The organism is Cellulosimicrobium arenosum (assembly GCF_014837295.1).
Lineage (GTDB): Bacteria > Actinomycetota > Actinomycetes > Actinomycetales > Cellulomonadaceae > Cellulosimicrobium > Cellulosimicrobium arenosum.
Window position 1 is genome coordinate 115,343 of sequence record NZ_JACYHB010000007.1, and the last position, 57,671, is coordinate 173,013.

At 71.7% G+C, this 57,671-nt stretch carries 42 protein-coding genes (2 of these 42 running past the window's edge); 29 read left to right on the plus strand and 13 right to left on the minus strand.

Annotation, left to right across the window (positions count from 1 at the left end; translation table 11 throughout):
• The 3 genes from glpK to IF651_RS10315 all read right to left on the minus strand — a co-directional run.
• Nucleotides 1–1,012, minus strand: partial view of a glycerol kinase GlpK gene (gene glpK, locus IF651_RS10305; RefSeq protein WP_191829027.1) — the 5' portion only. It extends 506 nt beyond the left edge of the window; the window shows 1,012 of its 1,518 coding nt (coding positions 1–1,012); the start codon lies at nucleotides 1,010–1,012; its stop codon lies off the left edge, out of view.
• A 55-nt stretch (nucleotides 1,013–1,067) separates the two neighbouring features.
• On the minus strand, nucleotides 1,068–1,802 hold the full coding sequence (locus tag IF651_RS10310; RefSeq protein WP_191829028.1) for an MIP/aquaporin family protein: 735 nt from the start codon (nucleotides 1,800–1,802) through the stop codon (nucleotides 1,068–1,070).
• Nucleotides 1,803–1,909: 107 nt separating this feature from the next.
• Nucleotides 1,910–3,658, minus strand: a complete 1,749-nt coding sequence (locus IF651_RS10315; protein ID WP_191829029.1) for a glycerol-3-phosphate dehydrogenase/oxidase — start codon at nucleotides 3,656–3,658, stop codon at nucleotides 1,910–1,912.
• 210 nt (nucleotides 3,659–3,868) lie between these two features.
• Between IF651_RS10315 and IF651_RS10320 the strand changes: the two genes are divergently transcribed.
• Nucleotides 3,869–4,825, plus strand: a complete 957-nt coding sequence (locus IF651_RS10320) for a sugar-binding transcriptional regulator (protein ID WP_191829030.1) — start codon at nucleotides 3,869–3,871, stop codon at nucleotides 4,823–4,825.
• Nucleotides 4,826–4,891: 66 nt separating this feature from the next.
• Entirely contained in the window at nucleotides 4,892–5,422 is a 531-nt protein-coding gene (locus tag IF651_RS10325; protein ID WP_422110476.1) for an amino-acid N-acetyltransferase, read from the plus strand.
• Between the two features lie 37 nt (nucleotides 5,423–5,459).
• On the opposite strand, the gene IF651_RS10330 is transcribed toward IF651_RS10325, so the two are convergent.
• The gene (locus tag IF651_RS10330; RefSeq protein ID WP_191829031.1) at nucleotides 5,460–6,443 is read right to left on the minus strand and encodes an A/G-specific adenine glycosylase; all 984 of its coding nucleotides are present in this window, start codon (nucleotides 6,441–6,443) and stop codon (nucleotides 5,460–5,462) included.
• 223 nt (nucleotides 6,444–6,666) lie between these two features.
• Here IF651_RS10330 and IF651_RS10335 point away from each other — a divergent pair, with 223 nt between their 5' ends.
• The gene (locus IF651_RS10335; RefSeq protein ID WP_191829032.1) at nucleotides 6,667–7,503 is read left to right on the plus strand and encodes a hypothetical protein; all 837 of its coding nucleotides are present in this window, start codon (nucleotides 6,667–6,669) and stop codon (nucleotides 7,501–7,503) included.
• Nucleotides 7,504–7,518: 15 nt separating this feature from the next.
• On the opposite strand, the gene disA is transcribed toward IF651_RS10335, so the two are convergent.
• Both disA and radA read right to left on the minus strand, forming a co-directional pair.
• A complete protein-coding gene (gene disA / locus IF651_RS10340; RefSeq protein ID WP_191829033.1) occupies nucleotides 7,519–8,604 on the minus strand; it encodes a DNA integrity scanning diadenylate cyclase DisA in 1,086 nt (361 codons plus the stop codon).
• 98 nt (nucleotides 8,605–8,702) lie between these two features.
• A complete protein-coding gene (gene radA / locus IF651_RS10345; protein ID WP_191829034.1) occupies nucleotides 8,703–10,136 on the minus strand; it encodes a DNA repair protein RadA in 1,434 nt (477 codons plus the stop codon).
• A 149-nt stretch (nucleotides 10,137–10,285) separates the two neighbouring features.
• Between radA and IF651_RS10350 the strand changes: the two genes are divergently transcribed.
• The 6 genes from IF651_RS10350 (at nucleotide 10,286) to araA (ending at nucleotide 17,180) form a co-directional block, all read left to right on the plus strand.
• The gene (locus IF651_RS10350; protein ID WP_191829035.1) at nucleotides 10,286–10,987 is read left to right on the plus strand and encodes a hypothetical protein; all 702 of its coding nucleotides are present in this window, start codon (nucleotides 10,286–10,288) and stop codon (nucleotides 10,985–10,987) included.
• A gap of 74 nt (nucleotides 10,988–11,061) precedes the next feature.
• On the plus strand, nucleotides 11,062–11,952 hold the full coding sequence (gene proC, locus IF651_RS10355) for a pyrroline-5-carboxylate reductase (protein ID WP_191829036.1): 891 nt from the start codon (nucleotides 11,062–11,064) through the stop codon (nucleotides 11,950–11,952).
• A 44-nt stretch (nucleotides 11,953–11,996) separates the two neighbouring features.
• The gene (locus IF651_RS10360) at nucleotides 11,997–13,028 is read left to right on the plus strand and encodes a LacI family DNA-binding transcriptional regulator (RefSeq protein ID WP_191829106.1); all 1,032 of its coding nucleotides are present in this window, start codon (nucleotides 11,997–11,999) and stop codon (nucleotides 13,026–13,028) included.
• A 116-nt stretch (nucleotides 13,029–13,144) separates the two neighbouring features.
• The gene (locus IF651_RS10365) at nucleotides 13,145–14,755 is read left to right on the plus strand and encodes a xylulokinase (RefSeq protein ID WP_191829037.1); all 1,611 of its coding nucleotides are present in this window, start codon (nucleotides 13,145–13,147) and stop codon (nucleotides 14,753–14,755) included.
• A gap of 48 nt (nucleotides 14,756–14,803) precedes the next feature.
• Nucleotides 14,804–15,577, plus strand: coding sequence for an L-ribulose-5-phosphate 4-epimerase (locus tag IF651_RS10370; RefSeq protein WP_191829038.1), 774 nt, complete (start codon nucleotides 14,804–14,806; stop codon nucleotides 15,575–15,577).
• A gap of 94 nt (nucleotides 15,578–15,671) precedes the next feature.
• The gene (araA, locus tag IF651_RS10375) at nucleotides 15,672–17,180 is read left to right on the plus strand and encodes an L-arabinose isomerase (protein ID WP_191829039.1); all 1,509 of its coding nucleotides are present in this window, start codon (nucleotides 15,672–15,674) and stop codon (nucleotides 17,178–17,180) included.
• 75 nt (nucleotides 17,181–17,255) lie between these two features.
• Here the strand turns inward: araA and arfA are convergent, their stop codons facing one another.
• The gene (gene arfA, locus IF651_RS10380) at nucleotides 17,256–18,881 is read right to left on the minus strand and encodes an arabinosylfuranosidase ArfA (RefSeq protein WP_191829040.1); all 1,626 of its coding nucleotides are present in this window, start codon (nucleotides 18,879–18,881) and stop codon (nucleotides 17,256–17,258) included.
• A gap of 514 nt (nucleotides 18,882–19,395) precedes the next feature.
• Between arfA and IF651_RS10385 the strand changes: the two genes are divergently transcribed.
• From IF651_RS10385 to IF651_RS10405, 5 genes are all read left to right on the plus strand, one after another.
• Nucleotides 19,396–20,409, plus strand: a complete 1,014-nt coding sequence (locus tag IF651_RS10385; protein ID WP_191829041.1) for an ABC transporter substrate-binding protein — start codon at nucleotides 19,396–19,398, stop codon at nucleotides 20,407–20,409.
• A 185-nt stretch (nucleotides 20,410–20,594) separates the two neighbouring features.
• Nucleotides 20,595–22,136: a sugar ABC transporter ATP-binding protein gene (locus IF651_RS10390; protein WP_191829042.1), complete on the plus strand. Its 1,542-nt coding sequence runs from the start codon at nucleotides 20,595–20,597 to the stop codon at nucleotides 22,134–22,136.
• Nucleotides 22,133–23,197: an ABC transporter permease gene (locus IF651_RS10395; RefSeq protein ID WP_191829043.1), complete on the plus strand. Its 1,065-nt coding sequence runs from the start codon at nucleotides 22,133–22,135 to the stop codon at nucleotides 23,195–23,197. The genes IF651_RS10390 and IF651_RS10395 overlap by 4 nt, the downstream gene beginning before the upstream one ends.
• A gap of 71 nt (nucleotides 23,198–23,268) precedes the next feature.
• The gene (gene yjfF / locus IF651_RS10400; protein WP_191829107.1) at nucleotides 23,269–24,258 is read left to right on the plus strand and encodes a galactofuranose ABC transporter, permease protein YjfF; all 990 of its coding nucleotides are present in this window, start codon (nucleotides 23,269–23,271) and stop codon (nucleotides 24,256–24,258) included.
• A 211-nt stretch (nucleotides 24,259–24,469) separates the two neighbouring features.
• Nucleotides 24,470–28,360 carry an alpha-L-arabinofuranosidase C-terminal domain-containing protein gene (locus IF651_RS10405; RefSeq protein WP_191829044.1) on the plus strand — a complete coding sequence of 1,297 codons (3,891 nt, stop codon included), beginning with the start codon at nucleotides 24,470–24,472 and terminating at the stop codon, nucleotides 28,358–28,360.
• 79 nt (nucleotides 28,361–28,439) lie between these two features.
• Here IF651_RS10405 and IF651_RS10410 read toward each other — a convergent pair whose 3' ends face one another.
• Nucleotides 28,440–28,604 carry a hypothetical protein gene (locus IF651_RS10410; RefSeq protein ID WP_191829045.1) on the minus strand — a complete coding sequence of 55 codons (165 nt, stop codon included), beginning with the start codon at nucleotides 28,602–28,604 and terminating at the stop codon, nucleotides 28,440–28,442.
• Between the two features lie 16 nt (nucleotides 28,605–28,620).
• Between IF651_RS10410 and IF651_RS10415 the strand changes: the two genes are divergently transcribed.
• From IF651_RS10415 to IF651_RS10440, 6 genes are all read left to right on the plus strand, one after another.
• The gene (locus tag IF651_RS10415; RefSeq protein ID WP_191829046.1) at nucleotides 28,621–32,817 is read left to right on the plus strand and encodes a beta-L-arabinofuranosidase domain-containing protein; all 4,197 of its coding nucleotides are present in this window, start codon (nucleotides 28,621–28,623) and stop codon (nucleotides 32,815–32,817) included.
• 101 nt (nucleotides 32,818–32,918) lie between these two features.
• The gene (locus tag IF651_RS10420; protein WP_191829047.1) at nucleotides 32,919–35,813 is read left to right on the plus strand and encodes a beta-xylosidase family glycoside hydrolase; all 2,895 of its coding nucleotides are present in this window, start codon (nucleotides 32,919–32,921) and stop codon (nucleotides 35,811–35,813) included.
• Nucleotides 35,814–35,968: 155 nt separating this feature from the next.
• Entirely contained in the window at nucleotides 35,969–38,377 is a 2,409-nt protein-coding gene (locus IF651_RS10425; RefSeq protein WP_191829048.1) for a family 43 glycosylhydrolase, read from the plus strand.
• A 259-nt stretch (nucleotides 38,378–38,636) separates the two neighbouring features.
• A complete protein-coding gene (locus IF651_RS10430; protein ID WP_191829049.1) occupies nucleotides 38,637–43,565 on the plus strand; it encodes a family 43 glycosylhydrolase in 4,929 nt (1,642 codons plus the stop codon).
• A gap of 236 nt (nucleotides 43,566–43,801) precedes the next feature.
• The gene (locus tag IF651_RS10435; RefSeq protein WP_191829050.1) at nucleotides 43,802–46,408 is read left to right on the plus strand and encodes an immunoglobulin-like domain-containing protein; all 2,607 of its coding nucleotides are present in this window, start codon (nucleotides 43,802–43,804) and stop codon (nucleotides 46,406–46,408) included.
• A gap of 201 nt (nucleotides 46,409–46,609) precedes the next feature.
• A complete protein-coding gene (locus IF651_RS10440) occupies nucleotides 46,610–47,278 on the plus strand; it encodes a hypothetical protein (protein ID WP_191829051.1) in 669 nt (222 codons plus the stop codon).
• On the opposite strand, the gene IF651_RS10445 is transcribed toward IF651_RS10440, so the two are convergent.
• Complete coding sequence (locus tag IF651_RS10445) at nucleotides 47,239–47,937, minus strand: NAD-binding protein (RefSeq protein ID WP_191829108.1); 699 nt, start codon at nucleotides 47,935–47,937, stop codon at nucleotides 47,239–47,241. The two genes, IF651_RS10440 and IF651_RS10445, sit on opposite strands and share 40 nt — an antisense overlap.
• Before the next feature lie 97 nt (nucleotides 47,938–48,034).
• The gene (locus tag IF651_RS10450; RefSeq protein ID WP_191829052.1) at nucleotides 48,035–49,411 is read right to left on the minus strand and encodes a TrkH family potassium uptake protein; all 1,377 of its coding nucleotides are present in this window, start codon (nucleotides 49,409–49,411) and stop codon (nucleotides 48,035–48,037) included.
• A gap of 177 nt (nucleotides 49,412–49,588) precedes the next feature.
• Between IF651_RS10450 and IF651_RS10455 the strand changes: the two genes are divergently transcribed.
• Entirely contained in the window at nucleotides 49,589–50,764 is a 1,176-nt protein-coding gene (locus IF651_RS10455) for an acetoin utilization protein AcuC (protein ID WP_191829053.1), read from the plus strand.
• 155 nt (nucleotides 50,765–50,919) lie between these two features.
• Entirely contained in the window at nucleotides 50,920–51,018 is a 99-nt protein-coding gene (locus IF651_RS10460) for a 30S ribosomal protein bS22 (RefSeq protein WP_003792170.1), read from the plus strand.
• Between the two features lie 75 nt (nucleotides 51,019–51,093).
• Here the strand turns inward: IF651_RS10460 and IF651_RS10465 are convergent, their stop codons facing one another.
• Both IF651_RS10465 and IF651_RS10470 read right to left on the minus strand, forming a co-directional pair.
• Nucleotides 51,094–51,624 carry a GNAT family N-acetyltransferase gene (locus IF651_RS10465; RefSeq protein WP_191829054.1) on the minus strand — a complete coding sequence of 177 codons (531 nt, stop codon included), beginning with the start codon at nucleotides 51,622–51,624 and terminating at the stop codon, nucleotides 51,094–51,096.
• Nucleotides 51,625–51,635: 11 nt separating this feature from the next.
• The gene (locus IF651_RS10470) at nucleotides 51,636–52,454 is read right to left on the minus strand and encodes an HAD family hydrolase (RefSeq protein ID WP_191829055.1); all 819 of its coding nucleotides are present in this window, start codon (nucleotides 52,452–52,454) and stop codon (nucleotides 51,636–51,638) included.
• A 35-nt stretch (nucleotides 52,455–52,489) separates the two neighbouring features.
• Between IF651_RS10470 and IF651_RS10475 the strand changes: the two genes are divergently transcribed.
• The gene (locus tag IF651_RS10475) at nucleotides 52,490–52,798 is read left to right on the plus strand and encodes a glutaredoxin family protein (protein ID WP_191829056.1); all 309 of its coding nucleotides are present in this window, start codon (nucleotides 52,490–52,492) and stop codon (nucleotides 52,796–52,798) included.
• Between the two features lie 57 nt (nucleotides 52,799–52,855).
• Nucleotides 52,856–53,533 (plus strand): redox-sensing transcriptional repressor Rex, encoded by a 678-nt coding sequence (locus tag IF651_RS10480; protein ID WP_338403898.1) that lies wholly within the window; start codon nucleotides 52,856–52,858, stop codon nucleotides 53,531–53,533.
• A 79-nt stretch (nucleotides 53,534–53,612) separates the two neighbouring features.
• On the opposite strand, the gene IF651_RS10485 is transcribed toward IF651_RS10480, so the two are convergent.
• A complete protein-coding gene (locus tag IF651_RS10485; RefSeq protein WP_191829057.1) occupies nucleotides 53,613–54,164 on the minus strand; it encodes a YceI family protein in 552 nt (183 codons plus the stop codon).
• 101 nt (nucleotides 54,165–54,265) lie between these two features.
• Between IF651_RS10485 and IF651_RS10490 the strand changes: the two genes are divergently transcribed.
• The 5 genes in view from IF651_RS10490 to resB are tightly spaced (at most 60 nt apart) and all read left to right on the plus strand, a layout consistent with a single transcriptional unit that may run on beyond the window.
• A complete protein-coding gene (locus IF651_RS10490) occupies nucleotides 54,266–54,778 on the plus strand; it encodes a MarR family winged helix-turn-helix transcriptional regulator (protein ID WP_191829058.1) in 513 nt (170 codons plus the stop codon).
• 60 nt (nucleotides 54,779–54,838) lie between these two features.
• Nucleotides 54,839–55,510, plus strand: a complete 672-nt coding sequence (locus tag IF651_RS10495; RefSeq protein ID WP_191829059.1) for a histidine phosphatase family protein — start codon at nucleotides 54,839–54,841, stop codon at nucleotides 55,508–55,510.
• Nucleotides 55,511–55,518: 8 nt separating this feature from the next.
• Nucleotides 55,519–56,313, plus strand: a complete 795-nt coding sequence (locus IF651_RS10500; protein ID WP_191829110.1) for a redoxin domain-containing protein — start codon at nucleotides 55,519–55,521, stop codon at nucleotides 56,311–56,313.
• A gap of 5 nt (nucleotides 56,314–56,318) precedes the next feature.
• The gene (locus tag IF651_RS10505; RefSeq protein ID WP_191829111.1) at nucleotides 56,319–57,188 is read left to right on the plus strand and encodes a cytochrome c biogenesis CcdA family protein; all 870 of its coding nucleotides are present in this window, start codon (nucleotides 56,319–56,321) and stop codon (nucleotides 57,186–57,188) included.
• Nucleotides 57,188–57,671 carry the 5' portion of a cytochrome c biogenesis protein ResB gene (gene resB / locus IF651_RS10510; RefSeq protein ID WP_191829060.1) on the plus strand. The gene runs 1,400 nt beyond the window's last position, so only the first 484 of its 1,884 coding nucleotides appear in the window; it begins with the start codon at nucleotides 57,188–57,190; the stop codon falls past the right edge of the window. Before IF651_RS10505 ends, resB begins: the two co-directional genes overlap by 1 nt.

Consider the following 57,671-nt stretch of genomic DNA (forward strand, 5'->3'; position numbering starts at 1 on the left):
CCTTCCCGGCGAGCCACTCGACGTCGGGCGCGTCCTCGAACAGGCCGAGGTTGTCCCGCAGCCACTGGATGAGCGACCCGGTGACCGCGATCGACCCCTCCAGCGCGTACACCGGGGCCTGGTCGCCGATCTTGTAGCAGAGCGTGGTGAGGAGCCCGTTCTCGCTCATCACCTTCTCCGTGCCGGTGTTGATGAGCATGAAGTTGCCGGTGCCGTAGGTGTTCTTGGCCTGACCCACCTCGAAGCACGCCTGGCCGAACGTCGCCGCCTGCTGGTCGCCGAGGATCCCGGCGATGGGGACTCCGGGGACCATGCCGCGCTGGCGACCCTCGCCGTACACCTCGGAGGACGACCGGATCTCGGGGAGCATGGACAGCGGGATGCCCATGTCGGCGGCGATGTCCTCGCGCCACGACAGCGTGTCGAGGTCCATGAGCATGGTGCGCGACGCGTTGGTCACGTCGGTGACGTGCACGCCGCCGTCGGTCCCGCCGGTCATGTTCCACAGCACCCACGTGTCGGTGTTGCCGAACAGCAGGTCGCCCTTGTCGGCCTTCTCTCGTGCGCCCTCGACGTTGTCGAGGATCCACTTGACCTTGGGTCCGGAGAAGTAGGTCGCGAGCGGCAGCCCGACGATCGACTTGTACTTCTCCGCGCCCTCGTCGCCGCCGAGCTCGTCCGCGATCTTCTGCGTGCGCGTGTCCTGCCACACGATCGCGTTGTAGACGGGCTTGCCGGTGGTCTTGTCCCAGACCACCGCGGTCTCGCGCTGGTTGGTGATCCCGACGGCGGCGATGTCCTCGTGCGTGAGGTTCCCCCGTGTGAGGGCGAGCCCCACGACCTCCCGCACGTTGTTCCAGATCTGCTCGGGGTTGTGCTCGACCCAGCCCGCCTTCGGGAAGATCTGGTCGTGCTCGAGCTGACCGGTGGAGACGATCTCCCCGGAGTGGTTGAAGACGATGGCACGCGAGCTGGTGGTGCCCTGGTCGATGGCGAGGACGTAGTCGGCCATGATGAGTTTCAGTCCTTCACGTCGGTGTGGTGGGTGGGGGAGGGTGCTGGTCAGGTCAGCCGAAGGCGACCAGGGGAGCGAGCAGGCCGGCGATGACGCCGCCGACGATCGGTCCGAGGACCGGGACCCAGGCGTAGGACCAGTCGCTCGAGCCCTTGCCCCTGATCGGCAGCAGGGCGTGCGCGATGCGCGGGCCGAGGTCACGGGCAGGGTTGATGGCGTACCCGGTCGGGCCACCGAGGCTCGCGCCGATGCCGACCACGAGGAGCGCGACGGCCAGGGGGCCCATGTCGCCGGGCCAGTTGCCGAACGACAGGACGACGAAGACCAGCACGAAGGTCGCGATGACCTCGGTGACGAAGTTCCAGCCGTACGAGCGCAGCTCGGGGCCGGTGGAGAAGACACCGAGCTTGGTGGCGGCGGGCGCCTCCTCGTCGAAGTGCTTCTTGTACGCGAGGAACACCAGCAGCGCACCGATCGCGGCTCCCGCCATCTGCGCCGTGACGTAGATGAAGCCGTTCGCGGCGGTGACCGGGATGCCCGGCGCGAACTCCTCCGCGCCGCTCGCCCAGATGCCGAACGTCACGGCCGGGTTGATGTGCGCACCCGTCTTGAACGCGACGAACACACCGGCGAACACCGCGAGGCCCCAGCCGAAGTTGATCATCAGCCAGCCGCCGTCGAACCCCTTGTTCCTCGGCAGGATCGCGTTCGCGACCACGCCGCCACCGAGCAGGAGCAGCATCATGGTGCCCAGGAACTCGGTGACGAAGATCTCCCACGTTGACATCGTCGTTCTCTCCTTGTCGTCGGACCTCGTTGTCTGATCTACGCGGCGCAGCGGGTGCGTCGTGGTCGTTCAGCTCGGTGCAGCCGTCGCCTCCTGCGCGCGAGCGGTCAGACGGGCCGCAGGGGTTGCATCGGCGCCACGTCGTCCGCCGCGAGGCGGGTGGTCTCGGCGCTCGCGTCGTCCGGCTCGTGCTCGGCCGCGTCCTCCGCCTCCGCGCGCTGGGTGTAGCTGCGGACCTCGGCCTCGCGGGTCGCGTCGTCCCAGCCGAGGATCTCGCCGGCGATCCCGGCGATCTCGGGGAGCGCGGCGAGACCGCGGTCGACGATCTCGTAGTTGAGCCGGGTGCGGTGCACCAGCAGGTCCTCGAGATGCAGAGCGCCCTCGTGCGAGACGCCGTAGGCGATCTCGGCGCGGAGGTACGCCGGTGCGTGCTCGAGCGGCTTCGCGAGATCGGGCTGCGACTCGCACAGCTCGACGATCTCGCGCAGGTTCGACCCGTAGCGGTGCAGCAGGTGGTCGACCATCTTGGGGGTCCAGCCGTAGCGCGACGCCCAGGGGCGTGCCTGGCGGCGGACGGCGTCGAGCCCGACCGCGCCCAGCAGCGGGATCTTGTGCGTGATCGACCCCAGTGCGCTCGCGCGCTGCCCGATGGCGAAGTCGACGGCGTCCTTGGCCATCACGCGGTAGGTCGTGAGCTTGCCGCCCGCGATCACGGTGAGGCCGGGCGTCGGGGACGCGACGGTGTGCTCGCGGGAGACCTTGGACGAGCTCGTCCCCTCCTTGGTGCCGGGTTGCAGCAGGGGTCGCAGGCCCGCCCAGGTGCCGATGATGTCGTCGCGCGTCAGCGGGTGGGCGAGCACGGCGTTGGCGTGCTCGAGCACGTAGTCGATGTCCGCAGCCGTGGCGACGGGGTGCTGCAGGTCCTGCTCCCAGGGCGTGTCGGTCGTGCCGATGACCCAGTACCGCGACCACGGGATGACGAAGAGGACGGACTTCTCGGTCTGGAGGATCAGCCCGACGGTGCCCTTGATCCGCTCTCGCGGCACGACGATGTGGACGCCCTTGGAGGCCAGGACGTTCAACCCGCCCTCGCTGCCGGCGAGCCCCTCGGTGTCCTCGGTCCACACGCCCGTCGCGTTGATGACGGAGCGGGCACGGGCGGTGATCTCCCGGCCGGTCTCGAGGTCGGCGAGGACGGCGCCGTTGACCGCGCCGGTCGGCCCCTTGGTCAGGGACACCACCTGGGTGCGCGACGCCGCGTGCGCGCCGTAGGAGGTGGCCGTGCGGACCAGCGTGGACACGAGGCGGGCGTCGTCGACGGACGCGTCCCAGTACTGCACGGCGCCGACGGCCGCGTCGTGCGCCAGGTCGGGGAACTTGTTGGCCATCTGCTTGCGGGTCAGGTGGCGGTGCAGAGGGAGCGGTCGCTGCCCGGGCGACACGCTCGCGAGCGTGTCGTAGAGCGCGATCCCCGCGCCGACGTAGGCCCGCTCCCAGACGCGGTGCTCGAGCGGGTAGAGGAAGGGGACGGGGCGCACGAGGTGGGGCGCGATCTCCTTGAGGAGGAGGTCGCGCTCGGTCAGCGCCTCGTGCACGAGGTGGAAGTCGAGCATCTGCAGGTAGCGCAGCCCGCCGTGCACGAGCTTGCTCGAACGGCTCGACGTGCCCGACGCCCAGTCCTGCGCCTCGACGATCGCGGTCGAGAGCCCCCGGGTGACGGCGTCGAGCGCGATCCCTGCGCCGGTCACACCGCCGCCGATGACGAGCACGTCCAGCTCGGCGTCGGCGGTCGTGCTCGCCTCGAGCGCTCCGAGGGCCTGCTGCCGGGACTCGGCCGTGAGTCGCGTCGATGCCATGCGTTCCTCCTCGTGCCCGCTCGGGAGGCGGATACGCGATCCGAGCGCTCAGTGTGACGGTCCCACGCCGCTGCGGAGTGCGCGAACGGAGCGGTCGTGCCCTCGTCCGGCCGGTCCGACCGGGCGATGGATCTACGTCACCACGTGGCGAACGGACGCGCAACCGGGTTGCACAAACGTGCAGAATGGGTGCTGACGAGAGGGGAACGCATGAGCGCTCGGGAGCAGGACGTCCTGCGGGCAGCATCGATGTACTACCTGCAGGACATGACCATGGAGGCCATCGCCAAGCACCTGCACACGTCCCGGTCGACGGTCTCGCGCCTGGTGAAGCGGGCACGTGACACCGGTCTGGTCGAGATCAGGCTCCGTCCGGCGCAGGGGAAGGGGCCAGGGATCGGTCAGCACCTCGCGAGCACGTGGGGCATCGACGTCTACGTGGTCCCGGTCCCGGACCAGGTGACGCGCGTGGACCGGCTGGAGCAGGTCGCGATGTCGGCGGCGCGGCTGCTGGGCAGCTGGTTCGACTCGGACATGACCCTCGGCATCGCGTGGGGGACCACCCTCTCCGCGGTCGCACGCCACCTTCCGCGCCGCCCGACACGCGGGAGCGCCGTCGTGCAGCTCAACGGTGCCGCGAGCACGCGGTCGTCCGGCCTGCACTACGCGGGCGACCTGACCGCGGGCTTCGGCGCGGCGTTCGACGCGCAGGTGCACGACTTCCCGGTGCCCGCGTTCTTCGACTACGCGGAGACGAAGCGGGCGATGTGGCGCGAGCGTTCGGTGCGCCGCGTCCTGGACGTGCAGCGGCACGCGGACATCGCCCTCTTCTCGGTCGGTGCCGTGTCCGGCGGTGTCCCGTCGCACGTGTACTCGGCCGGCTACCTGGAACCGGAGGACGTCGCGGTGCTGGAGGACGAGGGTGTCGTCGGTGACGTCTGCACGGTCTTCCTGCGCCAGGACGGGACCTACCGGGACATCGCGCTGAACGCCCGCGCGACCGGACCTGCCCCGGACGAGCTGAGGCGGGTCCCGCGTCGGGTGTGCGTGGTCGCGGGGGACAACAAGGTGGCCCCGTTGCGAGCGGCGTTGCGGGCCGGCGTCGTCACCGACCTGGTGATCGACGAGATCACGGCGTCCCGGCTGGTCTCCGATCCCAGGCTGTGAGCTCCCACCGGTATTCTACTCAGCGACCTGCATGACTATGCACACCACCGGGTGGCGCCGTAGATTGTGCACGTGACCGAACCCATCCCGCCTGCCCCCGGAGTCGTCGTGCGCGCCGCGCTGCCGGCGGACGTGCGCGCGATCCGCGGGCTCGTCCAGCCCTACGCGCAGGACCGCATCCTGCTCGCCAAGGAGATGGTCGGCTACTACGAGTCCGTCCAGGAGTTCCTCGTCGCGCAGGGGCCGTCGCGCCAGGTCGTCGGCTGCGGGGCGCTGCACGTCATGTGGGACGACCTCGCAGAGATCCGCACGCTCGCGGTCGACCCCGCCTGGACCGGGCACCGCATCGGCCACGCGCTCGTCGTCGAGCTGGTCGCTCGGGCGCGTGCGCTCGGTCTGCGGCGGGTGTTCTGCCTGACCTTCGAGGTGGACTTCTTCGCCCGCCACGGGTTCCAGATCATCGAGGGCGCTCCGGTCACCCACGAGGTCTACGCCGAGCTGCTGCGCTCCCACGACGACGGCGTGGCCGAGTTCCTCGACCTCGCGCGCGTGAAGCCGAACACCCTCGGCAACACGCGCATGCTCCTCGAGCTGTGAGGTCGGCGGGGTGGGGCGCACCCCGTCCCGGATCGGCTCAGGTGGGCAGCGTGCAGCCGCCGTCGTCGTCCGTCTCGACCAGACCGTCCTCGACGAGGCTCGCGACGCACCGGTCGAGCTGCGCGGCGTCGTGCCACAGCGCGTGCAGCGCCGTGCGGTCCAGGGGTCCGTCCCCCTCGCGCAGCGCCGCCATGACACGGCCCCGGGCCTGGCGATCCGTCCCCGCCCAGGTCTGGGTGCGACGTCGGGCCGCGTGCTCGTCCGCCGGACGCCCCGCGAGCCGCCACGCGCAGCGGTCGCGCAGCGGGCACTCGCCGCACCGAGGGTTGCGCGCCGTGCACACGAGCGCCCCCAGCTCCATCGACGCGCACGCCCACAGCACCGCGGCGTCGTCGGGCTCGGGCGCGTATGCCGTGGCGAGCCGCCGCTCGGCGGCGGTGAACGACGGCGCGGGCAGCGCGGTCCCACCCACGGCGCGCGCCAGGACCCGCCGCACGTTGGTGTCCACGACCACGGCGTGCCGACCGTGCGCGAACGCCGTCACCGCCGCCGCCGTGTACTCGCCGACGCCGGGCAGCGCGCGCAGCGCGTCCTCGCCGCGGGGCACGTCGCCCCCGTGGCGCTCGACGATCGCCCGCGCGCAGTCCTGCAGGCGCAACGCCCGGCGGGGGTAACCCAGGCGACCCCACGCGCGCAGCACGTCCGCGGTCGGCGCGGCCGCGAGGTCGCCGGGCGTCGGCCACCGTTCGACCCATGCGCGCCAGGCGGGCTCGACCCGGACGACCGGCGTCTGCTGCAGCATGACCTCGCTGACGAGCACCCCCCAGGCGGTGCGGTCCGCCGCTCGCCACGGCAGGTCGCGCGCGTGCCGGGAGTACCACTGCCCGACGGCGTCCCGGACCTCCTCGGCGCAGGATCGTGGGGCCGTGGTGCCGGTGCCGGTGCCGGTGCCGGTGCCGGTGCGTGGGCCTGTGGCCGCGCCGCGGTCCGGCCGGGGGGAGGAGGGGGTCGGTGCCGTCATCGTGCTCCATTGTGCGTCGGACGGCGCGGTGCCGGGTGCCGGGAGCGCGACCCGCCGCGAGACCAGCACGGGTCCGGGCCACGGCGGAACTACGGTGGTGCCTGGCGCCGACGGCGCGACGGACGGAGGACCAGTGGGCACGGGGAACGACACGCGGCACGGCGGCGCCCGGACGGCCGGGCCTGCACGGCCTTCGTCCGGGACCCTCTGGCGCCGACGTCTCGTGGCGCTGCTCCTGCTCGCCGGCCTCGTGACCGGTCTGGTGCTGCTCGGTCAGGTCACCGTCCGCGCGGTGGAGCCCTTGTTCGCCGCCGACGAGGAGACCGCGGGCAAGGTCGCTCCGCCCTCGCCCGGGCCGACGGGTCCGCCGGAGGACTGCACGGCGGCGGACGTCGCCCTGTCGATCACGGCGGACAGCCCCGAGATCCCGGCGGGCGGTAGCGCGCAGCTCGAGGTCACGGTGCGGCACGTGAGTGCACGCGCGTGCCTGCTGGACGGGTCCGACGTCGGGCGTCCGGTCGTCGTGACGCGTGCCGCGGCGGACGGCGCGCAGTCCGACGACGAGGCGGGGTCCGACGACGAGGCGGGGTCCGACGACGGTGCGGCGGTCGACGGTGCGGCGGACGAGGAGAAGTCCGCCGCGGGCGACCGGGGCACGGGGAAGGACGCCGCGCAGGAGGCGCACGTGTGGTCGTCCGCCGACTGCGGCGCGTCGGGCCGCATGCTCCTGCTCGGTGGGAGCGACGTGGACGTCGCGACGGTCTCGTGGGACGGGACGACGTCCACGCCGGGGTGCGAGAGCAAGCCTGCCGCGTCGGGTCCGGGCACCTACCGGGTGGTCGCGACGCTCGCCGGCGTCGAGGGCGCGACGAGCGACCCGGTCGAGGTCACCTTCCTCGAGCCGGAGCCGGAGCCGGAGAAGGAGAAGGAGAAGGAGAAGGCGCCGAAGGACGAGAAGGAGAAGGCGCCGAAGGACGAGAAGGGTGGGCCCGAGAAGGACGCCACGACGCAGCCGGACGAGCCGGACGAGAAGCCGTCCGAGGACGGTGCGCAGGACTGACGTCCCGGCGCCGGGTCAGACGTACCGCTCGAGGATGCTCGACTCGGCGAGCCGGGACAGGCCCTCTCGCACCGAGCGCGCGCGCTGCTCGCCGACGCCCTCGACGGACATGAGGTCGTCGACGCTCGCCGCGAGGAGCTTCTGCAGCCCGCCGAAGTGGGTCACGAGCCGTTCGATGACGCTGACCGGCAGGCGGGGGACGCGGGACAGGAGCCGGAAGCCGTGCGGGGCGACGGCGGCGTCGAGCGCGTCCCCACCACCGGGGAGCCCGAGGACACGGCCGATCTGCCCGAGGTCGAGGAGCTGCGTCGAGCTCAGCGTGCCGAGCGCCTCCTTCACGTCCGCGACGCTTCGGCCACCGCGCGCGAGGTCGACGTAGTCGCGGACGACGAGCTCGCGGTCCGAGCTGATCCCGCCGATGAGCTCGTCGAGCTGGAGGGCGAGCAGTCGGCCGTCGGTGCCGAGCTCGATGACGTACCCGGCGATCTCGTCCGAGATCCGCGCGACCATCTCCAGGCGCTGCACGACCGCGCACACGTCGCGCACGGTGACGAGGTCCTCGATCTCGAGCGCCGACAGGGTGCCCGAGACCTCGTCCAGGCGCGCCCGGTACCGCTCCAGGGTCGCGAGCGCCTGGTTCGCGCGGGACAGGATGGTGTCGGAGTCCTCGAGCACGTGGCGCTGGCCACCGACGTACAGCGCGACGATGCGCATCGACGCGCTCACCGAGATGACGGGGAACCCGCTCTGCTTCGCCACGCGCTCCGCGGTGCGGTGCCGCGTGCCGGACTCGGTCGTCTCGATCGTGGGGTCGGGCAGCAGCTGGACGGCGGCGCGCAGGATGCGATGGGCGTCCCGGTCGAGGACGACGGCGCCGTCCATCTTCGACAGCTCGCGCAGCCGGGTCGCCGAGAACGCGACGTCCAGCACGAACCCGCCCGAGCACATCTGGGCGACGACGGGGTCGAGGCCGAGCACGATGAGCGCACCGGTGCGGCCCCGCAGGATGCGTTCGAGGCCGTCTCGCAGCTCCGTGCCGGGCGCGACGGCGGCGAGGGTCTCCCTCAGAAGCTCGTCCAGGCGGGAAGGGGTCGTGACCACGACGCGATCCTACGCTGCGACGGTTGCCCGGCGCGGGTGTGCGCCGCAGGTGTCGGGAGCGGTCTCACGGAATGGTCAGAGGGGCCGGGTCGGGAAGGTCATGCGCTCGCCCGCGCCAGCTCGACGGCCTCGCCGAGGTGCCGCGCCGGAAGGATCGTCATGCCCTCCACCGGGCGCGGGAACGAGCCCCGCGGGACGACGGCGCGCGTGAAGCCCAGCCGACCGGCCTCCGCGAGGCGGCGGTCGAGCCCCGTGACCGGCCTGATGTCACCCGCGAGACCGACCTCGCCGAACGCCACCGTGCCCGCCGGCAGGGCCTCGTCCTCGCGCGCGGACAGCACGGCGAGCGCGATCGAGAGGTCCGCGGCGGGCTCGGTCACCTTCGCCCCGCCGACGGTCGAGACGTAGACGTCCTGGTCGACGAGCCGCATCCCCGCGTGCCGGTGCATGACGGCGAGGATCATCGCGAGCCGGTTGGCGTCGACCCCGCTCGTGGTCCGCCGGGGGTTGGACAGCGAGCTGGGCACGACGAGGGACTGGATCTCGAGCGCGAGCGGCCGTCGCCCCTCGAGCGTCACGGAGATGCACGTCCCGGGTACGCCGGCGCCGGTGTGGGAGAGGAACAGCCCGCTCGGGTCGGCGAGGCCGATGATGCCGTTCTCGGAGAGGTCGAAGCAGCCCACCTCGTCCGTGGGGCCGTACCTGTTCTTGACCGCACGCACGAGCCGCAGTCGTGAGTGCCGGTCGCCCTCGAACTGGCACACCACGTCCACCAGGTGCTCGAGCGTCCGGGGACCGGCGACGGAACCGTCCTTGGTGACGTGACCGACGAGCACCACGGGCAGGTCGCGCGCCTTCGCCGCGGAGATGAGGGCGGCAGCCACCTCGCGCACCTGGCTGACGCCGCCGGGAGCCCCCTCGACCTGCGCGGACGCGATCGTCTGGACGGAGTCCACGATGAGCAGGTCCGGTGCGATCTGGTCGACGTGGCCGAGGACGGTCGCGAGGTCGGTCTCCGCGGCGAGCAGCAGGTCGGGGGCGAGCGCGCCGACCCGCTCGGCCCGCAGGCGCACCTGGCCGGCCGACTCCTCGCCGGTCACGTACAGGACGCGTCGGGGTCCCGGTGCGGACGGCCCCGCCGCACCCCCGCCCGGCAGGTCCGAGGCTCCTGCCGCGACGTTGCTCGCGACGGACAGGAGCAGCGTGGACTTCCCCACGCCCGGCTCGCCCGCGAGCAGGACGACCGCGCCCGGCACGATCCCGCCGCCGAGGACCCGGTCGAACTCGGCGACGCCGGTGGGGGTCGCACGCGCGGACTCGACGTCGATCTCGCCGATCGGTCGCGCGGGCGACCGCGTCGGGGCGACGGGAGCGGTCCGCGGGCCGGTCGCCGGCGCGTCCTCGGTGACCGTCCCCCACTCCTGGCACTCCCCGCACCGACCGACCCACTTCGAGGTGGTCCACCCGCACTCGGCGCAGCGGTAGCCCGGTCGAGAGCGACGGGGTGCGGTCCGGGACGTGGTGGTCGACACGTCGGGGACGCTACCGGTCGGGTCCGACACCGCTCTTCGGGCACGCCCGCCGTGCTGCAGGGTGCGCGGTTCCCCGCCGCCTACGCTGTGCACACCAGGCGCGGCCTCGGGGCGTACGTGCCGTGCACGCAGGACAGGAGGCGGAGCAGATGAGCGGACCGGTGGGTGGTGCCCCGGGCGGGACGGCGACGCCGCCGCGCCCCCGGCGTCACGACGACGCGATCGGTGCGAGCGAGAACCGGCACGGCCGCCCTGCCTCGCCCGCCGTCTACCGCCGGCGCCGGCTGCTCGCGCTGGTCCTCCTGCTGGCGGTCGTCGCCGCCGTCGTGCTGTTCCTCGCGCTCGTGTGGCCGGGGTTCGCGACCGCGGAGGCCGACCAGGCGCCCGAGCCCACCGTGACCGTCACCGCCGAGGCGCCGACGCCGACGATCGAACCGGTGCCGCGCACGGCGCAGACCCCGTTCGCCGAGGCCCTCCCGTCGACCGTCCTCGGGTTCGCCCTGACCGAGGAGGCGGAGCAGGAGGAGTGGACGACGGCGGGCGCGATCGAGGCCTACGCGTTGCGGTACGCGGACGGCCCCGGCGACGACGCGGTCGTCGTCACCGTGACCGCGGGGCAGTACGCGTCCGAGGCCGAGGCCCAGGTGGCGGCGCAGGCGCTCGTCGAGGCCGCCGGCACCGGTGGGGACCAGGGCGAGGTCACGGTCGAGGGCGAGGTCGCGGGCACCTGGGTGCTGAGCCCGGGCGACGACGGGACGTCCACGGTCACGTGGTCCAACGGGACCGCGGTGCTGCAGGCGACGGGACCGGACGACGTCGTCGAGGACGTCTACTCCGCATACCCCCTGTGACCGCGGACGCCCCGTAGGACACAATGCGGGGGACCGGGCAGCATCCATCTTGACCGCGAGGACCCAGAGGACCCATGACCGACACACCTGCTCGGCAGCTCCTGCCCCGCCTCGCCGTCCTCGGCACGGGCGTGATGGGCGAGACCGTCCTCACCGCTGCCCTGGGCGCGGGCTGGGCCCCGGACGACGTGGTCGCGACGGTCCGTCGCCCGGAGCGCGGGCGCGAGCTCGCCGAGCGCCACGGTGTGGACGTGAGCCAGGACAACGTGGCCGCGGTGACCGGGGCGGGCGTCGTCGTCGTCGCGGTCAAGCCCAAGGACGTGGGGGCGCTCCTCGACGAGATCCACGACGCGCTCGCCGCGGGGACGGTGGTCGTCAGCGTCGTGGTGGGGCTCGCGACGACGTTCTTCGAGCGGCGGCTGCCCGCGGGCTCGTCCGTCGTGCGCGTCATGCCGAACACCCCGTCCGTGGTGGGGGCGGGCGTGAGCGCGGTGAGCGGGGGGAGCGGCACCCACGAGCGGGACCTCGCGCTCGTGGAGGCCATGCTGGCGCCCGCCGGGCTGGTGGTCCGGGTCGCCGAGAAGGACCAGGACGCGGTCGCCGCGCTGTCCGGCTCCGGTCCCGCCTACACGTTCTACGTGATCGACGCGCTCGCGGAGGCGGGGGTGCTGCTGGGACTCACGCGGGCCACTGCGCTCGAGCTCGCGACGGCGACGGTCCAGGGCGCGGCGACGATGCTGCGCGAGACGGGCGAGCACCCCGCCGTCCTGCGCGAACGCGTGTCGTCACCGGGCGGGACCACGGTCGCGGCCCTGCGCCGGCTGGACGCCGGCGGGGTGCGCGCGGCGTTCCTCGATGCGCTCGAGGCGGCGCGCGACCGCTCCGTCGAGCTCGCGGCGACGCTCGACGTCCCGCCGGGGCGGGCCGGTTCCGAGGGCACGGGGCACGAGGGGACGGGCCGGTGAGCGCCGCACCCACCGGGTCCTCCCCGCGCACCAGGCCGCCGGCCATGGCCGACGTCGCGCGCCTCGCCGGCGTCTCGCACCAGACGGTCTCCCGCGTGCTCAACGAGCACCCGAGCGTGCGCGACGAGACGCGTGCGCGGGTGCTCGACGCGATCGCGACCCTCGGCTACCGGCGCAACAGCGCGGCGCGCGCGCTGGTGACCATGCGGTCGGGGACGATCGGGGTGGTCACGACGGGCTCGGCGCTGTACGGGCCGACGTCGACCCTCATCGCGGTCGAGGAGGCCGCGCGCGAGCAGGGGTACTTCGTGAGCGTCGCGACGATCCGCCGGTACGACGGCGACACCATGCACCGCGTGCTCGAGCACTTCATGGACCAGGGCGTCGAGGGGATCGTCGTCATCGCGCCGCACTCGGACGTCGCCGCGGCGGTGGACTCGTTCCGCGCACCGGTGCCGGTGATCCTGATCGCCGCGCGCGACCACCCGGGCGAGGGCTCCGAGCAGCCGCAGGTGCCGGGTGCCGGCAGGGTGCTGCCGGTCGCGGTCGACCAGCGCCTCGGGGCGAGGCTGGCCACGGAGCACCTGCTGGGCCTGGGGCACGCGACCGTCGAGCACCTGTGCGGCCCGATCGACTGGTTCGACGCGCGTGAGCGCGAGACCGGCTGGCGCGGCGCCCTGGAGCAGCGGGGTGCGCGGGTCCCGGACCCGATCCGGGGCGACTGGTCCTCCGACCGCGGGTATGCCGTGGGGCTGGACCTGGCGACCGCCGTGCGCTCGGGCGCAGGACCCACCGCGATCTTCGCGGGGAACGACCAGCTCGCCCTGGGCCTGCTGCGGGCGTTCTGGGAGTCCGGGGTCCGGGTGCCCGACGACGTGTCGGTCGTCGGGTTCGACGACGTCGCCGGCTCGGGGCACTTCATCCCGCCGCTGACCACGGTGCGCCAGCCGTTCGGGACGCTGGGACGGCGCTGCATGGCGATGATGGTCGACGCGTTCCAGGGGCACGCGGTACGGCCGGTGTCGATCGCGCCGGAGCTCGTCGTCCGGGAGAGCACGACCAGTCCGCGCGGCTGAGCGGCGGTCCGCGGGACGACCGCGGCGAGCGGTGTTGGCCCCGACCGTGTGTGAGCGCTAACATTCAAGCGGACAGTCCACGACCGAGCGCGACGTCGCGACGAGGAGATTCAGCAATGGTGCAGCAGGAAGCCGACGGGCTACGGGCCGCGGTCGTCGCAGGGGAGACCTCGCTCGGCATCGAGCTCGGATCCACCCGGATCAAGGCGTGCCTGGTGGGACCGGACGGCTCCCCGATCGCCGAGGGCAGCCACGAGTGGGAGAACGAGTACGCCGACGGCGTGTGGACGTACTCGCTCGACGCGGTGCACGCGGGCCTCGCCGAGAGCTACGCGGGACTGGTGGCCGACGTCGAGCAGCGGTACGGCGTGCGACCGACCACCTACGGCGCGATCGGCGTGTCCGCGATGATGCACGGGTACCTCGCGTTCGACGCGGCCGACGGGCTGCTCGTGCCGTTCCGCACGTGGCGCAACACGAGCACCGGCCCGGCCGCGGCCGAGCTCTCCGAGCTCTTCGGCTACAACATCCCGCTGCGCTGGTCCGTCGCGCACTGGTACCAGGCGGTGCTCGACGACGAGGCGCACGTCCCGGAGGTCGCCTCGCTGACGACGCTCGCCGGGTACGTCCACCGTCGCCTGACGGGCCGCTCGGTGCTCGGCGTGGGCGACGCGTCGGGCATGTTCCCCGTCGACCCGGCGACACGCGGCTACGACCGGCGCCTGCTCGACGCGTTCGACGAGCGCGCCGCGACCCGGCGCGCCGTCCCGAAGCTCGAGGAGCTGCTCCCCGAGGTCCTCGTCGCGGGCCAGGACGCCGGTCGCCTCACGCCCGACGGCGCCGCGCTCCTCGACCCGACGGGCACGCTCCTGCCCGGTGTGCTGCTCTGCCCACCCGAGGGCGACGCCGGTACGGGGATGGTGGCGACGCACTCGGTCGCCCCGCGCACCGGGAACGTGAGCGCGGGCACGAGCATCTTCGCGATGGTCGTCCTCGAGCAGCCGCTGGCGAGCGTGCACCACGAGCTCGATCTCGTCACGACCCCGGCCGGCGACCTGGTCGCGATGGTGCACTGCAACAACGGTGCGAGCGAGCTGGGCGCATGGGCGGGCGTCCTCGGCGAGCTCGCGACCGCGCTCGGCAGCGAGGCCGGGCGGGACGACGTCTTCGCTGCGCTGTTCCGCGCGGCGCTCGACGGCGATGCCGACGGCGGTGGGCTGCTGGCGTACAACTACCTCGCGGGCGAGCCCATCACGGGCCTCGACGAGGGCCGGCCCCTGGTCGTCCGCACGCCCGGCAGCCGGTTCACCCTCGCCAACTTCGCGCGCACGCAGATCTACGGCGTGTTCGGCACCCTCGCGCTCGGCATGCGCGTGCTCGCCGGAGAGAACGTCGGGCTCGACGCGATGTTCGCGCACGGCGGGCTCTTCCGCACCGAGGGTGTCGCGCAGCGCTTCCTCGCGGCGGCGATCGACGCGCCGGTCACGGTCGGGCGGACCGCGGGCGAGGGCGGAGCGTGGGGCATCGCGCTGCTCGGGTCGTTCTCCCGGGCCCGGGAGAGCCAGCCCGGTCTCGACCTCGCCACGTTCCTGGGCGAGCAGGTCTTCGCGACCGCCGAGCTCGACACGGTCGCCCCGGACGCCGAGGACGTCGCCGGCTTCGCGGCCTATCTGGAGCGGTACGACGCCGGCCTCGCGGTCGAGCGCGCCGCCGTGACGGCGCTGTAGACCCGCCGGACCCGTACCCGGACACGTGAGACCTGAGGAGAAGGACCGATGAGCACCATCACCCCGAGCGGGACCGCGCCGAGCGACGGGACCGGGTCCGCGGCGTCGGGCGTCCCCGAGGCGCTGCGCGCCGCGGTCGACGCCGCCAAGGAGCGCGTCGCCGCGCTGCACGCCGAGCTGCCGCGCTGGGAGCTGGTCGTGTGGACCGCCGGCAACGTGTCCGAGCGGGTGCGCGTGCCGGTCGGCGACGGCGAGCCGGAGGGCTCGCGCGACCTGCTCGTCATCAAGCCGTCGGGCGTCTCGTACGACGACATCACACCGGACGCGATGGTCGTGTGCGACCTCGACGCGCACCTCGTCGAGGGTGAGCGGGCACCGTCGTCGGACACGGCCGCGCACGCGTACGTGTACCGGCACATGCCCGAGGTGGGCGGCGTCGTGCACACGCACTCCACCTACGCGACGGCGTGGGCCGCGCGCGGGGAGCCGGTGCCGTGCGTCCTGACGATGATGGCCGACGAGTTCGGCGGCGACGTCCCCGTCGGGCCGTTCGCCCTCATCGGCGACGACTCGATCGGTCGCGGCATCGTCGAGACGCTGCGGGACTCGCGCAGCCCTGCGGTCCTCATGCGCAACCACGGCCCGTTCACGATCGGCAAGGACGCGCGCGCCGCGGTCAAGGCCGCGGTGATGTGCGAGGAGGTCGCGCGGACCGTGCACATCAGTCGCCAGCTCGGCGAGCCGACACGCATCCCGCAGGCCGACGTCGACTCGCTCTACGCGCGCTACCAGAACGTCTACGGCCAGCAGCCCGCTCGCTGAGCCGTACCCGCACCACCCGCACAGCACCACACGACAGCACCACGGACGAGCCGCGCCGACGCGGTCCCGGCCACGACACGAGAGATGTGAACCCATGAGCAAGCCCTACGCGGACCGCGAGATCTGGTTCCTCACCGGCAGCCAGGACCTCTACGGCACCGAGACCCTCCAGCAGGTCGCCGAGCAGTCCCAGGAGGTCGCGCGCGCCCTCGACGCGTCGTCCGACGTCCCCGCGAACGTCGTCTGGAAGCCCGTCCTCAAGGACTCCGCCTCGATCCGTCGCGCGATGCTCGACGCGAACGCGGACGACCGCGTGCTCGGCGTCGTGACGTGGATGCACACGTTCAGCCCCGCCAAGATGTGGATCACCGGCCTGGACCTGCTGCGCAAGCCGCTGCTGCACCTGCACACGCAGGCGAACGTCGAGCTCCCCTGGGACTCGATCGACATGGACTTCATGAACCTCAACCAGGCCGCGCACGGCGACCGCGAGTACGCGTACATCGCGACGCGCCTCGGGGTCGCGCGCACGACGGTCGCGGGGCACGTGTCGAACCCGGCCGTGACCGCGCGCGTGGGCTCCTGGGTGCGCGGCGCCGCCGGCTGGGCCGCGACGCACGAGCTGCGGCTGGCACGGTTCGGCGACAACATGCGCAACGTCGCCGTGACGGAGGGCGACAAGACCGAGGCCGAGCTGCGGTTCGGGGTGAGCGTGAACACCTGGGGCGTCAACGACCTCGTCGCGGCGGTCGACGCCGTCTCGGACGCCGACGTCGACGCGCTCGTCGCGGAGTACGAGGCGGTCTACGACGTCGTGCCCGAGCTGCGCAAGGACGGCGACCGGCACGAGTCGCTGCGCTACGCCGCCCGCCAGGAGATCGCGCTCGAGACCTTCCTCGAGTCCGTGGGCGCCAAGGCCTTCACGACCAACTTCGAGGACCTCGGCGACCTGCGCCAGCTCCCCGGCATCGCGGTCCAGCGCCTCATGTCCAAGGGCTACGGGTTCGGGGCCGAGGGCGACTGGAAGACGGCCGTGCTCGTGCGCGCCGCGAAGGTCATGGGCGAGGGGCTGCCCGGCGGCGCGTCGCTCATGGAGGACTACACCTACGACCTCACGCCCGGCAGCGAGCGCATCCTCGGCGCGCACATGCTCGAGATCTGCCCGTCGCTGACCACGTCGACGCCGCGCGTGGAGATCCACCCGCTCGGCATCGGCGGCAAGGAGGACCCGGTCCGCATGGTGTTCGACGCCGACCCGGGCGTCGGCGTCGTCGTGTCGCTCGCCGACATGCGCGACCGGTTCCGGCTCACGGCCAACGTGGTCGACGTCGTGGCGCCGTCGGCCCCGCTGCCGCACCTCCCGGTGGCCCGCGCCGTGTGGGAGCCGCGCCCCGACTTCGCGACGTCCGCCGAGTCGTGGCTGACCGCGGGCGGCGCGCACCACACCGTCATGTCGACCGCGGCGGGCATCGAGGCGTTCGAGGTCTTCGCCGACATCGCGGGCACCGAGCTGCTCGTCATCGACGAGGACACCACGCGCCGCGGGTTCCGCGACCAGGTGCGCTGGAACCAGGTCTACTACCGGCTGGCCCAGGGCCTCTGAGACCCGCCCGCCCAGCATTCTCGCCGCCGAGACGGCAGCTGCCGCCCCCGATCCGTCCGGATCAGGGGCGGCAGCTCACGTCTCGGAGGGGATCCTGCCAGGCTCTCGGAAGGTGTTCGGGGGTGCGGTGGCGGGTCGGTCGGTCGTGGCCGTCCCTGCCAGCGCGGTCCAGGACTCGGGCGCGAGCGCGACGGTCGTCCGGGTGCGACCGGTGCCTCCGGACGTGACGACGGTGACGTCGGCGCCCAGGTCCACGGCGGACCAGCACGACCCGACGACCTTGCGCGCGTGCGCGGGGCCCTCGACGGCGGCCTCGTGGTCGGCGACCATGCGCCAGCCCTCCGTGAGCTCGACGCCCAGGCCGAGGTGCTCGACGTCGACCTCGACGGGCTCGGCGGACCGGTTGGTGAGGAACAGCGCGAGCGCCCCGGTCTCCGGGTCGTGCGTCGCCGCGGCGGTGACGAGCGGGACCTCGCCGTGGCGCGTCGTCGTGGTCGTGGGGGAGTCCACGCGCACGTCGAGCGCCTCGCCGCGCGCCAGGCGTGCCGTCGTCGCGAACGGGTGGAAGGTCGGCTGGCGCCACGCCTCGCCGCCGGGCTCGGTCATGATCGGCGCGATGACGTTGACGAGCTGGGCGAGCGCAGCGACGGGGACGCGGTCGGCGTGGTTGAGGAGGGTGACGAGCAGGTCGCCCACGACGACGGCGTCGAGCGCCGAGTAGACGTCCTCGATGATGCGCGGGGCGTCGCGCTGGACCGGCAGGTTCGTCTCGCCGGGGAACCGGGACTCGAGGTACCAGACGTTCCACTCGTCGAAGCTGATGGTGATCTTCTTGTCCGAGCGGCGGCGCGCGCCCACGGCGTCGGCGGACGCGACGACACGGTCGATGAAGCGGTCCATCGCGGTGCCCGAGCCGAGGAACGACGCGCGGTCCCCGTCGAGCTCCTCGTAGTAGGCGTGCATGGAGATGTGGTCGACGAGGTCGTACGTGTACGACAGGACCGTCTGCTCCCACTCGCCGAAGGTGTTCATCTGCATCGACGACGACCCGCACACGACGAGCGAGACGGTCGGGTCGACGAGCTTCATCGCCTTGCCGGCCTCGGCCGCGAGCCTGCCGTACTCGTGCGCGTCCTTGTGGCCGATCTGCCAGGGACCGTCCATCTCGTTGCCCAGGCACCACAGGTGCACGCCGTACGGCTCGGCGCGGCCGTGGGCGATGCGCAGGTCGGCCCAGCGGGTCCCGGCCTCGCCGTTGCAGTACTCGACGAGCGCCGCCGCGGCCTCGACGCCGCGTGTGCCGAGGTTGACGGCCAGCATCGGCTCGAAGCCCTCGCGCTCGGCCCACTGCAAGAACTCGTCGGTGCCGACGAGGTTCGGCTCGACGGTCCGCCAGGCGAGGTCGAGGAAGGGCTTGCGCTCGGACACCGGACCGACGCCGTCCTCCCAGCGGTAGTTCGATACGAAGTTGCCGCCGGGGTAGCGCAGCACCGTCGCACCGAGCTCGCGCGTGAGGTCGGCGACGTCGCGACGGAACCCGTGCTCGTCCGCCGTGGCGTGCCCCGGCTCGTAGATGCCCGTGTAGACGGCGCGGCCGAGGTGCTCGACGAACGAGCCGAACAGGCGGCGGTCGACCGGACCGACCCGGAAGTCGGTGTGCAGCGTGACCCGGGGGCGCGGTACGGGCTGGTGGTCGGGCATCGGGAGGTGCTCCATGATCGGGTCGGCGGGTCGGTCGCCCGACGACCGGCGTGCGCCGGTCCTCGGCGGCGACCCTGAGAGTCAACCATGGCGCGAGCGACGATGACCGGGTTCCCCTGCCTGCGCAGCTCGCGCCCCGCGCTGCAGGAGCCCTGGGCGGTACCGATACCGGCGGGCGGTGGGCACCCCCGCCCCTGGCCACGGTGGTCGTGATGCAACCGTGACCGGGAGCGACTTCAGTTTCCCGAGTGTGAGCGCTAACATCGTCCTGGACGATGTGATCGCTCACATGGCCCGGAAGCGCTCGATCGCGCGGTTACCCTCGCTGACAGGCGGTGGAAGTTACCGAACGGTTATGCGCCGAAGGCCATCAGGGCTTGCGGTGGACGGCAGTACAGCGCTAGACATTGACATATCCGAACACGTACCAACAAGAGTCAACAGCCCCCGACGCTGGGAGCGGTCGACCGAGCGGCACCGGCACAACGCCGGTCCGCATCTCAAGGAGGAGAGCATGTTCAGCACGAAGAAGGCGCGCACGCGCCTGACCGGTGTTCTCGCAGGCGCGGCAGTGTTCGCCCTGGCGGCTTGCAGCAGCGGTGGCGGCAGCGACGACGACACGGCTGACGCGGGCGGCAACGGCGGCGGCGACGACGTCATCAGCATCGGTTTCTCGCAGGTCGGCGCCGAGTCCGGCTGGCGCGCGGCGAACACCAAGTCCATCCAGGACACGCTGACCGCGGAGAACGGGTTCGACCTCAGCTTCTCCGACGCGCAGCAGAAGCAGGAGAACCAGATCCAGGCGATCCGCTCCTACATCGCCCAGGGCGTGGACGTCATCGCGTTCTCCCCCGTGGTCGAGTCCGGCTGGGACGCCGTGCTCGAGGAGGCGAAGGACGCCGGGATCCCCGTCATCCTCACCGACCGCGCCGTGGACTCCGAGGACGAGTCGCTCTACGAGTCGTTCATCGGCTCGGACTTCGTGCTCGAGGGCGAGACCGCCGGCGAGTGGGTCAGCGAGAACCTCGCGACCGAGCCCATCAACGTCGTCGAGCTCCAGGGCACGACGGGCGCCGCCCCCGCGATCGACCGCAAGGCCGGCTTCGAGGAGGCCACGTCGGACAACCCGAACGTGACCATCATCGACTCGCAGACCGGTAACTTCACCCGGTCCGAGGGCAAGACCGTCATGGAGGGCTTCCTCCAGGCGCACGACGACATCGACCTCGTCTACGCGCACAACGACGACATGGGTCTCGGCGCGATCGAGGCCATCGAGGCCGCCGGTCTCGTCCCGGGCGAGGACATCAAGATCGTCACCGTCGACGCGGTCAAGGACGGCATGCAGGCGCTCGCCGACGGCAAGATCAACTTCATCGTCGAGTGCAACCCGCTGCTCGGCCCGGACCTCGCCGAGATCGCCAAGAAGGTCGTCGCCGGCGAGGAGGTCGAGAAGCGCATCGTCGTCGAGGACCAGTCCTTCACGCAGGAGCAGGCCGTCGAGGCGCTGCCGACGCGCGAGTACTGAGCCGCACGCTCAGCACCGCGCCCGTGGCGGGGCCGACAGGCCCCGCCACCACGAGCGGACCGCGCGCCGGGAGACTTCAGGTCCCCGGCGCGCGGTCGACTGACACCACCAGCAGGAATCCGGAGCCGACGACCCAGGCGTAGACTCCCGGAGCCACCGCAGCACCGCAGCTCGGAAGGTCACCCATGAGCACCCCCGTCCCCGAGGGGCGACCCGTCGTCGAGATGTCCGGGATCTCCATCGAGTTCCCCGGCGTCAAGGCGCTCGACGGCGTCGACCTCACCCTCCGCCCCGGAGAGATCCACGCCCTGATGGGCGAGAACGGCGCCGGCAAGTCGACGATGATCAAGGCCCTCACCGGGGTCTACTCGATCGACTCGGGCACCATCGTCGTCGACGGTTCGCCGCACACGTTCTCCGGCCCGGGTGCCGCGCAGCAGGCCGGCGTCTCCACGGTGTACCAGGAGGTCAACCTCTGCGAGAACCTCTCCGTGGCGGAGAACATCATGCTCGGCCACGAGCCACGCCGTGGGGGCGCGATCAACTGGCGCGCCACGCGACGTCGTGCGGGCGAGATGCTCGCGCGCCTCAACCTGGACATCGACCCCGCGTCGTCGCTCGCGTCCCACTCGCTCGCGATCCAGCAGCTGGTCGCGATCTGCCGCGCCCTCGTCATCGACTGCAAGGTGCTCATCCTCGACGAGCCCACGTCGAGCCTCGACGCCGACGAGGTCGCGCAGCTCTTCGAGGTGATGCGCCGACTGAAGGACGACGGCGTCGCCATCCTCTTCGTGTCGCACTTCCTCGAGCAGGTCTACGCGATCTCCGACCGGATGACCGTGCTGCGCAACGGTCGGCTCGTGGGGGAGTACCGGACCGACGAGCTGCCGCGGCTCGAGCTCGTCTCGAAGATGATCGGCGCCTCGCTCGACGAGCTGTCCGAGCTCGAGCAGACCACCGAGCGGATCGCGCACGACCGCTCGGGCGAGGAGCCGTTCATCCAGGCCGTCGGCCTCGGACGCAAGGGCTCGATCCAGCCCTTCGACCTCGACATCTATCCGGGCGAGGTCGTCGGTCTCGCCGGTCTGCTCGGGTCGGGCCGCACCGAGATGGCCCGCCTGCTCGCCGGCGCGGACCGCGCGGACTCGGGGCAGACGACGGTGAGCGGCAGGCTCGCGCGGCTGCGCACACCGCGCGCGGCGATGCAGCGCAACATCGCGTTCTCGTCCGAGCACCGCAAGGCCGAGGGCGTCGTCGGCGACCTCACCATCCGCGAGAACATCGTCCTCGGCCTGCAGGCCGACCGGGGCTGGGCGCGGCGGATGCCGCGTCGCCAGGTCGACGAGATCGTCGAGAAGTACATGACGGCGCTCTCGATCCGGCCGAACAACCCGGACGCGCTCCTGCGCAACCTGTCCGGCGGCAACCAGCAGAAGGTGCTGCTCGCACGCTGGCTCGCCACCGCCCCCGAGCTCCTCATCCTCGACGAGCCGACCCGCGGCATCGACGTGGGCGCCAAGGCGGAGATCCAGAAGCTCGTCGCACAGCTCGCGAGCCAGGGCATGTCCGTGCTGTTCATCTCGGCCGAGCTCGACGAGGTCCTGCGCCTGAGCCACCGCATCGCCGTCATGCGTGACCGGGTCAAGGTCGCGGAGATCACCAACAGCGACGACGTCACCGTCGAGAACGTCGTCGAGCTCATCGCGAGCGGAGGGACCGACTCATGAGTACGGCTGCCCCAGCCACACCCACGTGGCAGCGCGTGACCCAGCACCGGCTGTTCTGGCCGGTCGTCGCGCTCGTCGCGCTCTTCGTGGCCAACACCATCGCCAACCCCGGGTTCCTGTCGCTGCGGCTCCAGGACGGGCACCTCTTCGGCGCCCTGATCAACCTGCTGCGCGGCGGGTCGCCCCTGCTGCTCATCGCGCTCGGCATGACGCTCGTCATCGCGACCCGCGGCATCGACCTGTCGGTCGGTGCGGTCGTCGCGATCTCGGGGGCGGTGGCGCTGAGCTTCATCGCCTCGTCCTCGGACCCGAGCAGCGTGACCACGGTCCTGGTGGCGATCGGTATCGCCCTCGCGCTGTCGCTCGTGCTCGGCGTCTGGAACGGGTTCCTCGTGTCGGTGGTCGGTATCCAGCCGATCATCGCGACCCTCGTCCTCATGACCGCAGGCCGGGGCGTCGCGATGCTCATCACGGGCGGGCAGATCACGACCGTCAACAGCGCACCGTTCAAGACCCTCGGCTCGGGCTTCTGGCTCGGGCTGCCGGTCGCGGTGTTCGTCGCCGGAGGCGTGTTCGCCCTCGTCGCGTTCCTGACGCGACGTACCGCGCTCGGCATGCTCATCGAGTCCGTCGGCATCAACCCCGAGGCCAGCCGGCTCGCCGGCGTGAAGTCACGCAGCATCATCTGGACGGTCTACGCGGTCTGCGGCCTGTTCGCCGGTCTCGGCGGCCTGATCATCAGCTCGAACGTCATGGCGGCCGACGCCAACAACGCGGGCCTGTTCATCGAGCTGGACGCGATCCTCGCGGTCGTGATCGGCGGGACGTCGCTCTCGGGCGGCAAGTTCTCGTTGGCCGGCACGCTCGTGGGCGTCCTCATCATCCAGACCCTGACCGTGACCGTGACGATGCTCGGCATCTCGCCCTCGGTCACCCCCTTGTTCAAGGCCATCGTCGTGATCGCGGTCTGCCTCGCGCAGTCGCCGAAGATCCGCGACGCCGTGGCCGCCAGACGCCGGCGTGCAGCACGCACGTCCCAGGCAGCGGAGGTGGCAGCCTGATGTCCACCGTCAAGACACCCACACCCACCTCGCCGCGCGAGCCGGGCAACAAGCCCCGTACCGCGGGCGGCATGTCCGCGGGCATGCCGGTGCGCTTCGCGTCGCGCATCCGCGTGGACCGACGCTATCTGCCGGTCATCGGGACGCTCGTGGTGCTCGCTCTGATGCTGATCATCGGGGGCTCGCGGTACGAGAACTTCCTCTCGGGCCGGGTCATCTCGAACCTGTTCATCAACAACTCGTTCCTCATCGTGCTCGCCGTCGGCATGACGTTCGTGATCCTGACAGGTGGGATCGACCTGTCGGTCGGGTCCGTGGTCGCCCTGTCCGGGATCAGTGCGGCCTCGCTGCTGCAGTCCGGGTGGCCGGCCGCCGTGGTGATCCCCCTCGTGGTGCTCATCGGCACGGTGATCGGGCTGGTGGTCGGGATCATGGTCCACGTGTTCGAGATCCAACCGTTCATCGCCACCTTGGCGGCGATGTTCCTCGCGCGCGGCCTGTGCTACGTGATCAGCCTGCAGTCGATCCCGATCAACGACGACACGTTCGTGTCGATCGCGAGCTGGAAGCAGCAGTTCGGCGAGGAGTGGCGCATCACCACGAGCGTCGTGATCGCCCTCGTGGTCGTGGCGATCGCCTTCTACATGCTGCACTACACGCAGTTCGGCCGGACCGTCTACGCCATCGGCGGCGGCGAGCAGTCCGCGATGCTCATGGGTCTCCCCGTGGCGCGGACCAAGGTTCTCGTCTACGTCGTCAGCGGCACGTGCGCCGGCATCGGCGGACTCCTGTTCGCCATGTTCTCGCGATCGGGCTACTCGCTGACCGGCGTGGGGATGGAGCTCGACGCCATCGCCGCGGTCGTCATCGGTGGCACGATCCTCACGGGCGGTACCGGGTTCGTCCTCGGGTCCGTCCTCGGCGTGCTCGTCCTGGGCCTGATCCAGACGATCATCACGTTCGAGGGCACGCTCAGCTCGTGGTGGACCAAGATCGTCATCGGCGGCCTGCTGCTGGTCTTCGTGATCCTGCAGCGCGTGCTGGTCGTCCGGCGACGATGAACCCGGCGCCCCGGTCCGTCGGTCACGTCCGACGAACCGGGGCGCCGCACACGCACCATGGTCCGGCAGCTCGTCCGACGGTTGCCGGGCGCCGCGTGCCGCGTGCGTCATCCCTTGCCCCGTGTGAACGTTCACACTAGAGTTTCCCCATGCATGCTTGTTAGCGCTCACATACGTGCGCGCCGTGCTCTCGACGAGGAGAGGTCATTCCATGCAACGTCTCATCACCCCCCTGCCCCGCAGCGGGCCCTGGCGCGGGTCGCGGCCCGCGACCGCCGGGCTGCTCGCCTTCACGGTCGGCGTCGCGGGCGCGCTCGCGGTGGGCGTGCCCACGTCCGCGGTCGCCGCCGAGCCCGACGTGCCTGACGGCGCATGGACCGACCCGTTCGACGGGGTCGGGCTCGGCCCCGACTGGACCGTGGTCAACCCGGCACCCGAGGCGCTCTCCGTGGCCGACGGCTCGCTCACCCTGACGTCCCAGACCGGCGACACGTACCAGGACACCAACACCGCGAAGAACATCGTGATGCTGGACGTCCCCGACGGGGACTTCACGCTCGTCACCCACGTCGACGCCCCCGTCTCGAAGACCTTCCAGGGCGCCGGCCTCATCGCGTGGCAGGACATCGACAACTACGTGCGCTCGGGCCTGACCTTCGTCGGGGACCTCGCGCCGTCCGGTCGAGCCATCGAGAACGACATCGAGTCCGACGGGTCGTTCAGCGCCTACTCCTTCGCCGACCGCCCGGGCTCGGCCGCCGAGACGCTGCGCATGCAGCGCACGGGTGACGTCGTGGTCACGTCCTACTGGGACGACGACGCCTGGACCGAGGCCGGTACCGTCACGGTCGACTTCCCGATCACGCAGGTCGGCGTGTACGCCCTGGCCGCACAGGACGGCACGACCCACACGGCCGCGTTCGACTACGTCGCGCTCGATGCCGCCGAGGGTGCGGACCAGGTGCCCGACGGGACCTTCACGGTGACCGGCCCCGGCACCTCCCGGTACCTGGTCGCCACCGAGGACGGTCTCGCCCTCGACGACGAGCGTCCGTCGAGCACCGTCGCGCTCACCGCGACCGAGGTCGAGGACCCCGCGGAGGGCACGCGCCCGGTCACGCTCGGGACCGACGGCGGGCCCGTCGTCGTGCAGGACGATCGGCTCGCGCTGGGCGAGCCCGGCGCGCCGGGCGAGGAGATGCGGATCACCGACGCCGGCGGCGGGAAGGTCTGGCTGCGCAGCGCGGCCGATCCAGGGCTGTACGTCGGCGTGCGCGCCGACGACGGCGCGCTCGTCCTCGGGCCGCGCGACTCCGCGACGGCGCTGACGGTCACGGCGACCTCGAGCGCCGACCACGAGATCACGGTCGACCTCGCTGGCGAGCGCACCGAGATGAGCGACGAGCTCTACGGTATCTTCTACGAGGACATCAACTACGCCGCGGACGGTGGGCTGTACGCCGAGCTCGTGCGCAACCGGTCGTTCGAGTTCGACAACCAGGACAACGGGTCGTTCAACGGCCTCACGGCGTGGAGCGCCGCGAACCGGGGCGGCGCGACCGCGACGACCCAGGTCGTGAACGACGCCGGCCGCCTCAACGCGACCAACCGCAACTACCTGAACCTGACCACCACGGGCGCAGGTGCGGGTGTGCGCAACGCCGGGTACAACACGGGCCAGTTCGTCGAGGAGGGCGAGTCGTACGACTTCTCGGTGTGGGCGCGCTCCGCGACGGCGCAGACGCTGACCGTCCGCGTCGAGGACGCGGCAGGCACGACGGCGTACGCGACCGGTGAGGTCGCCGTCGACGGGTCCGACGCATGGAAGAAGTACGAGGTCACCCTCGACGCGACCGGGACCACCACCGCGGGGCGGCTCGCCGTGCTCGCTGGTGCGGCCGGCACCGTGAACCTCGACATGGTCTCGCTGTTCCCCCAGGACACCTGGGAGGGCGCGGTCAACGGCAAGAGCCCGCTGCGCAAGGACCTGGCCGAGAAGATCGAGGCGCTGAACCCGAAGTTCCTGCGCTTCCCGGGTGGCTGCGTGACGAACGTCGGCACGTTCGACTCCTACGAGGAGTCGGGCTACACCGACCGGCAGCGCACGTACCAGTGGAAGGAGACCATCGGGCCGGTCGAGGAGCGTGCGACCAACTGGAACTTCTGGGGCTACAACCAGTCGTACGGCATCGGCTACCTCGAGTACTTCGAGTTCGCCGAGGACATGGGCGCGACCGCGCTGCCCGTCGTGTCCGTCGGGGCCAACGGGTGCGGCAGCACCATCCCCGAGATGACGGACCCCGTGCAGATCCAGCGCTGGGTCGACGACACGGTCGACCTGATCGAGTTCGCCAACGGCGACGTCACGACCGAGTGGGGCGCCGTGCGCGCCGAGCTCGGTCACCCCGAGCCGTTCGGCATGAAGTACATCGGGCTCGGCAACGAGGAGAACACGCACACGTTCGAGGCCAACTTCCCGCAGTTCCGCGACGCGATCGAGGCGGCCTACCCGGACATCGAGATCATCTCGAACTCCGGCCCGGACGACACGGGCGCGCGCTTCGACGAGCTCTGGGAGTTCAACCGCGAGCAGGGCGTCGACATGGTCGACGAGCACTACTACAACGACCCGTCGTGGTTCCTCGAGAACGACGAGCGCTACGACTCCTACGACCGCGAGGGACCGCACGTGTTCCTCGGGGAGTACGCGTCGCGCGGCAACACGTTCGCCAACGCGCTCGCCGAGGCGTCGTTCATGACGGGCCTCGAGCGCAACTCCGACGTCGTGGAGCTCGCGTCCTACGCGCCGCTGCTCGCCAACGAGTCGTACGTCCAGTGGTCGCCCGACGCGATCTGGTTCGACAACGACGAGTCGTGGGGCTCGGTGAACTACTACGTGCAGCAGATGTTCTCGGCCAACGTCGGCGACCAGGTCGTCCCGAGCACGCACACCGGCCCGCCGGCGGAGGGTGCCACGGTGGACGGCGGGGTCTTCCTGTCGACGTGGAGCACCGCCGCGCAGTACGACAACGTGCGCGTGACGGACAACGCGAGCGGCGACGTGCTCTTCGAGGACGACTTCGAGGACGGCGCGGACCAGTGGCAGCCGCAGTCCGGCACGTGGGCCGCGCAGGACGGCGCGTACGTGCAGTCCGCGACGGACGTCACCGACGCGCGCTCGATCATCGAGGGTGCGTACGCGAAGGACTGGTCGAGCTACACGCTCGAGCTGGACGCCCGCAAGACGTCCGGGTCCGAGGGCTTCCTCGTCGGCTTCGCCGCCGGCGCCGCGAACGACTACTACTGGTGGAACCTCGGCGGGTGGAACAACACGCGCCAGGCCCTCCAGCGGGCTGACGGGGGCAGCGCGAACGAGGTGACGGCGGTCGAGAACAGCAGCATCGAGTCCGGCCAGCCGTACCATGTGAAGGTCGTGGTGGAGGGTTCGACCATCGAGCTCTACCTCGACGGGGAGCTGCAGATGTCGTACGCGCAGCCGGCCAAGAAGTCTCTCTACCAGGTCGTCACGCGTGACGACGACACGGGCGACGTGGTCGTCAAGGTCGTCAACCCGACCGCGACCGCGGCGCGCACGCAGGTGCACGTCGAGGGCGCCGCGGGCACCATCGACGACACCGCCACCGTCACCGAGATGGTGGGTGCGCCGTCGGACACCAACACCAAGGCCGACCCCGAGCGGGTCGTCCCGGTCGAGCGGACGCTGACCGGCATCGGTGAGGACTTCTCGTACGAGTTCCCCGCGAGCTCGATCACGTTCGTCCGGCTGCACGAGTCGGCGGCTCCGGGCGCCGACGTGACCCTCGAGGTCACGGCGCAGCCGCGGTGCCTGGCGGGCAAGGCGTACGTCGCGGTCCGCGCGGTGAACGGCGAGGACGTCCCGGTTGACGTCGAGCTCGCGACGCCGTTCGGAGCGAGGACGTTCGCCGACGTGGCTGCCGGCAAGAACGCGTACCAGTCGTTCGCGGTGCGCGCGACGTCCGTCCCGGCCGGCTCCGTCACCGTGACGGGCGCGGGCGACCTCGACGGCGAGCACGTCACCACGCCGTACGACGTCGCGTACGACGCGCTCGACTGCGGCTGACCCACCCCGCAAGGGAGAACCGCAGGCCGCGAGGTAGAGCCCTGGTCATGACCGGGGCTCTACCTCGCGGACCCGGGCCCTACCTCGCGGGATCCTCCTGGCCGGTCCGACGGGCCACGAGTCCCATGCCGAAGTAGTACCGCAGTCCGCCGAAGTAGTACCGCAGTCCGCCGAAGTAGTGCCGCTGTCCCACGACGTAGCCGAAGTAGTACCGCCGTCCCACGACGTAGGAGGTGGGGCGCACGACTCGAGGAGCAATGATGCACTCCACGTCCGCGGGCGCGACGCGCGCCCACACCGGCCGGGCAGCGAGGTTCGCGGCCGTCGCCGCGGCCACCGCCCTGGCCCTGACCACCTGGGCGCCGTCGGCCTTCGCGGCCGACGCGCTCGGCGACCCGGTGCTCGACCTGTCGTTCGAGCGCGACGTCACCGACGCCGGCCCGCTCGCCCACCCGGTCACCCTGCGCGGGCACGCCGGGTCCGCGCCGACGGGGTACGAGTACGTCGACGGCGTCACCGCGGGCACCGAGGCGCTCCGCCTGACCGGGAACACCTACCTCGACCTCGGGACCTCGACCGCGCTCCAGCCCGAGGACCTCACGCTCGCGTTCTGGATGCAGCCGAGCGGCAGGCTCTCCGGCGAGCACCTCGTCACGTGGAACAAGGGGGCCTACAACTCGGACGGCTGGTACGTGTCGTCGGAGTCCGACACGGTGCCGCTCGCCATCTCGATCGGTCCTGCGTCGGGTCAGCCGTACAAGGTGCGGGTCGCGAGCTCGGACCGCGCGTCGTTCTTCCCCGCGGACGAGTGGACGCACGTCGTCGTCACCTACGACCACACCACGAAGGACGTCGCGTTCTACCGCAACGGCGAGAAGGTGCCGTCCACGGTGGCCAACGCGACCGGCGGCGACGCGACCGGCGTGCTCGGTTCCGATCCGGCACTGCCCAAGACCATCGGCTTCAACGGCCCGCAGTACAACGGCGGCTACCTCCGGGCGGCGCTCGACGAGTACCGCGTGTACGACGACGTCGCGGGGCTGGCCGACGTCGTCGGGCTCTACGAGGAGTCGGGCCGCGAGATCGACCGCGACGCGGTCGCCCGGGACGACGCCGACGGCCTGTCCCTGCCCGAGCGTGCGACCGTCGCGCTCGTGCTGCCCACCACCGGGTCGCGCGGCTCGGCGGTCACGTGGCAGACGTCCGACCCCGACGTGGTCGGCGCCGACGGTACCGTCACCCGCCCCGCCCTCGGTGAGGACGACGCACACGTCACCCTCACCGCCCGCGTCCGCTACCTCGACGGTGACCCGGTGACCCGCACCTTCGACGTCCTCGTGCCCGCGCTCGTGGACGAGACCCCGCTCGAGGACACCACGCTGCCCTCGGTGCTCCTCTCGGACGACTTCCTCACCAACGCCGCGGGCAAGGAGCACGAGTACCTCCTGAGCCTGGACTCCGAGAAGTTCCTCTACGAGTTCTACAAGGTCGGCGGCCTGACGCCGACGACCGCGACGGGCTACGCCGGCTGGGAGCGCAGCAACGCGGTCAACTTCCGCGGGCACGCGTTCGGGCACTACATGTCGGCGCTCGCGATGTCGTACTCCTCCACGCCGGACCAGGCGACGAAGGACGCGCACTTCACGGAGATCGAGGAGGCCGTGAGCGGGCTGTCGCGCGTGCAGGACGCGTACGCGACGGCCCACCCGGGATCGGCGGGCTACGTGTCCGCGTTCCGCGAGTCGATCCTCGACCAGGTGCAGGGCACCGGGACGTCCGACGAGAACGTCATCGTGCCCTGGTACAACCTGCACAAGGTGCTCGCAGGCCTGCTCGACGTCGCCGAGTACGTCGACGGGCCGGTCGGTGACGAGGCGCTCGCGGTCGCGACCGACTTCGGCCTGTACGTGCAGGGGCGCGTCTCGCAGCTGGACGACACGAGCGTCATGCTGCGCACCGAGTACGGCGGCATGAACGAGGCGCTGTACGAGCTGTTCGACCTCACGGGCGACGTGCGCATCAAGGAAGCGGCCGAGGCGTTCGACGAGGTGACGTTCTTCCGTCAGCTCGCAGCCGGCCAGGACGTCCTGCCGGGCAAGCACGCCAACACGCAGATCCCGAAGCTCCTCGGGGCGCTCAAGCGCTACCGCGTCTTCACGCAGAACCCGGAGCACTACGCGCTCCTCACGCAGGCCGAGAAGGACGAGCTGCCGATGTACCTGGCGGCGGCGGAGAACTTCTTCGACATCGTCGTGGACGACCACACGTACGTGACCGGCGCGAACAGCCAGGCGGAGCACTTCCACGAGCCCGGCTCGCTGCACGAGCACGCCGACGAGCAGGGAGCCGCGCGCAACGCCGAGACGGCCGAGACCTGCAACGAGTACAACATGCTCAAGCTGTCGCGCGAGCTGTTCAAGCTGAGCAAGGACGTGCGGTACGCGGACTACTACGAGAACGCGTTCATCAACACGATCCTCTCCTCGCAGAACCCGGAGACGGGCACGACGACCTACTTCAACCCCATGGGCTCGGGCTACCACAAGGTGTTCAACCTGCCGTTCACCGAGTTCTGGTGCTGCACCGGGACGGGCATGGAGAACTTCTCCAAGCTGGGCGACTCGATCTACTACACGGGTCAGGGATCGGTGTGGGTCAACATGTTCTTCTCCTCGACGTTCGAGCACGCGGAGCAGAACCTGCGCGTCGAGCAGGAGGCGAACCTGCCGAACGACGACACCGTGACGTTCCACGTCGCGGCGCTCGACGGCGGCGCGGTCGCGCAGGACGCGACGCTGCGCCTGCGCGTGCCGTCGTGGGCCGCGGGCGACGTGTCGCTCGAGGTGAACGGGACCGCGGTCGAGCCCGCGGTGTCGCGCGGGTACGTCGTGGTGCCGGTCGCCGCGGGCGACGAGATCCGGTACACGATGCCGATGGCGGTGTCCGTCGTCGACACCCCGGACAACCCGTACTTCGTCGCGTTCCGCTACGGCCCGGTCGTGCTGTCGGCCGACCTGGGCGAGATCCCGGAGCCGGCGTCGCAGGGCACCGGCATCCTCGTGCGGTCCTCGACGCGCGACGAGGACGCGCAGACCACCATCACCGCGGCGAACATGGGCGCGGACGAGTGGAAGGAACGCATCACCGAGAACCTCGTGCGCGTCGAGGACGATGCCGACGGGCGCGTGCAGCTCCGGCTCCGCAACACCGCGGACGGCGCGGGCCTGGTCTTCACGCCCCACCACACCAACTGGGACGTCACCTACGGCCTGTACCTGAACCTCGACGAGCCGGACTCCGCTGCGTCGCAGGAGCGGATCCTGCGGTCGAAGCAGGAGCTGCGCGACGCCGACCGCACGGTCGACGAGCTCACCAGCTTCGACAACAACAACTTCGAGAACGCGAAGAACCTCAAGCAGAACGGGTCCTCGGTCGGCGCGTTCAACGGCCGTCAGTTCCGGCACGCGAACGGCACCGGGTGGTTCAGCTACGACCTCATGGTCGACCCGTCGTCCGAGACGAACCACCTCGGTGTGACGCTCTACACCGGTGACGCGGGTCGCACGTTCGACGTGTACGTGAACGACGAGAGGCTCAAGACCGTCACGACCCTCGCCGACGCCCCGAGCAAGGACGAGGACGGCTTCTACGTCGACTCCACCGAGCTCCCCGCGAAGTACCTGGAGGTCGGGGACGACACGCGCTGGAAGGTCGACAGCGCGGGGGAGTACGTGCTGGACGACGACGGCGAGCGGATCCCTGTCGTGACGGTGCGGTTCCAGGCCACGGGCGGCTGGGCGGGCGGCGTCTTCGGGCTGCGCCTCGACCGCGCGGCGTCGTACGACGCGACGCCCGGGCTGTCCGCGCTGGCGTTCGACACCGGGACGCTCACCCCCGCGTTCGACCCTGCGACGACGGACTACACCCTCACCGTGCCCGAGGGCACGACGAGCGTCGTCCTCGACGCCGACCCGCACGTCCCGAGCGGGCTCGTCCGCGTCGACGGGGTGCTGATCGACGACACCCAGGGCCGCGTCGTCGGGCTGCCGGAGGACGGGACCGCCCGCACGGTCGAGGTGGTCGGCGTCGCGCAGGACCACGAGACCGCGACGACGTACACGGTCGAGATCGTGCCGGGCGAGGTCGTGCCGGAACCGGAGGTCGTGCTGGACGTCGAGGTCTCGCCGCGCTGCATGGCGGGCAAGGCCTACGTGGCGGTCCGTGCGACGAACGCGGTCGACGTCCCCGCGGACGTGACCGTCACGACGCCGTACGGGTCGAGGTCGTTCACCGACGTCGCACCCGGCAAGGCGGCGTACCAGTCGTTCGCGGTGCGCGCGTCGACGCTCGCCGCCGGCGAGGTCACGGTGACGGGCGCCGCCGTGCTCGACGGCACGGACGGGCCGGCTGAGGTCACGACGTCGTACGACGTCGCGTTCGACGCCCGCACCTGCTGAAGCCGAGAAAGGGACCGGGGGCTCTCCTTCGAAGGCGAGCGGCCGCTCTTCGTCAGGTCGGCATCGATATCCGGCACAAGTCCTCAAGGAGGAGGAACGTGATGACAGCACGATGGCACGACCGGAGGCACGCCAGGGCGATCGCGATCGCGGGCGCGCTCGCGCTCGGATCGGTCACGTCAGGGGCAGCGAGCGCCGTGGACGACCCGGGATCGACGATCACGGGACTGACCACGACCGACAACGGGGACGGGACCTACGACGTCCCGCTCCTGAACAGCGACGTGCCGGATATCAGCGTCGCGCGCGTCCCCGCGGCAGAGAACGACGAGGGCCGCGACGTCTACTACATGATCAGCACGACGATGCACCTGGCGCCGGGCGCCCCGATCATGAAGTCGTACGACCTCGTGAGCTGGGAGATCGTCAGCTATGTCTACGACCGCCTCGGCACGGGCGACGTGTCGTCGCTGCGCAACGGGCAGAACGGCTACGGCAACGGCCAGTGGGCGTCGTCCCTGCGCTATCACGACGGCACGTTCTACGTCGTGTTCAACACCAACGACCTCGGAGGCTCGTTCCTCTTCCGCACGGACGACGTCGAGGACGGCGCGTGGGAGCGCACGCCGCTCGGGCGCGGGCTGCACGACCCGTCGCTGTTCTTCGACGACGCGGACGGTGGGACGCCGTACATCTTCTACGGGTCCGGCGCGACCAGCGCGGTCCGGCTGAACGACGACCTCACCGCGATCGAGGAGGACTTCCCGAACATCTTCCGCGCCTCGGACTACGCGGGCGAACCCTTCATCGGCGGGCTCTTCGAGGGTGCTCAGGTCCACTACATCGACGGTGAGTACTACGTCGCGATCATCACGTGGCCGAGCGGTCAGAACCGCCAGGAGGTGCTCTTCCGCTCCCCGCACCTGCTGGGCCGTTACCAGACCGAGGACGGCTCCAACCCGTACGAGGCGCGCAGCGCGCTGAACTCGGACGGGTTCGCCCAGGGCGGCCTCGTCGAGGTGCCCGACGGCGACGGCGGGTACGAGTGGTGGGGAATGTTCTTCCGGGACACGTACCCGCTCGGGCGCATCCCCGCTCTCATCCCGGCCACGTGGGAGGACGGCTGGCCGACGTTCGGCGACGACGGCGTCGTGCGCGTCGGCGACACGTTCGACAAGCCGATCGATCTCAGCCCCGCTGAGGAGCGCCGCGAACGGCTCAAGAGCATCGTGGCGTCCGACGACTTCGCGAACGACGCCGAGCACAAGTCGTTCAGCGACACGGTCTGGGAGATCCCGGACGGGCCGCAGTACGACGACTCGCTGCTCGGCGTCGAGCTCGTGGACAATCCCGGCTTCGAGGACGCGACGACGGCGCCCTGGGGCGCCCAGTTCGGGGCGAGCGTGGCCCGCGTCACGAGCGACGCGGCGTCGGGCACCGCGGCGCTGCGCGTGAGCGACCGCACGCTCAACGGCTCAGGGCCCCACCAGCAGCTCGGCGGGAAGATCCAGGCCGGCGTCACCTACGACGTCTCGGCGCGCGTGAGGTACGCCGACGGCCCGGACCCGGTGCGGTTCAACCTCGTCGGCGACTGGGGCGGCGGCGTCACGACGCTCGCGTGGGCGAACGCGACGCCCGGGGAGTGGACGACGGTCTCGGGCACGTACACGGTCCCGAGCGGCACGGACGTCAGCACCTTCAAGCTCGCGGTCGAGACCCCGTGGGCGAACCCGCAGCCCGCGTCCTCCACCGTGGAGTACCTGCTGGACGACGTCTCGGTCGTCGGGCAGACGCCCGAGGTCGAGCTGCCCACCGCCGAGGAGGTCTCCTACAACGGCTCCGACCTGGACCTCGCCTGGCAGTGGAACCACGCGCCGGACAACCGGTACTGGTCGCTCACCGAGCGCGAGGGGTGGTTGCGACTGACCAACGGGCACGTGGTCACCGGGGACGCGGAGTACACGAAGGCTCCGGGACGTGACCTGACGTACCTCGAGGAGGCGCGCAACACGCTCGGGCAGCGCACGTTCGGCCCGCAGGGGTCGGCGGAGACGCGGCTCGACGTGTCCGGCATGCTCGACGGCGACGTCGCCGGCCTCGCCGTGTACGGGCGCAGCTTCGCGTACGCGGGGATCCAGCAGACGGGCGGCGAGCGCACGCTCGGCCTCGTGACGCGGCTGCAGCCCTTCACGGACACGATCGACCGCGACGCGGTCGAGTCGTTCGTCCCGGGCTCGCAGGTCCTGCTCGGCGCGGACACGGACGTGCACCTCAAGGCGGACGCGGACTTCGCCTCGCCGAACGGCCAGCTGTGGGTGCAGTACTCCTACAGCCTCGACGGGCAGAGCTGGCAGCCGCTGGGCGCGCGGCAGGGGCCGCTCGCCATGGACTGGAGCCTGTCGCACTTCATGGGCTACCGGTACGGGCTGTTCAGCTACGCGAAGGAGCAGACCGGCGGGCACGTGGACTTCGACCACTTCCTGCTCAGCGACACGCTCGACGCGGACGGCGGGGCGGACACGACCGCGCTGGATGCGGTCGTGGCGGAGGCCGAGGCCCTCGACGAGGCCGCGTACACGGTCGGGTCGTGGGCGGACGTCGAGCGGGCCCTCGCCTGGGCTCGCGCCACGACCGCCCCGTCCACGCAGAACCAGGTGGACGCCCCGGCGCGCTCGCTCGCGCTCGCCGTCGCGTCGCTCGTGGAGGCGGACGGCGTCGACGTGGCGTTCACGGCGGACGTGAGCGTGCGCGCGATGGCCGGGAGGGACTACGTCACGGTCCGGGTGACGAACGACGAGGACGTCCCCGTCGACGTCGTGGTGACCACGCCCTATGGCAGCCGGACCTTCGTGGACGTCGCCCCCGGGAAGAACGCCTACCAGTCGTTCGCGACCCGGGTGGCGGACGTCCCGGCCGGCGAGGTCACGGTCACGGTGACGCGCACGTCCGACGCGGCGTCGGAGGCCCGCGTCCTGCCGTTCGCCGAGAGGGACTGACCGCCGACCCACCCGGCCCAGGCGGCCGGGTGGGCACGGGATCGGCCGATGACGAGGAGGTGGCCTGCGACGGCAACGGCGCCGTCGTGCACGCACGGCCCGCAGCGGTGCGGGACGAGGAAGACCATGAGCAGGACATCGATCGAGGAGGATCCATGGACATGCACCTACGAGGACGACGCCGGTCCCGGCGCGCGTTCGCCGGGACCGCGCTCGCTGCGCTGGTCGCGGCGTCGCTCGCGACGGCCGTGCCGTCGTACGCCGCAGACGAGGAGCTCGTCGCCAACGGCGGGTTCGAGGACGGCACGACCGGGTGGTTCGTCAACGACGGCAACGCGACCGACGGGGGAACGCTGACCACGACCGACGACGCGGCGTCCGGCGACGCGGCGGCGCTCGTCACCGGACGCACCACCACGGGCTCGGGCCCCATGCAGGACCTCAGCGGCACGGTCCAGGCAGGCGAGACGTACGAGCTGACGGCCAGGATCAAGTACGACGCCGCCGACAGCCCGGGCACCAAGCAGTTCTTCGCGACGATGCACTACGGCGGGGGGACGTACACCAACCTCGTGAGCGTGACGGCGACGAAGGGGGAGTGGGCGACGTTCGACGGGACGTTCACGATCCCGGCGTCGCAGTCCGTGTCGACGGCGCGCCTGTTCTTCGAGACGCCGTGGACGAGCGCTCCGTCGGACGACCCGGCGACGCACCTCATGGACTTCGTGCTCGACGACGTGTCTCTCGTCGGGGCGGCGCCACCGCCGCCCGCGTCGAGGACCATCGAGGTGCTCGGAAAGATCCCTGGCGAGCACAACCCGCTGATCTCGCACAAGTTCGGTGCGGACGCGTTCGGCTTCGTGGACGACGGCCGCGTCTACCTCTACATGACGAACGACACCCAGGGGTACGCACCGGACCCGGCCACGGGCGTGTCGCCGCAGATCAACTACGGCGACATCAACCAGATCACGGTCATCTCGTCCGAGGACCTCGTGAACTGGACCGATCACGGCGAGGTGCCGGTCGCGGGGCCCGACGGAGTCGCCCCGTTCACCAACAACTCGTGGGCGCCGGGCATGGCGAAGAAGGTCGTCGACGGCGTCGAGAAGTACTTCCTGTACTACGCGAACGGTGGCGGTTCGAGCAACGTCATCACGGGTGAGTCGCCCGTCGGGCCGTGGACGAGCGAGCGGGACAGCACCCTCATCGACGGGCGGACCCCTGGCGCGGAAGCGGTCGCCTGGAAGTTCGACCCCGCTCCGCTGGTGACGGACGACGGCGACGCGTACCTCTACTTCGGTGGCGGCCCGGCGGCGACGGACATGCCGGCGGCGGAGCGGTACAACAACCCGAAGAACATCCGGGTCATCGAGCTCGGCGACGACATGGTCTCCACCCAGGGCACGGCCGCCGTGGTCGACGCCCCGGTCGCGTTCGAGGCCGCGCAGGTGTTCGAGCGCGAGGGCACGTACTACCTGTCGTACTCCTCGCACTTCGGCGGCAACGACTTCGGCGGGAACCAGCAGGCACTGCCGGGCTACCCGGGAGGCGGGCAGATCGGCTACATGATGTCCGACGACCCCATGTCCTTCCCGAAGGAGACCTATGCGGGCGTCCTGTTCCCCAACCAGTCGCAGTTCTTCGGGTCCGGCACCGGGGGAAACAACCACCAGTCGGTGTTCGAGCTCGACGGGAAGTTCTACTTCACGTACCACGCGCCGACGCTGAACAAGCGCATCAACGGCAACAGCACCCAGGGCTACCGCAGCCCCCACATCCAGGAGCTGACCTTCGACGCCGACGGCACGATCGAGCAGGTGGTCGGCGACTACGCCGGTCCGGACCAGGTCAAGGACTTCGACCCGTTCGGCGTGATCGAGGCGGAGACGTTCGGCTGGCAGCAGGGCCTGGCCACGGCGAAGGTCGACGGCGGGTCCGCGCAGTTCGGCGAGGACGCGCCCAACCTGGTGGTCCGGGACGTGGACGACGGCGACTGGTCCGCCTTGTCGTCGGTGGACTTCGCCGACGGCGCGGCGAGCGTGACGGCGCGCGTCCGGCCGCTCGTCGAGGACGCGCAGGTCGAGGTCCGTCTCGACGACCGTACCGGTCCCGTGGTCGGGACGATCGCGCTCGACTCGCCGGTCGGCGAGTGGACGGACGTCACGGCCGAGCTCGACGGCGTCTCCGGGGTGCACGACGTGTACTTCACGTTCGCCGGGCCGGAGGGCGAGGACCTCGTCGAGGTCGACACGTGGTCGTTCGCGCCCGCGTCGTCGGGCGGGGAGCTCGACGTCCAGGTGACCGTCCAGCCGCGCTGCCTGGCGGGTACGGCGTACGTCGCCGTGCGGGCGACGAACGGTGAGGGCACGCCCGTGGACATGACCCTGGCGACGCCCTTCGGCGAGAAGTCGGTCGCGGCCGTGGCTCCGGGGAAGAACGCGTACCAGTCGTTCTCCTCGCGGGCGACGTCGTCGACCGCGGGCGCCGTGAGCGTCACGGGGACGACCGGCGACACCTCGAGCACGCAGGACGTCGACTTCGACGCTCTCGACTGCGGCTGAGTCCGCGGTCGTGACGTGGGCTGCCGGCCCGGACCAGCACGGTCCGGGGCGGCAGCCCGCGGCTCGACGCGCGCATCGACCGTGGGGTGTGCGGGGCAGGGGGAGCGGGATGGTGGTGCGGCCCCGTTGCGGACCTGATCGTTCGTGGTTGGACCCCTGTCCAAGTCCGCCGCACGCATGTTAGCGTTCACATACTCCCGTCCGCCGTCGGACGGGTCGCCCGGCGGTGCCGCCGGGGTACGACGACGAGGAGTCACCGATGACCTCACGCCACGACTCACCACCCATCACCCGGTCCGACACGAGAACAGGACGACGGGCGCTCGCCGGTCTCCTCGGTCTCGCCCTCGTCGCGCCGCTCGCACCCACGGCAGCGGCTGCTGCGACGCCGGCCGCAGGATCGACGACCACGGCCCTCGCTGCCGCCGCGCCGACGACCGACGGGCTCGAGCTCTGGCTCCCGCTCGACGAGACCGCGGGCACGGTCGCACACGACGCGTCGGGCAACGGCCTCGACGGCACGCTGACCGGGACCGGCGGTGGGTGGCGCGAGGGCCAGGGGCTGACGTTCGGCGGCTCGAACCACGTCGACCTCCCCGACGACGTGCTCGCCGGCCACGACGCGGTCACCGTCAGCGCCGACGTCTGGGTCGACACCTCCCTGACCGGCAACTACTTCTTCTACAACCTCGGCAACACCGCCGTCGGCAGCCCGCAGACGGGTGACGGCTACCTGTTCTCGTCGGGCAACGCGAACTACCGCGCGTCGATCTCGGACCTCGCGTGGGGCCGCGAGCAGAACACGGCGAAGGCGCCCGCGGGCGCGCTCGCGCGGGGCGTCTGGAAGACGATCACCTACACGCTCGGCGAAGGCACCGGCACCCTCTACGAGGACGGCGCGCAGGTCGGCCAGAACGCGGCGGTCACGATCACGCCCGGCGACATCGGGGACGGCTCGACCACCGCCAACTACCTCGGGAAGTCGGCGTACGCCGCGGACAACCTGTTCAGGGGCCGCATGAAGGACTTCCGGCTCTACGACCGCGCGCTCACCGCCGCCGAGGTCGCGGATCTCTCGGCCGACGCGGCAGCCGACGCCGTCGCCGCCGACGCGGCAGCGCTCGACCTCGGCGACACGACCGCCGTCGTCACGGACCTCGACCTGCCGGCCAAGGGCGTCGGCGGCTCCGCGGTCACGTGGACCACGTCCGACGACGGCGTCGTCGCCGCCGACGGGACCGTGACCCGCCCCGCGGCGGGGGCGGAGCCGACCACCGCGACGCTGACCGCGACCGTGTCCCTGCGGGGCGCGAGCGTGACCCGCACGTTCGACGTGACGGTGCTCCCGGGCGACGGGGACCAGGCCAAGGCCGACGCCGCGGCCGCGGCGCTCGAGGTCACGAACCTCGACGACGTGCGCGGCAACCTCGACCTGCCCACGGCCGGTCTGCACGGCGCGGACGTGGCCTGGGCCACGTCGTCGGGCACCATCACGCCGACCGGTGACGTCACCCGCCCCGCGTACGGCGAGGACGCCGACGACGTCATCCTCACCGCGACCGTCACCGTCGGGGACGCGACCACCGTGCGCGAGCTGACGGCCCACGTCCCGGCGCTTCCCGAGCAGGAGGACCTCGAGGGCTACCTGTTCTCGTACTTCGTCGGTGAGGGCACCTCGAACGGCGAGCAGGTCTACTTCGGGCTCAGCCAGGGCAACGACGCGCTGAACTACCAGAACCTCAACGACAACCAGCCGGTCCTCACGTCCGAGCTGGGGGAGAAGGGGCTGCGCGACCCGTTCATCATCCGCTCGCCCGAGGGCGACAAGTTCTACCAGATCGCGACCGACCTGCGGATCTACGACGGGAACGGCTGGGACGCCGCGCAGCGTCAGGGCTCGAGGTCGATCATGGTGTGGGAGTCCACGGACCTCGTGAACTGGACCGACCAGCGGCTCGTCGAGGTCTCCCCGGAGACCGCGGGGAACACGTGGGCGCCCGAGGCGTACTACGACGAGTCCATCGGCGCCTACGTCGTGTTCTGGGCCTCGAAGCTCTACGCCGAGGACGACCCGGGGCACACCGGCGACAGCTACAACCGCATGATGTACGCCACGACGCGTGACTTCGTGAACTTCAGCGAGGCGCAGGTCTGGATCGACCCCGGGTACTCGGTCATCGACTCGACCGTCGCGCAGGACGACGACGGCACGTACTACCGGTTCACCAAGGACGAGCGGAACAACTCCTCGTCGACGCCGTGCTCGAAGTTCATCCTCTCCGAGAAGTCCGCCGAGCTGCGCTCGACCGACTACGACTTCGTCGCCGACTGCATCGGCAAGGCGAACTCGACCGGCCCGGGGATCAACCAGGGCGAGGGCCCGACGATCTTCCGGTCCAACGAGAAGGACACGTGGTACCTGTTCATCGACGAGTTCGGCGGGCGCGGCTACGTGCCGTTCGAGTCCGACTCGCTCGACGCGGCCGACTGGACCATGTCCACCGACTACGACATGCCGTCGCGCCCGCGCCACGGCACGGTGCTCCCGGTGACGCAGGCCGAGTACGACCGCCTGCTCTCCTCGTACCAGCCGGACGCGTTCGTCGAGTCCGTCGACGACGTCGAGGTCACGGTCCGGACCGGCTCCGCGCCGGTGCTCCCGGCGACCGTCTCGGCGCACTTCGCGGACGGCTCCACCGGACCGGCCGACGTGACGTGGGACGACGTCGACCCGGCGTCGTACGCGCAGCCCGGCGAGATCGTCGTCGAGGGGTCGCTGGCCCCCGGCACGAGCGTGCGTGCCCGCGCCGTGATCACGGTGACCGACGACGTCGTGCCGGTCGAGGGCGTGAGCGTCACGCCCGCGTCGCTCGAGATCGCGGTCGGCGGTGCGCGTCAGCTCACCGCGACGGTGACGCCCGCCAACGCGAGCGACCGGACGATCACGTGGTCGTCGGACGACGAGTCGGTCGTCACCGTGTCGGCGACCGGCCTCGTCAGCGCCGTCGCCGCAGGCCACGCCATGGTCACGGCCACGACCGCGGACGGCGAGCACACCGCGTACGTCGCGGTCGAGGTGAGCGAGGACCTGCCCGGGCTCGTCGTGCGGTACGCGCTCGACGAGACGAGCGGGACGTCGGCCGCGAACTCCGCGCCCGACAGCACGTTCGGTCCGGCGACCCTGACCAACGGGGCCGCGTTCGCCGGCGCCGACGGGGGCGTGACTCTCGACGGGACGGACGACTTCGTCGACCTGCCCGACGACCTGCTCGCCGGGCTCGAGGACGCGACGGTCTCCCTGGACGTCAGGATCGACCCGAGCCAGGCGACCCCGTACTTCATCTACGGGCTCGGCAACACGAGCGGCACGGCCGGCAACGGCTACCTGTTCACGACCGGCAACGCGTACCGCACGTCGATCGCGACGGGGAACTGGACCACCGAGCAGACCGTCACCAAGGGCTCGAACCTCGCGCGCGACGTCTGGAAGACCCTGACGTGGACGCTCGAGGACACCACGGCCGTGCTGTACGAGGACGGGGTGGAGGTCTCGCGCCAGGAGAACGTCACGACCGACCCGGGCGACATCGGCGACGGCACGACGCTCGCCAACTACATCGGCCGCTCGGTCTACACGAGCGACAGGTACCTCAAGGGGTCGGTGCGCGACTTCCGGGTCTACGACCGGGCGCTCGCGGCCGACGAGGTCTACGGGTTCGGTGCGAACCACACGTCGATCACCGGTGCCGAGCTCGACGAGCTCAAGGTGCCGGCGATCGTGGACGACGCGAGCTCGACCGTCACCCTCCCGGTGGTGCCGGGCACGGACCTCACGGCCCTCGACCCCGAGCTCACCGTCTCGCCGCTGGCCAGGGTCTCGCCCGAGAACGGTGCGGTCCAGGACTTCACCGAGCCGGTCGAGTACACGGTCACCGGGCCGGACGGGTCGTCGCGCACATGGACGGTCCAGGCGAAGATCATGAACAGCCCGGTCCTGCCGGGTCTGTACGCCGACCCGAACATCGTCCAGTTCGGCGACACGTTCTACATCTACGCGACGACGGACGGTTACGAGGGCTGGGGCGGCAAGGACTTCTACGTCTGGAAGTCCACCGACCTCGTCGACTGGGAGCGCTCGGACGAGCCGTTCCTCACGCTCGACGGCGAGAACGGGAACGTCCCGTGGGCCAGCGGCAACGCCTGGGCGCCGACGATCATCGAGCGGGACGGGAAGTACTACTTCTACTTCTCCGGCCACAACCCGACGTACGAGCGCAAGACGATCGGCGTCGCGGTGGCCGACAGCCCCGAGGGTCCGTTCACCGCGCAGCCCGAGGCGATGATCACCAACGGCGAGGCCGTCACGTCGGGCCAGGCGATCGACCCCGCGGCGTTCCAGGACCCCGAGACCGGGAAGTACTACCTGTTCTGGGGCAACGGCTCGCCGCTGTACGCGGAGCTGTCCGACGACATGCTCTCGGTGAAGCAGGACACGATCCGCCGGATCAGCGGTCTGAACGACTTCCGCGAGGGGCTGTTCCTCAACTACCGGGACGGGCTGTACCACCTCACGTACTCGATCGACGACACCGGGTCGGAGAACTACCGGGTCGGCTACGCGACGTCGACGAGCATCGACGGGCCGTGGACCTACCGCGGCGTCATCCTGTCGAAGGACACGACGCAGGGGATCCTCGGGACCGGCCACAGCTCGATCCTCAACGTCGCCGGCACCGACGACTGGTACGTCGCCTACCACCGCTTCGGCATGCCGGGGGGCAACGGCAACCACCGCGAGACGACGATCGACCGGCTGACGTTCGGCGAGGACGGCCTCATGCAGACCGTCACGCCGACGCTCGAGAGCGTGGAGCCGGTCGACGTCGCCCCGCAGCCCGAGGTGCAGCTCACCGTGGAGGCGACCCCGCGCTGCCTCGCGGGCAAGGTCTACCTCGCGGTCCGCGCGACGAACGCGGGCGACGTGCCCGCCGACGTCACGCTGACGACGCCGTTCGGCGAGAAGCGGTTCGCCGACGTCGCCCCCGGGAAGAACGCGTACCAGTCGTTCGCGACCCGCGCGACGGACGTCCCGTCGGGCACGGCCACGGTGACGGGCACGGCGACGCTGGACGGCACGCGGACGACGACGCCGTACGACGTCACCTACGCCGCCACCACCTGCGGCTGACCCACCCCGCGAGGTAGAACCACAGGTCGCGAGGTAGCACCCCCCGGGTGCTACCTCGCGACCGCCGGTCCTACCTCGCGCAACGCACATCCCACGCGACGCGGAGCCGCACCAAGACCCCCCCCCCCGGGCGGCCAACACCCCCGGGGCGGGGCCCCCCCCCCCGCCCCCCCCCCCCCCCCCACCGCCGGTCCTACCTCGCGCAACGCACATCCCACTCGACGAGGAGCAGCACCATGACAGAAGAGACGACGCGCCGAGCTGCCCGACGGCGGCGGCGCACCACCGGCATCGCCGTCGGGCTGGTCGGGGCCCTGGCCGCGACGATGCTGGGTTCGGCGGGGGCGACCGCCGCGCCCGTCGCGAGCGCGGTCGGCGGGGCCGACGACGCGGGGCTCGTCGCGTGGTACCCGCTCGACGCGGCCAGCACGTCGGGCGGCACGACGGCGAACCTCGCCGCCGGGTCGACGTTCGGTGCGGCGACCGTGAACGGGGCGCAGGCCACCGCCGACGGGCTCACGCTCGACGGCACCGACGACTACGTCGACCTCCCGGACGACATCCTCGCCGGGCTCACGGACGCGACGGTCAGCCTCGACGTCCTCGTCGCGACCGACCAGGCCACGCCCTACTTCATCTACGGGCTCGGCAACAGCAGCGGCAGCAACGGCAACGGCTACCTGTTCACGACCGGCAACGCGTACCGCACGTCGATCGCGACGGGGAACTGGTCCACCGAGCAGACCGTCACCAAGGGCTCGAACCTGACGCGCGGCGTCTGGAAGACCCTGACCTACACGCTCTCGGGCACGACCGCGACGCTCTACGAGGACGGCGTCCAGGTCGAGCAGGCCACGAACGTCACGACCGACCCGGGCCAGATCGGGGCCGGGGCGACCACGGCGAACTACGTCGGCCGGTCGCTGTACTCGGGCGACCGGTACCTCAAGGGCCAGGTGCGCGACTTCCGCCTCTACGACCGCGCGGTCACCGCGGCCGAGGCGGCCGAGCTCGCGACCGAGACCTCCACCGCAGCGGTCGACGCCGATGCCGCGACGCTCGACCTCGGTGTCACGAGCGCGGTCACGGCGGACCTCGTGCTGCCCACGGCCGCCGCGCAGGGCTCGCTCGTCACGTGGTCGTCGTCCGACCCGGCGGTCGTCTCCGCGACCGGCGACGTCACGCGCCCCGCAGCGGGCGAGGACGACGCGACGGTGACCCTCACCGCGCTCCTCACGCGGGGCGCCGTCGCGCGCACCGTGACGTTCGAGGTCACGGTGCTCGCCGAGCTGGACGCGGCCGAGGCCGCGCAGTGGGACGCCGAGCACGTGTCGATCCCGAACCTGGACGACGTGCGCGGCAACATCACGCTCCCGGACGAAGGCGTGAACGGCTCGTCGCTCACCTGGGTCAGCGGGGACACCGCGACGATCTCGCCCACCGGTGAGGTGACGCGTCCGGCGTCCGGGGAGCAGGCCGTCGTCGTGCAGCTCACCGTCACGGCGTCCACGGACGGCGAGACCGCGACGCACGTCTACGAGGCCACGGTCCTGCCGCTGCCGGCCGAGGCGGACTACGAGGGCTACTTCTTCCCGTACTTCGAGGGGGAGAGCACGCCCGACGGCGAGTCGGTGTACTTCTCCGTGAGCGACGGCAACGACCCGCTCGACTGGATCGAGCTCAACGAGGGCGAGCCGGTGCTCACCTCCGAGCTGGGCGAGAAGGGCCTGCGCGACCCGTTCATCATCCGCTCGCCCGAGGGCGACCGGTTCTACCTGCTCGCGACCGACCTGCGGATCTACGGGGGCAACGACTTCGGCAACGCGCAGGAGCGCGGGTCGCTGAACCTCATGATCTGGGAGTCCACGGACCTCGTGCACTGGTCCGACCAACGGGCCGTGAAGGTCTCGAGCGACTACGCGGGCAACACGTGGGCGCCCGAGGCGTTCTACGACGCGCAGCGTGGCGAGTACATCGTCTACTGGGCCTCGGCGCTCTACCCGACGACCGAGACGGACGGCCGGCGGATCTCGACCAGCTACCAGCGCATGATGTACGCCACGACGCGCGACTTCGTGACGTTCACCGAGCCGCAGGTGTGGATCGACGAGAAGCGCGGCAACGGGCTCGGGATGATCGACTCGTCGATCGTCGAGGAGGACGGGACGTACTACCGGTTCACCAAGGACGAGGCGTACATGATCCCGCGCCTGGAGAGGTCGACGGACCTGCGCTCGACCGACTGGGAGCTCGTCGCGGAGAAGATCGGGCTCGGCCAGCCGAACCCGTGGGGCGGGACGTTCACGAACGGTGAGGGCCCGACGGCGTTCCGGTCCAACACCGAGGAGAAGTGGTACCTCTTCATGGACCAGCCCAGCTACCACGGCGGCCAGGGCTACATGGCGTTCGAGTCCACGGACCTCGACTCCGGGGACTGGACCTCGGTCGACGCGCACCTGCCCACGAGCCCGCGGCACGGGACGGTCCTGCCGATCACCGCTGCGGAGCAGGCTGCGGTCCTCGCGGCGTACGGGGACGAGCCGCCGGCACCAGAGCTCGCGCTCGACGTGCAGGTCGTGCCGCGCTGCCTGGCGGGCAAGGCGTACGTCGCGGTCCGCGCGACGAACGCCGACGAGGTCCCGGTCGACATCGCGCTGAGCACCCCGTACGGCGCGAAGTCGTTCGCGGACGTGGCCCCGGGCAAGAACGCGTACCAGTCGTTCGCGGTGCGGGCCCCGTCGGCGGCGGCGGCCGGCGTGACCGTCACGGCGACGGGCGTCGTCGAGGGCGAGACCGTCACCTCGACCGAGGCGCTGGACTTCGGGGCGGTCGACTGCGCCTGACCCCCGCCGAGACGTGAGCTGCCGCTCCTGAATCACCGGATCAGGGGCGGCAGCTCACGTCTCGGCACTTCTGGGTCGGGTGAAGTGCGGGTAGTTCTGGCTTCAACCGCCGTCGGGATGGCAGGATGTCCTTGCTGGACGACCGTCCAGAAGGGGCTCGGGCCGTCCCGACCGCTGCCGCACGAACGACGAGGTTCCCGCGTGACGATGCTCAAGCGCCTGCTGGCAGCGACGGTGGTCGCCGGTGCCCTGACCCTGACCCTGACGAGCGTACCGGCCGTCGCCGCGACGGAGCCGGGCCCCACGGGCGTCGACGTGCACGTCACGATCAGCGACCGCACCGTGCCCGACGACGCGAGCGTCGTCGTCGAGGGCGAGCGCCCGTTCCGTGTGGGCGGGGAGATCGTCGTGGTCGCGAGCGGCTTCGCTCCGCAGACCGACTACGCGGTGTGGTTGCACAGCGACCCGGTGCTTCTCGCCACGGTCACGACGGACGCGGCGGGTGATGCGCGCCTCACCGCGACGATCCCTCAGAGCGTCGACCCCGGCACGCACGACGTCCGCGTCGTGTCGAGCACCGGCGCCGAGGCGGTGTCCGAGCCGTTCCGCATCGAGGCGGCCACCGCACCGACGACCGACCCGACGGGCCCGACGGGTGGCGGCACGGATCCGGAGGACGGGACCTCGTCCGGCCCGGGTGCCACCGACGCGGCCTCGGGAGCGGACGACCTCGCCAGGACCGGAGCCGGCCTCACCGGGCTCGCGGCCCTCGCCGCCGCGGCGGTCACCGCCGGGGTGGTCCTGCGCCGCAACGCCGCTCAGGGGCGCGCTCAGGGCCGCGCCGCGAACCGCTCCAGCAGGTCGGCGTGACCGGAGCAGATGAGCAGGTCGTTCGCGCTGATCCGGGACTCCGGCGTCGCGTAGACGAAGTCCTCGCCCGGTGACTTCACCCCGATCACGGTGACGCCGTAGCGCCCCCGGATCTTCGACTGCTCGAGGGTGAAACCCTGCACCTCGCGCGGCGGGCGCATCTTGACGATCGTGAAGCCGTCCTCGACCTCGATGTAGTCCAGCAGCTTCCCGGACACCAGGTGCGCCACGCGCTTGCCCGCGTCGGCCTCGGGGAACACGACGTGGTGCGCGCCGATCCGCTGCAGGATCCGTCCGTGCTCGGCCGAGATCGCCTTGGCCCAGATCTGCGGGGTCCCCAGGTCCACGAGGTTGCCGGTGATGAGCACGCTCGCCTCGAGCGACGTGCCCACGCCGACGACGGCGGCCGGGAAGTCGCGTGCGCCGAGCTGCTCCAGCGCCACGGGGTTCGACGCGTCCGCCTCGACGAGGGGAAGCTGACCGCTCCACTGCGCGACGAGATCCGCGTCGCGCTCGACGGCGAGGACGTCCTGTCCGAGCCGGTCGAGGGTCGAGGCGATCGCGGAGCCGAAGCGGCCGAGCCCGATGACCAGCACGCCCGCGTCCTTCGCGGAGCGGGAGTCGCCACGGCGCGTGCGCTCGCGGCTGCGTTCGGCGATGCGCTGCGCGACGGCGTCGTTCGACCTGGGGGTGTCGTCACGCGGCTGCTTGTCGGTCACTGCGGTCCTCCTGGACGCGATGGGGACGGGGACGGGGTCACCCGATGATCGGACGTTCCTCCGGGTAGCGAACGATACGGCGTCGGTCGCGCAGCGCGAGCGCGGCGGCGAACGTCATGGTCCCCGTGCGGCCGACGAACATGAGGACGACCAGGACGTACTTCCCCGCGTCCGGGAGCGTGGGAGTGATCCCGGTGCTCAGCCCGACGGTCGCGAACGCGGAGATCGTCTCGAACAGCACGACGTCCAGGGACTCCCCGGTGATCTCGAGCAGCAGGAGGCTGGCGAGCAGCACGGCGCTCGCGCCGACGAACGTCACGGCGACGGCGAGGCGCAGGGTGTCACGGGGGATGCGCCGCCCGTAGACGTCCATGTCCCGGTCCCCGCGGGCCTCCGCGACGATCGCGAGGAGCATGACGGCGAGGGTCGTGACCTTGATGCCACCGGCGGTCGACGCCGAGCCGCCGCCGACGAACATCAGCGCGTCGGTGAGCAGCCAGCTCGCCTCGTGCATGCCGGCGGTGTCCACGGTCGAGAAGCCGCCCGAGCGCGGCATGACGCCGGCGAAGAGCGACGCGAGGATCTTCTCGTCGAACGGCAGGCCCGCGATCGTCTTCTGGTTCCCCCACTCGACCGCGCCGTAGAGCAGCGTCCCGATCCCCACGAGCGCGGCGCTCATGGTGAGCGTGATCTTGGTGTGCAGGCTCAGGCGCGAGACCCGGCGCCGGGTGCGCAGGACGTTGAGGATCACGGGGAAGCCGAGGGAGCCGATGAAGACGCCGAGGATGATCGGCAGGCACAGCATCCAGTCACCCACGTACGGGGTCAGGCCCTCCGGCGTCGGGACGAAGCCCGCGTTGTTGAACGCGGAGATGCCGTAGAAGATCCCGTGCCAGGCGGCCTCCCCGACGGTCTCCTCGAGGACGAGGAACCGTGGGAAGAGCAGCAGCGCGATGAGGAGCTCGAGCGCCGTGGATGTGATGATGACGACCCGCACCAGGGAGCCGACCTCGCCGAGCCGCGTCGTCTTCGTCTCGGACGCCGTGAGGAGCTTCTGCGTGAGCCCGATCCGCCGCGAGACGGCCATCCCGAGGATCGACGCGAGCGTCATGATCCCCAGCCCGCCCACCTTGATGCCGATCAGGATGACCACCTGGCCGTACGTGGACCAGTAGGTCCCCGTCGGCACGACCACGAGACCTGTGACGCACACGGCCGACGTCGCCGTGAACAGCGCGTCCACGAACGAGGCGGAGCGGCCGGAGGCCGTCGCCCACGGCGCGAGCAGCAGCGCCGTGAACAGCGCGACCACGGCGCCGAAGACGGTGACGGCGAGCCGTGCGGGCGATTGACGGGCCAGCCGGTCGACGATCTCGCGTCCCCGGAACAGGCGACCGGTCACGCCCGCCGCCATCGGTGCTCCCTCGTCCGGCCTGCCACCACGAGCGCAACTCTGCCATGCGGTGCGGGGCGAGTCATGTCGCCCCACCGCGCCGGACGCGGCCGGCCGGTTCCGGCGGCGCCGGCCGCGGGCTCGTCCGCAGCGCGGTCGGGGCGCGCGACGCGTCGCCGTCGCGCGTTACCGTGGCGCATGCCTTCGAGCTCGTGCGTCGCGTGGAGCCCGGACCTCCTGCGCTACGACTTCGGCCCGGGCCACCCGATGGCTCCCACGCGCCTCGACCTGACGATGGACCTGGTCACCGGGCTCGGCCTCCTCGAGGCCCCCGGAGTCCACGTCATGGCGCCCGTGCCCGTGCCCGACGACGTCCTCACCCTCGTCCACGACGCGGACTACGTGGCGGCCGTCCGCGCCGCGTCCGAGCACGGTGTCACCGATCCGGCGCGAGGTCTCGGCACGGAGGACGATCCCGTGTTCCCCGGGATGCACGACGCCGCGGCCCGGATCGTCGACGGCTCGTACCGCGCCGCGGGGCTGATCGCCGACGGGACCGTGGACCACGCCGTCAACGTCGCCGGGGGGATGCACCACGCGAAGGCGGGCGCGGCGTCGGGCTTCTGCATCTACAACGACGCGGCCGTCGCGATCCAGCGTCTCCTGGACGACGGCGTGGAGCGCGTCGCGTACGTCGACCTCGACGCCCACCACGGCGACGGCGTCGAGAGCATCTTCTGGGACGACCCGCGCGTGCTCACCGTCTCGGTGCACCAGAGCGGGACGACGCTCTTCCCCGGCACGGGCAACGCGGTCGACGTCGGCGGGCTGCACGCGCCCGGCAGCGCGGTCAACGTCGCGCTCCCGCGTCGGGCGGACGGTGTGCGGTGGCTGCGGGCCGTCGATGCCGTCGTGCCGCACGTGCTGCGCGCGTTCCGGCCCGGCGTGCTGGTCACCCAGCACGGGTGCGACGCGCACGGCGACGACCCGTTGTCCGACCTCGACGTGTCCGTCGCCGCGCAGCACACCGCCGCGACGCGCATGCACGACCTCGCGCACGAGCTCACCGACGGCCGCTGGCTCGCGCTCGGGGGCGGCGGGTACGCCGTGGCGCGCGTCGTGCCGCTCGTCTGGGCGGCGGTCGTGGGCGAGGTGGTGCACGCGCCCGTCGCGCCGGGACAGCCGCTCCCGGAGCGGTGGCGGCAGCGGGTGCTCGACGTCGCGGGCGTCCTCCCGCCCGAGGCGTTCGACGCGCTCGTGGAGCCGCGACCGTGGAGCGACGGGTTCGACCCGGCCGACGACGTCGACCGTGCCGTCATGTCGACCCGGCGGGCGGTCTTCCCCCACCTGGGCCTCGACCCGCACCACGACTGATCCCGACCGAGGCCGCGGGCGGCCGGCACCGGCCCGACGACGCGTTCTGCGCGGCCCCTCGGAGCGGGTAAGGTAGGGGGCGGATTTCTCTTGTGTTGGTCGGCGTGTCCTGACCGACCGCCACCATCACCATCCGACGAGCATTGCGAGGACCCATGGGCTCCGTCATCAAGAAGCGCCGCAAGCGTATGGCGAAGAAGAAGCACCGCAAGCTGCTTCGCAAGACGCGTCACCAGCGCCGCAACAAGAAGTGACGTCCCGCGCGTCCTGACGCGCGCGACACCCGTACGAGCCCGGCACCCCGCGAGGGGTGGCCGGGCTCGCTGCGTCTACCGCTCGGAGCCGGCGTCGGGTCGCACCGTCGTGCCCGTGCGCACGGGGAGGTCCTTCTCGAACGCCTCGTCCGTCTCCGAGGTCTGGTGCTCGCCGTCGTGGTCGACATAGGTGTAGGTCGTGGTGGTGAGGCGACCGGTGCCGACGTACCCGAGCCGCTCGTAGAGTCGGCGCGCGCCCGGGTTGTCGATGGCGACGCCGAGCGCGAGCCGGCCGTACGGCAGGCAGAGCTGCTCCGCGAACGTGACGACGGCGCTCCCCACCCCGCGGCCACGGGCCTCGGGTTCCACCTGGAGATTTCGCAGCTCGGGCGGGTCGCTGATCACCACCTCGGCCGTCGCGACAGGACGTCCGCCGAGCCATGCGGCGACGTGGTGGGAACGCCCCTCTCGCTGACGAGCGAAGGCTCGGACCGCGATGTCCGCGCCCGGCGCCTCCCTCGCCGCGAGCGCCTGCACGTCCGCGGCTGTGACGGTCCCGACCACGAGACCGGTGGCGCGCGACGGATGCTCCTCGGGCACGGGCATGTCGTCCAGCCTCAGAGGCGGGAGATCCGCCGGTCGACGGCACGGCGCACGGAGCGCAGGACGAGCGCCCCGGCCCAGGCTGCGCCCGCCCAGCTCGCGGTGCGGACGCTGCTGCGGGCGACGCGGCGGCGCCGGCCGCGGAACTCGCGGATGGGCCACCCGACGTCCTGCGCGTGGCGGCGCAGCCTGGCGTCGGGGTTGATCGGGCACGGGTGCCCGACCTCCTGCATCATCGTCACGTCGTTGAGCGAGTCGCCGTAGGCGTAGGACGCGTCGAGGTCGATGCCCTCGCGCTCGGCGAGCTCCCGGACCCCGGCGGCCTTGGCGCGACCGTGCATCATGTCGCCGACGAGCCGGCCCGTGTAGTAGCCGCCCTCGTGCTCGGCGATCGTGCCCAGCGCGCCGGTGGTGCCGAGGCGGCGGGCGATGAGGTCCCCGATCTCGACGGGGGTCGCGGACACGAGCCAGACCTGGTTCCCGGCGGCGAGGTGCTCGTCGATGAGCCGGCGCGTCCCCGGGTAGATGCGCAGCGAGAGGACGGTGTCGTAGACCTCCTCGCCGATCGCCGTGACCTCCGCGACCGAGCGCCCCGCGATGAGCGAGAGCGCGCGCGAACGGATCCGGTCGATCTGGGCCTTGCTCTCGCCGAGCAGCAGGTACCGCGTCTGGTGCACGGCGAACCGGACGAGGTCGGCCGTGGAGAAGAACTCCCGCTGGTACAGCGCCCGCGCGAGGTGGAACGCGGACGCGCCGCGGATGACGGTGTTGTCGACGTCGAAGAACGCCGCCGTGCGGCGGGCGGGCACCTCCGGCCCGGGTGACGTCGGCATGCTGTCCACTCTAGCCGCGCCCGTAGCCTGGGGACATGAGCACTCCACCCCCAGCGAGCACCGGGCACGGCACCGCGCGCGTCCTGCTGTACGGGCGGCCCGGCTGCCACCTGTGCGACGACGCGCGGGCCGTCGTCGGGCAGGTGTGCGACGAGGCCGGGCAGCCCTGGGCCGAGATCGATCTCGACGCGCCGACCACGGACCCCGCGCTCCGCGCCGAGTACGGCGACTACGTCCCCGTGGTGACGGTGGACGGCGTGCAGCAGGGGTTCTGGCGCGTCGACGCGCGACGGCTCGCCCGCGCGGTGGGACGGATTTCGGACCGGGGCCCCGACCTGGGATGATCGGGTCGACGAGGAGCGACCGTCGACGACGACGGTCCCGGACGACGGTGGTGACGGGTGGCAGAGCAGATCATCGGCGAGGTGACGGTCCCAGGGATCCCGGTCGCGACCGTGGCGCGGCTCCCGTCCTACCTGCGGGCGCTGCGTGACCTGGTGGCCCGCGGCGTGGAGAAGACGTCGTCGGTCGAGCTCGCGGAGCTCTCCGGCGTCGGGCCCGCGCAGCTGCGCAAGGACCTGTCGTTCCTCGGTTCGTTCGGCACGCGCGGGGTCGGGTACGACGTCGGCTCGCTCGCGCAGTACATCGCCGATGCCCTCGGCCTGGCCGACGAGCACCGCATCGCGATCGTCGGGATCGGGAGCCTGGGGCACGCGCTCGCGAACTACTCGGGCTACTCCCAGCGCGGCTTCCACCTCGCGGCGCTGCTGGATGCGTCGCCGGACGTCGTGGGCCGGGACGTCGCGGGCATCGTCGTCGAGCACGTGGACGCGCTCGAGGACGTCGTCGCGCGCGAGGGCGTGAGCATCGTCGTGCTCGCGACCCCGGCCGCGCACGCCCAGGCCGTGGCCACCCGCGTGGTCGCCGCGGGCGTCAAGGAGATCCTCAACTTCGCGCCCCGGGCGCTGCAGGTGCCGACCGACGTGGACGTGCGCGGCGTCGACGTGGGCAGCGAGCTGCAGATCCTCGCGTTCCACTCGCAGGCCCGCGCCCTGGCCGAGGCGAGCGCGCAGAGCTGACGGGCAGGGGCCGGACGCACGACGACCCGCCCGGCAGCGCCGGACGGGTCGTCGTCGGTCCCGCTGACGCGGAGCGGGCTCAGCCCTGCTTGATGGTCGACACGTCGAGCGTGATCGTGACCTTGTCGCCCACGAGGACGCCACCGGTCTCGAGCGCGGCGTTCCAGGTGATGCCGAACTCCTTGCGGGAGATCTGCGTGGTGGCCTCGAACCCGGCGCGCGGGTTGCCGAACGGGTCGGTCGCGGTGCCGGCGAACTCGGTCGCGAGCTCGACGGGCTTGGTCACGCCGTTGATCGTGAGGTCGCCCGCGACCACGTAGTCGTCGCCGTCGTTGGTGATCGACGTCGAGGAGAACGACCAGGTCGACCTGTTCTCGGCGTCCCAGAAGTCGGCGCTGCGCAGGTGGTTGTCGCGGTTCTCGTCGCCCGTGCTGACGGAGGCGGCGTCGAGCTGGGCCGTGACGGACGTCGACTCGAGGTCCTCGCCGACGGTGATCGAGCCGTCGGTGATCGCGAGCGTCCCGCGCACCTTCGAGATGCCGGCGTGGCGGACCGTGAAGGCGGCCTGCGAGTGCGAGGCGTCGATGGCGTAGGTGCCGGTGGACAGTCCGGCGGGCAGCGGCGTGGCCATGGGTGCTCCTTGGGTCGTGGTAGTTGAAGGTTCAACCGGGTACGAGGGCGTGAACGCCCGACGTGCGTCGGCTATTCCCGCCAGGTGGGAGAATCGAGTCGATGCCCCAGGACGAACCCGCCGGCCGCACCGGCCGCACCGACCACGACGAGCAGCCCCGCTGGCTCGACGCCGAGCAGCAGCGGCTGTGGCGCGCCTACCTGGACGGGAGCGTGCGCTTCGTCGACGCGATGACCCGCGAGCACGACGAGCAGTCCGAGGTCTCGCTCTACGAGTACGAGCTGCTCGTGCGCCTGTCCGAGAGCCCCGACGGCGCGCTGCGCATGTCGGCGCTCGCGGACGGCCTGGCGCAGTCGCGCAGCAGGGTCACCCACACGGTCGCGCGGATGGAGACCCGGGGGCTCGTGCGCCGCTCGGCGACCGCGGACGACCGCCGTGGCGTCCTGTGCACCCTGACCGACGAGGGACGGCGCACGCTCGTGGTCGCCGCGCCCACGCACGTCGCCGCCGTGCGGCGCTACCTGGTCGACGTCCTCACCCCGGAGCAGTTCCGCGCGCTCGGCGAGGCGATGGCGGCGGTCGCCGCGGCGTGCCGGGAGGCCCGTCCCTCCTGACCCTCCTCGGGTGCCGCACCCCGGACGGGCGGACCCCGGAAGTTTGGGACACTGGTGCCCATGGTCTCCACCACCGTCCACCTCCTGCGCCACGGCGAGGTCCACAACCCCGGCGGCGTCCTGTACGGGCGCATCCCGGGCTACCACCTGTCCGAGCGCGGGCACGAGATGGCGCGGCGCGTGGCCGCGCACCTCGCGGGCGAGCCCGGGCCCGACGGCACGAGCAGGCCCCGCGCCGACCTGGCCCTGCTCGTCGCGTCGCCGCTGCAGCGCGCGCAGGAGACGGCGGCCCCGTCGTCCGAGGCGTTCGGCCTCGAGATCACCACGGACGACCGCGTCATCGAGGCGGCCAACCACTTCGAGGGCCTGACCTTCGGCGTCGGCGACGGCTCGCTGCGGCACCCGAAGCACTGGCCGTACCTGTGGAACCCCCTCCGCCCGTCCTGGGGCGAGCCGTACGTCGAGCAGGTCGCGCGCATGCGTGCCGCCGTCGCGGACGCCAGGGACCGGGCCGCGGGTCATGAGGCGCTGATCGTCAGCCACCAGCTGCCCGTGTGGCTCACGCGCCTCGCCTTCGAGAACCGTCGCCTGTGGCACGACCCGCGCAAGCGTCAGTGCTCGCTCGCGTCCCTCACGTCGCTGCGGTTCGAGGACGACGCGCTCGCCGCGATCCACTACAGCGAGCCCGTCGCCGACCTCCTGCCGGGGGCCGCGACCACGCCCGGAGCGTGACGTTCGTCATGTCTGGTGCCGCCACGCCGCCCGCAGGGGAGTTCTCCCAGGTGGCGTCCAGCCTGCGCGGGCAGTGTGCGACCCGTGATGCAGTCGTGACGCACCCGTGCCCCGACGCGCCCCGCGGGGTGCGCGCGCCGCGTCGTGCCCGTCGTGCCCGTCGTGCTGGTCGTCGCCCGGCCCGACCGGTCGGGCTCGTCGTGGCCGGCCTCGCGGTGTCGACGCTGCTCGCCGCCTGCACGGCCGAGTCGGGTGCGACCGCCACGGACGTCGTCGGGCAGGGGTACGTCTCGGGCGACGGGTCGGTCCGCACCTGGGAGCCCGACGACCGCGGCGACCCCGTCGTCCTCACCGGCACGGACTACGAGGGCGAGGACGTCGATACGAGCGACTGGACCGGTGAGGTCGTCGTGCTCAACACCTGGTACGCCGCGTGCGCGCCGTGCCGGGCCGAGGCGCCGGACCTCGTGGCCCTCGCGAACGACCGCGCCGACGACGGCGTCCACGTCCTCGGCATCAACACGACCGACGAGGCCGGCGCGGCGCTCGCGTTCCAGCGCACGTTCGAGATCCCGTACCCCTCGATCGACGACCGCAGCGGCGAGGTCGTCGCCACGCTGTCCGGGACCGTCCCGCTGCAGGCGGTGCCCTCGACCGTCGTGCTCGACGCCGAGGGCCGCGTCGCGGCGCGTGTCATCGGCCTGGCCGAGGGGTCCACGCTCGACGCGCTCGTCGGCGACGTGCTCGCCGAGGGCGGCGCACCCGCCGACGGCGACGACACCGCCGACGACGCGGCCGGGTGAGCCCGATGCTGTCCGCCTCCTCGCTCGCGACGCTCGCGACGGCCGTCCCCGCGGCGAGCGGCGTCGGTGAGACGTTCGCGACCACCGTGTTCAGCGGGTCGATGCTGCTCGCCGTCCCGGTGGCGCTCCTCGCCGGCCTCGTGTCGTTCGCGTCGCCGTGCGTGCTCCCGCTCGTGCCCGGCTACATCGGGTACGTGAGCGGCATGGCCGCGGCGACCGCGGGCGACGCCCGCAGGTCGGTGCCGTCGGACGGGTCTGCCCGCACCCCGGGCACCGTGGTCGCGGCGCCCGTGCCGGACCGGCGGCGCGTGCTCGCCGGCGTCGGGCTGTTCGTCGCGGGGTTCACCGTCGTGTTCGTCGCGATGTCGGTCGCGGTGGGCGCCGTCGGGTCCTCGCTGGTGCGCTGGGAGGACGTCGTCTCCCGCGTGCTGGGTGTCGTCGTGATCCTCATGGGCCTCGCGTTCATGGGCGCGGTGCCGTTCCTGCAGCGCGAGCGGCGTCTGCACCTGAGCCCGCGTGCGGGCCTGTGGGGCGCGCCGCTGCTCGGGTTCGTGTTCGGCCTGGGCTGGACGCCGTGCCTCGGGCCGACGCTCGTCGCCGTCCAGGCGCTGTCGCTCACCGAGGCGTCGGCCGGGCGCGGCGCCGTCCTCGGCGTCGCCTACTGCCTGGGTCTCGGCATCCCGTTCCTGCTCATCGCGCTCGGCCTGCAGAGCTCGCAGCGGATGCTCGGGTTCCTGCGTCGCCACCGGCTCGCCGTGATGCGCACGGGCGGCGTGCTGCTCGTCGTCATCGGCACCGCCCTCGTGACCGGGCTGTGGGGCACGTGGACGACGGCGCTGCAGGGCTGGATCGGCGGATTCGTGACGGTGGTGTGATGCGGGACGAGACGACGGAAGGACCGGCGACGGGACCGACGGCAGGACAGGCGAGCGGTTCGGCGAGCACCGAGGACCCGCGATACCGCCCCGAGGGCATCCACGACGCGTTCGTCGAGGGGTCGACCGGCCGCCCGGGCGAGCGGCCGGGTCCCGCGCCGACGGTGCCCGCCCTCGGCTGGAAGGGCACGCTGCGGTGGACGTGGCGCCAGCTCACCAGCATGCGCGTCGCGCTCATGCTGCTCATGCTGCTGGCGGTCGCGGCCGTCCCGGGGTCCGTGCTGCCGCAGCGTCCGCAGGACCCGGCCGCGGTGCTGCGCTACCTCCAGGACCACCCGACCGCGGGGGAGTGGCTCGACCGGCTCGGGTTCTTCGACGTCTACTCCTCGGTCTGGTTCTCGGCGATCTACCTCCTGCTGTTCGTCTCGCTCGTGGGCTGCATCCTGCCGCGGACCCACGCGCACCTGCAGGCGCTGGGCGCTC

Coding starts and splice junctions, on each gene's coding strand:
- IF651_RS10310 (WP_191829028.1), bottom strand. CDS start 1,802: ATGTCAACGTGGGAGATCTTCGTCACCGAGTTCCTGGGCACCATGATG.
- IF651_RS10315 (WP_191829029.1), bottom strand. CDS start 3,658: ATGGCATCGACGCGACTCACGGCCGAGTCCCGGCAGCAGGCCCTCGGA.
- IF651_RS10320 (WP_191829030.1), top strand. CDS start 3,869: ATGAGCGCTCGGGAGCAGGACGTCCTGCGGGCAGCATCGATGTACTAC.
- IF651_RS10330 (WP_191829031.1), bottom strand. CDS start 6,443: ATGACGGCACCGACCCCCTCCTCCCCCCGGCCGGACCGCGGCGCGGCC.
- IF651_RS10350 (WP_191829035.1), top strand. CDS start 10,286: ATGAGCGGACCGGTGGGTGGTGCCCCGGGCGGGACGGCGACGCCGCCG.
- proC (WP_191829036.1), top strand. CDS start 11,062: ATGACCGACACACCTGCTCGGCAGCTCCTGCCCCGCCTCGCCGTCCTC.
- IF651_RS10360 (WP_191829106.1), top strand. CDS start 11,997: ATGGCCGACGTCGCGCGCCTCGCCGGCGTCTCGCACCAGACGGTCTCC.
- IF651_RS10365 (WP_191829037.1), top strand. CDS start 13,145: ATGGTGCAGCAGGAAGCCGACGGGCTACGGGCCGCGGTCGTCGCAGGG.
- IF651_RS10370 (WP_191829038.1), top strand. CDS start 14,804: ATGAGCACCATCACCCCGAGCGGGACCGCGCCGAGCGACGGGACCGGG.
- araA (WP_191829039.1), top strand. CDS start 15,672: ATGAGCAAGCCCTACGCGGACCGCGAGATCTGGTTCCTCACCGGCAGC.
- arfA (WP_191829040.1), bottom strand. CDS start 18,881: ATGCCCGACCACCAGCCCGTACCGCGCCCCCGGGTCACGCTGCACACC.
- IF651_RS10385 (WP_191829041.1), top strand. CDS start 19,396: ATGTTCAGCACGAAGAAGGCGCGCACGCGCCTGACCGGTGTTCTCGCA.
- IF651_RS10390 (WP_191829042.1), top strand. CDS start 20,595: ATGAGCACCCCCGTCCCCGAGGGGCGACCCGTCGTCGAGATGTCCGGG.
- IF651_RS10395 (WP_191829043.1), top strand. CDS start 22,133: ATGAGTACGGCTGCCCCAGCCACACCCACGTGGCAGCGCGTGACCCAG.
- yjfF (WP_191829107.1), top strand. CDS start 23,269: ATGTCCGCGGGCATGCCGGTGCGCTTCGCGTCGCGCATCCGCGTGGAC.
- IF651_RS10405 (WP_191829044.1), top strand. CDS start 24,470: ATGCAACGTCTCATCACCCCCCTGCCCCGCAGCGGGCCCTGGCGCGGG.
- IF651_RS10415 (WP_191829046.1), top strand. CDS start 28,621: ATGCACTCCACGTCCGCGGGCGCGACGCGCGCCCACACCGGCCGGGCA.
- IF651_RS10420 (WP_191829047.1), top strand. CDS start 32,919: ATGACAGCACGATGGCACGACCGGAGGCACGCCAGGGCGATCGCGATC.
- IF651_RS10425 (WP_191829048.1), top strand. CDS start 35,969: ATGGACATGCACCTACGAGGACGACGCCGGTCCCGGCGCGCGTTCGCC.
- IF651_RS10430 (WP_191829049.1), top strand. CDS start 38,637: ATGACCTCACGCCACGACTCACCACCCATCACCCGGTCCGACACGAGA.
- IF651_RS10435 (WP_191829050.1), top strand. CDS start 43,802: ATGACAGAAGAGACGACGCGCCGAGCTGCCCGACGGCGGCGGCGCACC.
- IF651_RS10450 (WP_191829052.1), bottom strand. CDS start 49,411: ATGGCGGCGGGCGTGACCGGTCGCCTGTTCCGGGGACGCGAGATCGTC.
- IF651_RS10455 (WP_191829053.1), top strand. CDS start 49,589: ATGCCTTCGAGCTCGTGCGTCGCGTGGAGCCCGGACCTCCTGCGCTAC.
- IF651_RS10460 (WP_003792170.1), top strand. CDS start 50,920: ATGGGCTCCGTCATCAAGAAGCGCCGCAAGCGTATGGCGAAGAAGAAG.
- IF651_RS10465 (WP_191829054.1), bottom strand. CDS start 51,624: ATGCCCGTGCCCGAGGAGCATCCGTCGCGCGCCACCGGTCTCGTGGTC.
- IF651_RS10470 (WP_191829055.1), bottom strand. CDS start 52,454: ATGCCGACGTCACCCGGGCCGGAGGTGCCCGCCCGCCGCACGGCGGCG.
- IF651_RS10475 (WP_191829056.1), top strand. CDS start 52,490: ATGAGCACTCCACCCCCAGCGAGCACCGGGCACGGCACCGCGCGCGTC.
- IF651_RS10485 (WP_191829057.1), bottom strand. CDS start 54,164: ATGGCCACGCCGCTGCCCGCCGGACTGTCCACCGGCACCTACGCCATC.
- IF651_RS10490 (WP_191829058.1), top strand. CDS start 54,266: ATGCCCCAGGACGAACCCGCCGGCCGCACCGGCCGCACCGACCACGAC.
- IF651_RS10495 (WP_191829059.1), top strand. CDS start 54,839: ATGGTCTCCACCACCGTCCACCTCCTGCGCCACGGCGAGGTCCACAAC.
- IF651_RS10500 (WP_191829110.1), top strand. CDS start 55,519: ATGTCTGGTGCCGCCACGCCGCCCGCAGGGGAGTTCTCCCAGGTGGCG.
- IF651_RS10505 (WP_191829111.1), top strand. CDS start 56,319: ATGCTGTCCGCCTCCTCGCTCGCGACGCTCGCGACGGCCGTCCCCGCG.